This is a genomic window from Pseudoalteromonas sp. P1-11 (assembly GCF_001399995.1).
GTDB lineage: Bacteria > Pseudomonadota > Gammaproteobacteria > Enterobacterales > Alteromonadaceae > Pseudoalteromonas > Pseudoalteromonas atlantica.
On sequence record NZ_LJSP01000014.1, the window covers coordinates 1 to 57,671 of the forward strand.

At 42.2% G+C, this 57,671-nt stretch carries 51 protein-coding genes and 1 pseudogene (1 of these 52 running past the window's edge); 21 read left to right on the top strand and 31 right to left on the bottom strand.

Annotated elements, in window-relative coordinates:
- Positions 1 to 243: 243 nt before the first annotated feature.
- The 4 genes from AN390_RS17015 to AN390_RS17030 all read right to left on the bottom strand — a co-directional run bounded on the left by AN390_RS17015 (position 244) and on the right by AN390_RS17030 (position 5,499).
- Complete coding sequence (locus AN390_RS17015) at positions 244 to 1,161, bottom strand: carbohydrate kinase (RefSeq protein WP_024032786.1); 918 nt, start codon at positions 1,159 to 1,161, stop codon at positions 244 to 246.
- Positions 1,162 to 1,163: 2 nt separating this feature from the next.
- Positions 1,164 to 2,687 (bottom strand): mannitol dehydrogenase family protein, encoded by a 1,524-nt coding sequence (locus tag AN390_RS17020; protein WP_055255469.1) that lies wholly within the window; start codon positions 2,685 to 2,687, stop codon positions 1,164 to 1,166.
- A gap of 36 nt (positions 2,688 to 2,723) precedes the next feature.
- Positions 2,724 to 4,445, bottom strand: coding sequence for a cytosine permease (locus AN390_RS17025; protein WP_029772305.1), 1,722 nt, complete (start codon positions 4,443 to 4,445; stop codon positions 2,724 to 2,726).
- 382 nt (positions 4,446 to 4,827) lie between these two features.
- Positions 4,828 to 5,499, bottom strand: coding sequence for an HAD family phosphatase (locus AN390_RS17030; RefSeq protein WP_055255470.1), 672 nt, complete (start codon positions 5,497 to 5,499; stop codon positions 4,828 to 4,830).
- Positions 5,500 to 5,872: 373 nt separating this feature from the next.
- On the opposite strand from AN390_RS17030, the gene AN390_RS17035 reads away from it, so the two are divergent.
- From AN390_RS17035 to AN390_RS17045, 3 genes are all read left to right on the top strand, one after another.
- Positions 5,873 to 7,411, top strand: a complete 1,539-nt coding sequence (locus AN390_RS17035; protein ID WP_055255471.1) for a catalase — start codon at positions 5,873 to 5,875, stop codon at positions 7,409 to 7,411.
- A 100-nt stretch (positions 7,412 to 7,511) separates the two neighbouring features.
- Positions 7,512 to 7,973, top strand: a complete 462-nt coding sequence (locus AN390_RS17040; protein ID WP_408003183.1) for an ankyrin repeat domain-containing protein — start codon at positions 7,512 to 7,514, stop codon at positions 7,971 to 7,973.
- 393 nt (positions 7,974 to 8,366) lie between these two features.
- A complete protein-coding gene (locus AN390_RS17045) occupies positions 8,367 to 9,233 on the top strand; it encodes an alpha/beta fold hydrolase (protein WP_055255473.1) in 867 nt (288 codons plus the stop codon).
- Positions 9,234 to 9,266: 33 nt separating this feature from the next.
- On the opposite strand, the gene yddG is transcribed toward AN390_RS17045, so the two are convergent.
- The gene (gene yddG / locus AN390_RS17050; RefSeq protein ID WP_024032801.1) at positions 9,267 to 10,187 is read right to left on the bottom strand and encodes an aromatic amino acid DMT transporter YddG; all 921 of its coding nucleotides are present in this window, start codon (positions 10,185 to 10,187) and stop codon (positions 9,267 to 9,269) included.
- A 175-nt stretch (positions 10,188 to 10,362) separates the two neighbouring features.
- Here yddG and AN390_RS17055 point away from each other — a divergent pair, with 175 nt between their 5' ends.
- The 7 genes from AN390_RS17055 to AN390_RS17085 all read left to right on the top strand — a co-directional run bounded on the left by AN390_RS17055 (position 10,363) and on the right by AN390_RS17085 (position 17,982).
- Positions 10,363 to 11,016 carry a TetR/AcrR family transcriptional regulator gene (locus tag AN390_RS17055; RefSeq protein ID WP_055255474.1) on the top strand — a complete coding sequence of 218 codons (654 nt, stop codon included), beginning with the start codon at positions 10,363 to 10,365 and terminating at the stop codon, positions 11,014 to 11,016.
- A gap of 3 nt (positions 11,017 to 11,019) precedes the next feature.
- On the top strand, positions 11,020 to 11,502 hold the full coding sequence (locus AN390_RS17060) for a putative 4-hydroxy-4-methyl-2-oxoglutarate aldolase (protein WP_054981718.1): 483 nt from the start codon (positions 11,020 to 11,022) through the stop codon (positions 11,500 to 11,502).
- Between the two features lie 345 nt (positions 11,503 to 11,847).
- Positions 11,848 to 13,056 carry an amidase family protein gene (locus AN390_RS17065; protein WP_055255475.1) on the top strand — a complete coding sequence of 403 codons (1,209 nt, stop codon included), beginning with the start codon at positions 11,848 to 11,850 and terminating at the stop codon, positions 13,054 to 13,056.
- Entirely contained in the window at positions 13,053 to 14,627 is a 1,575-nt protein-coding gene (locus tag AN390_RS17070) for a gamma-glutamyltransferase family protein (RefSeq protein ID WP_055255476.1), read from the top strand. The genes AN390_RS17065 and AN390_RS17070 overlap by 4 nt, the downstream gene beginning before the upstream one ends.
- Positions 14,624 to 15,448 carry a sulfite exporter TauE/SafE family protein gene (locus AN390_RS17075; RefSeq protein WP_004587085.1) on the top strand — a complete coding sequence of 275 codons (825 nt, stop codon included), beginning with the start codon at positions 14,624 to 14,626 and terminating at the stop codon, positions 15,446 to 15,448. The genes AN390_RS17070 and AN390_RS17075 overlap by 4 nt, the downstream gene beginning before the upstream one ends.
- Positions 15,449 to 15,451: 3 nt before the next feature.
- A complete protein-coding gene (locus AN390_RS17080) occupies positions 15,452 to 16,681 on the top strand; it encodes an alanine--glyoxylate aminotransferase family protein (RefSeq protein WP_004587084.1) in 1,230 nt (409 codons plus the stop codon).
- A 14-nt stretch (positions 16,682 to 16,695) separates the two neighbouring features.
- Positions 16,696 to 17,982 (top strand): allantoate amidohydrolase, encoded by a 1,287-nt coding sequence (locus AN390_RS17085; protein WP_055255477.1) that lies wholly within the window; start codon positions 16,696 to 16,698, stop codon positions 17,980 to 17,982.
- A gap of 111 nt (positions 17,983 to 18,093) precedes the next feature.
- Here AN390_RS17085 and AN390_RS17090 read toward each other — a convergent pair whose 3' ends face one another.
- The 8 genes from AN390_RS17090 to AN390_RS17125 all read right to left on the bottom strand — a co-directional run bounded on the left by AN390_RS17090 (position 18,094) and on the right by AN390_RS17125 (position 24,953).
- Positions 18,094 to 18,654, bottom strand: a complete 561-nt coding sequence (locus AN390_RS17090; protein WP_157686049.1) for a YrbL family protein — start codon at positions 18,652 to 18,654, stop codon at positions 18,094 to 18,096.
- Between the two features lie 417 nt (positions 18,655 to 19,071).
- A complete protein-coding gene (locus AN390_RS17095) occupies positions 19,072 to 19,440 on the bottom strand; it encodes a hypothetical protein (RefSeq protein WP_236695113.1) in 369 nt (122 codons plus the stop codon).
- A 210-nt stretch (positions 19,441 to 19,650) separates the two neighbouring features.
- Positions 19,651 to 21,189 (bottom strand): glucan biosynthesis protein, encoded by a 1,539-nt coding sequence (locus AN390_RS17100; RefSeq protein ID WP_055255479.1) that lies wholly within the window; start codon positions 21,187 to 21,189, stop codon positions 19,651 to 19,653.
- A 476-nt stretch (positions 21,190 to 21,665) separates the two neighbouring features.
- Positions 21,666 to 22,418, bottom strand: a complete 753-nt coding sequence (locus tag AN390_RS17105) for an SDR family oxidoreductase (protein WP_055255480.1) — start codon at positions 22,416 to 22,418, stop codon at positions 21,666 to 21,668.
- Positions 22,419 to 22,530: 112 nt separating this feature from the next.
- A complete protein-coding gene (locus AN390_RS17110) occupies positions 22,531 to 22,929 on the bottom strand; it encodes a hypothetical protein (RefSeq protein ID WP_236695114.1) in 399 nt (132 codons plus the stop codon).
- Positions 22,930 to 22,978: 49 nt separating this feature from the next.
- Positions 22,979 to 23,497: a DUF2569 domain-containing protein gene (locus AN390_RS17115; protein WP_024032815.1), complete on the bottom strand. Its 519-nt coding sequence runs from the start codon at positions 23,495 to 23,497 to the stop codon at positions 22,979 to 22,981.
- Positions 23,498 to 23,844: 347 nt separating this feature from the next.
- Positions 23,845 to 24,096: a Rho-binding antiterminator gene (locus AN390_RS17120; RefSeq protein WP_055255481.1), complete on the bottom strand. Its 252-nt coding sequence runs from the start codon at positions 24,094 to 24,096 to the stop codon at positions 23,845 to 23,847.
- A gap of 17 nt (positions 24,097 to 24,113) precedes the next feature.
- Positions 24,114 to 24,953 (bottom strand): DUF417 family protein, encoded by an 840-nt coding sequence (locus tag AN390_RS17125; protein WP_055255482.1) that lies wholly within the window; start codon positions 24,951 to 24,953, stop codon positions 24,114 to 24,116.
- Between the two features lie 358 nt (positions 24,954 to 25,311).
- Here AN390_RS17125 and AN390_RS17130 point away from each other — a divergent pair, with 358 nt between their 5' ends.
- Positions 25,312 to 25,692 carry an N-acetyltransferase gene (locus tag AN390_RS17130; protein ID WP_055255483.1) on the top strand — a complete coding sequence of 127 codons (381 nt, stop codon included), beginning with the start codon at positions 25,312 to 25,314 and terminating at the stop codon, positions 25,690 to 25,692.
- Here the strand turns inward: AN390_RS17130 and AN390_RS17135 are convergent.
- The 4 genes from AN390_RS17135 to AN390_RS17150 form a co-directional block, all read right to left on the bottom strand.
- Complete coding sequence (locus tag AN390_RS17135) at positions 25,689 to 26,324, bottom strand: trimeric intracellular cation channel family protein (protein WP_055255484.1); 636 nt, start codon at positions 26,322 to 26,324, stop codon at positions 25,689 to 25,691. The genes AN390_RS17130 and AN390_RS17135 overlap by 4 nt on opposite strands.
- Before the next feature lie 172 nt (positions 26,325 to 26,496).
- Positions 26,497 to 26,916, bottom strand: a complete 420-nt coding sequence (locus tag AN390_RS17140; protein ID WP_055255485.1) for a hypothetical protein — start codon at positions 26,914 to 26,916, stop codon at positions 26,497 to 26,499.
- A 260-nt stretch (positions 26,917 to 27,176) separates the two neighbouring features.
- Complete coding sequence (locus AN390_RS19710) at positions 27,177 to 27,356, bottom strand: hypothetical protein (protein WP_095206788.1); 180 nt, start codon at positions 27,354 to 27,356, stop codon at positions 27,177 to 27,179.
- Positions 27,357 to 27,511: 155 nt separating this feature from the next.
- Positions 27,512 to 28,666: an iron-containing alcohol dehydrogenase gene (locus tag AN390_RS17150; protein WP_004587069.1), complete on the bottom strand. Its 1,155-nt coding sequence runs from the start codon at positions 28,664 to 28,666 to the stop codon at positions 27,512 to 27,514.
- Positions 28,667 to 28,887: 221 nt separating this feature from the next.
- Between AN390_RS17150 and AN390_RS17155 the strand changes: the two genes are divergently transcribed.
- Positions 28,888 to 29,787 carry a LysR family transcriptional regulator gene (locus tag AN390_RS17155; RefSeq protein WP_055255486.1) on the top strand — a complete coding sequence of 300 codons (900 nt, stop codon included), beginning with the start codon at positions 28,888 to 28,890 and terminating at the stop codon, positions 29,785 to 29,787.
- A 177-nt stretch (positions 29,788 to 29,964) separates the two neighbouring features.
- On the opposite strand, the gene AN390_RS17160 is transcribed toward AN390_RS17155, so the two are convergent.
- The 9 genes from AN390_RS17160 to AN390_RS17200 all read right to left on the bottom strand — a co-directional run bounded on the left by AN390_RS17160 (position 29,965) and on the right by AN390_RS17200 (position 40,544).
- The gene (locus AN390_RS17160) at positions 29,965 to 30,360 is read right to left on the bottom strand and encodes a DUF4019 domain-containing protein (protein WP_223230555.1); all 396 of its coding nucleotides are present in this window, start codon (positions 30,358 to 30,360) and stop codon (positions 29,965 to 29,967) included.
- Between the two features lie 105 nt (positions 30,361 to 30,465).
- Positions 30,466 to 31,479 carry an MBL fold metallo-hydrolase gene (locus AN390_RS17165; protein ID WP_055255487.1) on the bottom strand — a complete coding sequence of 338 codons (1,014 nt, stop codon included), beginning with the start codon at positions 31,477 to 31,479 and terminating at the stop codon, positions 30,466 to 30,468.
- Positions 31,480 to 31,488: 9 nt separating this feature from the next.
- Positions 31,489 to 33,387 carry a TonB-dependent receptor domain-containing protein gene (locus AN390_RS17170; protein ID WP_055255488.1) on the bottom strand — a complete coding sequence of 633 codons (1,899 nt, stop codon included), beginning with the start codon at positions 33,385 to 33,387 and terminating at the stop codon, positions 31,489 to 31,491.
- Positions 33,388 to 33,600: 213 nt separating this feature from the next.
- Entirely contained in the window at positions 33,601 to 34,335 is a 735-nt protein-coding gene (locus AN390_RS17175; RefSeq protein WP_004587064.1) for a DUF5020 family protein, read from the bottom strand.
- Between the two features lie 30 nt (positions 34,336 to 34,365).
- On the bottom strand, positions 34,366 to 35,742 hold the full coding sequence (locus AN390_RS17180; protein WP_055255489.1) for a uracil-xanthine permease family protein: 1,377 nt from the start codon (positions 35,740 to 35,742) through the stop codon (positions 34,366 to 34,368).
- A 78-nt stretch (positions 35,743 to 35,820) separates the two neighbouring features.
- Positions 35,821 to 36,888 (bottom strand): BMP family ABC transporter substrate-binding protein, encoded by a 1,068-nt coding sequence (locus tag AN390_RS17185; RefSeq protein WP_055255490.1) that lies wholly within the window; start codon positions 36,886 to 36,888, stop codon positions 35,821 to 35,823.
- Between the two features lie 67 nt (positions 36,889 to 36,955).
- Positions 36,956 to 37,882, bottom strand: coding sequence for an ABC transporter permease (locus tag AN390_RS17190; RefSeq protein WP_055255491.1), 927 nt, complete (start codon positions 37,880 to 37,882; stop codon positions 36,956 to 36,958).
- 2 nt (positions 37,883 to 37,884) lie between these two features.
- Positions 37,885 to 38,988 carry an ABC transporter permease gene (locus AN390_RS17195; RefSeq protein ID WP_055255492.1) on the bottom strand — a complete coding sequence of 368 codons (1,104 nt, stop codon included), beginning with the start codon at positions 38,986 to 38,988 and terminating at the stop codon, positions 37,885 to 37,887.
- On the bottom strand, positions 38,985 to 40,544 hold the full coding sequence (locus tag AN390_RS17200) for an ABC transporter ATP-binding protein (RefSeq protein ID WP_055255493.1): 1,560 nt from the start codon (positions 40,542 to 40,544) through the stop codon (positions 38,985 to 38,987). Before AN390_RS17200 ends, AN390_RS17195 begins: the two co-directional genes overlap by 4 nt.
- A 200-nt stretch (positions 40,545 to 40,744) precedes the next feature.
- On the opposite strand from AN390_RS17200, the gene xdhA reads away from it, so the two are divergent.
- The 8 genes from xdhA to puuE are packed head-to-tail and all read left to right on the top strand — an operon-like array spanning position 40,745 to position 49,802.
- Positions 40,745 to 42,244, top strand: a complete 1,500-nt coding sequence (gene xdhA, locus AN390_RS17205) for a xanthine dehydrogenase small subunit (protein WP_055255494.1) — start codon at positions 40,745 to 40,747, stop codon at positions 42,242 to 42,244.
- Positions 42,231 to 44,570, top strand: a complete 2,340-nt coding sequence (gene xdhB / locus AN390_RS17210; protein WP_055255495.1) for a xanthine dehydrogenase molybdopterin binding subunit — start codon at positions 42,231 to 42,233, stop codon at positions 44,568 to 44,570. The genes xdhA and xdhB overlap by 14 nt, the downstream gene beginning before the upstream one ends.
- Entirely contained in the window at positions 44,563 to 45,453 is an 891-nt protein-coding gene (gene xdhC / locus AN390_RS17215) for a xanthine dehydrogenase accessory protein XdhC (protein ID WP_055255496.1), read from the top strand. Before xdhB ends, xdhC begins: the two co-directional genes overlap by 8 nt.
- A complete protein-coding gene (gene uraD / locus AN390_RS17220; RefSeq protein ID WP_055255497.1) occupies positions 45,450 to 45,950 on the top strand; it encodes a 2-oxo-4-hydroxy-4-carboxy-5-ureidoimidazoline decarboxylase in 501 nt (166 codons plus the stop codon). The genes xdhC and uraD overlap by 4 nt, the downstream gene beginning before the upstream one ends.
- Positions 45,947 to 46,285: a hydroxyisourate hydrolase gene (gene uraH, locus AN390_RS17225; RefSeq protein WP_055255498.1), complete on the top strand. Its 339-nt coding sequence runs from the start codon at positions 45,947 to 45,949 to the stop codon at positions 46,283 to 46,285. The genes uraD and uraH overlap by 4 nt, the downstream gene beginning before the upstream one ends.
- A gap of 2 nt (positions 46,286 to 46,287) precedes the next feature.
- Entirely contained in the window at positions 46,288 to 47,652 is a 1,365-nt protein-coding gene (gene guaD, locus AN390_RS17230; RefSeq protein WP_055255499.1) for a guanine deaminase, read from the top strand.
- Between the two features lie 4 nt (positions 47,653 to 47,656).
- A complete protein-coding gene (locus tag AN390_RS17235) occupies positions 47,657 to 48,862 on the top strand; it encodes a urate hydroxylase PuuD (protein WP_055255500.1) in 1,206 nt (401 codons plus the stop codon).
- A gap of 1 nt (position 48,863) precedes the next feature.
- On the top strand, positions 48,864 to 49,802 hold the full coding sequence (gene puuE, locus AN390_RS17240; protein ID WP_055255501.1) for an allantoinase PuuE: 939 nt from the start codon (positions 48,864 to 48,866) through the stop codon (positions 49,800 to 49,802).
- A gap of 231 nt (positions 49,803 to 50,033) precedes the next feature.
- On the opposite strand, the gene AN390_RS17245 is transcribed toward puuE, so the two are convergent.
- From AN390_RS17245 to AN390_RS17260, 4 genes and pseudogenes are all read right to left on the bottom strand, one after another.
- Complete coding sequence (locus tag AN390_RS17245) at positions 50,034 to 50,723, bottom strand: response regulator transcription factor (protein ID WP_055255502.1); 690 nt, start codon at positions 50,721 to 50,723, stop codon at positions 50,034 to 50,036.
- A 171-nt stretch (positions 50,724 to 50,894) separates the two neighbouring features.
- The gene (locus AN390_RS17250) at positions 50,895 to 52,397 is read right to left on the bottom strand and encodes a trehalase family glycosidase (RefSeq protein WP_055255503.1); all 1,503 of its coding nucleotides are present in this window, start codon (positions 52,395 to 52,397) and stop codon (positions 50,895 to 50,897) included.
- Positions 52,398 to 52,413: 16 nt separating this feature from the next.
- Positions 52,414 to 53,652, bottom strand: a complete 1,239-nt coding sequence (locus tag AN390_RS17255; RefSeq protein ID WP_029773635.1) for a sugar MFS transporter — start codon at positions 53,650 to 53,652, stop codon at positions 52,414 to 52,416.
- Between the two features lie 164 nt (positions 53,653 to 53,816).
- Positions 53,817 to 54,827 (bottom strand): annotated as a pseudogene (locus tag AN390_RS17260) (LacI family DNA-binding transcriptional regulator); the annotation flags it as partial.
- A gap of 279 nt (positions 54,828 to 55,106) precedes the next feature.
- Between AN390_RS17260 and AN390_RS17265 the strand changes: the two are divergent.
- Positions 55,107 to 57,356: a TonB-dependent receptor gene (locus AN390_RS17265; RefSeq protein ID WP_055255504.1), complete on the top strand. Its 2,250-nt coding sequence runs from the start codon at positions 55,107 to 55,109 to the stop codon at positions 57,354 to 57,356.
- A 33-nt stretch (positions 57,357 to 57,389) separates the two neighbouring features.
- On the opposite strand, the gene AN390_RS17270 is transcribed toward AN390_RS17265, so the two are convergent.
- Positions 57,390 to 57,671 carry the 3' portion of a hypothetical protein gene (locus tag AN390_RS17270; RefSeq protein ID WP_054981684.1) on the bottom strand. It continues 240 nt past the right edge of the window, so 282 of the gene's 522 nt are visible here — the last part of the coding sequence; the start codon falls outside the window, past its right edge — the gene reads right to left on this strand; its stop codon occupies positions 57,390 to 57,392.

The following is a 57,671-nucleotide window of genomic DNA, read 5'->3' on the forward strand; positions in this document are numbered from 1 at the left end:
CAGGAGCAGTTATCGAGCCCACTAGGTTACAAACCTCGCGCCGCGATTAAACCGCCCCTAGTTTGAACAAATTTCAAACTGCAAAGGTCAACAGACCCTATTTGAGTTACTTTTTATGCACCTTGCTCAACACTTAATCTAAACGGCTTCATTAATAAAAATTAAAGCAAAAAAAAGCGGCTTTACTATAAAAGTAAAACCGCTTACACACACAATGATTGGGTGTAACTGTGATTTTTTACGTTACGCTGGGCTCATAAACTCGTTAATTTGTTCATGAGTCAGTGTAGGTGTAGCACCGGCACTTTCGGCCACCATAGCACCTACTGCACACGCAAAATCAACAGCATGTTGTGCACAATCGCTACTACAAAGCTGATAAATTAACGACCCTAAAAACGAATCCCCCGCGCCTACTGTATCCACAACGCTAATTAAATAACCTGAGTTATAGTAATTTTCGCCTTTTATGGTTAGTAGTGCACCGTGGCTGCCTTTAGTTACACATAAGTATTCGGTGTTAGTTTGCTGTGCAATAAACGCTAAGTTTTGCTCAAGTGAATGGAACTTACAGCCCATTGCTTTGGCAATTTCATAAAGCTCTTCATCGTTTAATTTGATGAAGTCGGCTTTATTCATTAAATCTACTAATGTGTCTAACGTGTAGTGTGGCGCACGTAAATTTACGTCAAACACTTTAAAGTTAGCTACATCAACTAATTGGTTTAATGTAGCAAGTGAGGCTTCGCTTCGGCCAATTAGGCTGCCAAATACAAATACATCACTGGCTTTTACTTTTTCAATAAGTGAGTCTGTAAGCTCAATGTTATCCCACGCAGTGTCGGCAACTATTTCGTAGCTGGCTGAGCCGCTTTTATCTAAGGTAACTTGTACTGTGCTGGTTTTTTTGTCGTTATTAACGCCAATGTATTCGCAGCTTACGCCTTTGCTTTTAATTTCGCCTAGTAGCTCAGTACCCAGTTCATCGTTACCTACAGCGCTTATCATGTCGGCTTTAATGCCCAGTGAGTTAATACGCACACACATGTTAAGCGGCGCGCCGCCTAAGCGTTTATCGTTTGCAAAACAATCCCATAGTACTTCGCCGAAGCAACTTACGCTTACGTCTTTACCTTGTTTAGAATCAATTAAAATGCTCATTATTAGTTACCTTTAGGCTCAAGCACGTTATTCATAATTGCTTTAATTTTGCTTGCCGGTGCGTATAACGCTTCTACATTGTTTTTGTAGTGAGACGTAAAGGCACTTTGCGTGTTTAAATCACCAAATAAGCTTGTTAGCGATAAAAATGCAAGGTCATCAGTCGCCGTTTTAGCCGCGGCTTCATGTAACTCGCTTTGCATTGCATCAATTATTTCAAGCTTATTGCCTTGCTCATCTTCGCCTTTATCGCTGTAAAAACACCATGCAGCAATAACCAGGGTCGCAAGTGATACATCACGGCCATGGGCTAGGTTTTCGTTAATAGTGGCAATTAAAAACTTAGGTAACTTAGCTGCGCTTTCTGAACAAATGCGCGATAAGCTGTCTTTAATGTTTGGATTAGCAAAGCGCTCAATTAACGTGTCTTTGTAGATTTCAAGATCAATGCCTTCTAATTTCTCTAGGTTAGGCGTTACTTCTCTATCCATAAACGCACGTAAGTACTTAGCAAATAAAGGATCTGATACTGTTTCGTCAATTGTGCCGTAGCCATGTACAGAGCCTAATAAACCCAGTACCGAGTGGCCTGCATTTAATAAGCGTATTTTCATGGTCTCAAAAGGTGTTACGTCACTTACAAATTGTGCGCCAACGCTATCCCAATCTGGGCGTCCGCAACAAAATGAGTCTTCAATTACCCATTGTGTAAACGACTCACAGGTAATTGGCCATTCATCGCTAACCCCGTACGCATCAACAACGTAGTCAATATCGCTCTTTTTAGATACTGGCGTAATACGGTCAACCATTGCATTTGGGAAAGTTACGTTAGTAGCAATCCACTCGCTTAGCTCTTTGTCTTGCTCGGCCGCAAAGGCAAGTAGCATTTTACGCGTTACATTACCGTTGTGCTGAATGTTGTCGCACGACTGTACTGTAAACGCATCAAGGCCTTGTTCTTTACGTAGCTTTAACGCAGCAGTAATGTAGCCAAACGCCGTAATTGGGTCGTTCGGGTTATTAATGTCGTTAATAATGTCTGGGTTTGTGTAGTCAAACTCACCCGTAACTGGGTTAAAGTTATAGCCGCCTTCGGTAATGGTTAACGACACAATATGCGTATCGCTGTGCGCAAGCTTATTAATAACCGCTTGTTTGTCCTCTGGAGCAAACAAAAAGTCAATCATAGAGCCAATAACTTTGTTATCTATTTGCCCGTTTGGGTGTCTTACCGTTAGCGTGTAAAGGTAGTCTTGCTGCTTTAAAATATCGCGCAGACCACGGTTACCTTCTAATAAGCCAACACCACAAATACCCCACTGTTCAGCACCTGGCGTTTTTAATAGCTCGTTAATGTACACCGCTTGGTGTGCACGGTGAAAGCCGCCCACACCAATATGAACTATACCCGCTTTTAGCTTACTACGGTCGTAGTTTGGTGTATCTACATGGCTTGGCATATCTGCCAAGCTTTGTTGGTTTAGCCCTTTAACAAGAGCGTCAGTGTGCTGGTGTTGCGTCATGGTGCGGCCTTACTAAAACAATATTAAAAATTTAAATTAAGATGCAGTATTGAGTGCTTTATGGCGCAATAGCGACCAGTAAGCGGTTGCAAAATAAATAATGGTGCAAATAAAACATGCAATTTCAAACTGAGATTTATTTCCTGCGTAAATGCTCATGCTGTCACTAAAAAACATTACTTGGCTGGCAAAGCCAAAAATAATAAGTAACGAAACAGTCGACACGCCATTTAACACTTTGGTTAGCATTGAGTTATCAACAACTGGAGCTTGAACGTTTTCTGCAAGCCCTGCTTGGTACTCTTTAATGTCTTGCTGCTCTTGCTCTTCTGCTGCAATTTCTTTGCTGTAGTCTTCACCTGCGCCGTATTTTTTAGCCAATAGCGTGTAAATAACAATGGTGAAAATCCAAGTAGGAATAAATAAGTAGTAAAACGACATTACATCAATCGCATTTAAACCAAAGCCAAACACAAGTGCTAATGCCCAAGAGGCAATGGCTGGTACGCTACGTGTAATGTTTTTGTATTTAGCCCAGTAGCGGGTTAAACCAATTTTAGGAAATAAAACATGCTCGGCAAATACAATGCCGCCTACAGGTACTACTAATAAGCCTGCGTAAGTTAAAAGCGGTAACATTTGCGAAAATACAAACGGGAAACACGCAATTATAACGGTTACAACACCGACAATTGCGGTAGTGCGCTCGCGCGATTGGTCAACAAAAATAGATTGTGCTGCAAGGCCTGCGCGGTAAAGGTTGGCGTTAGCTGTAGTCCAGCCCGCAATAATTACAATAACAAAGCCTGTCCAGCCTAATGCGTGGTAAGCAACGTCACCTGGGTCAAGTGAAGAAATAGTTGTTTTAAGTAATACCGCAACACCTGCGCCCATAATACCGGCCGAGATCCATGCTAAGTAATGGCCAAAAAACATACCTACGCCTGAAAACAAACCGTAGCTTTTGCGTTTAGCAAATCTAAAAATTGCCATATCAATTAAGCCAAAATGGGTAATAGAGTTTGCAGCCCATGCAAAACCAATAACCTCTAATAAGCCAATACCTTTTTCGCCATCAGCGGTGGTACCGGTCCAAATAGAAGAATCCCCTATCGCCATAAAGTCATCAAACCCTGTTAGCGTGGTCACTCCTAATACATGATTAGAAAGCTCAGGGAACAAGGCAAACGAGCCCGCTATAAAAATAACAAATAACCATGGCGCACAAATTTTAGAAAAATCAGCAACGGTTGAAAAACCATACATAGCCACAAATACAACAATAGAGCCAACCGATAATACAATGGCCACAAATGCTAAGCTGTTAGGGTACCAATCGAGTTGCGCGGGTATATCAAACAAAAACCGCACTGCGGTTGCCGATACCGTGATCATGGCGGCGGATATCACACTAAATATGACCACGTTTGCCCAGTTATAGAGCTTGGTCATTGAGTTACCCGCAATTTTATTTAGGTAGTTGTATAAACTTAAGCGCGTTTCTACCGCAATTGGAGAGGTAATTAACCACCACGAACACATAGCTAATAGGTTACCAATTAATAAACCTAATAAAATGTCGATGGTCGATGCGCCTAATGCAACAAAGGTTGCACCAATAACAAACTCGGTTGCAGCAACGTGTTCACCAGCGTATAAACCGGCAAAGTGCTTCCAACCATGAAGCTTATGATTAGCAACGGGCAATTGCTCTTCGTTAACATCGTTAAATGTTTGTGTGTGTGGACTTGATGCCATGGTATTTTCCTATTGTTTTAAGCACAGCCCTAACTAACCTGAACTCTGGATAATAAATCTATCTCAAGCAGCTATTTCCAGCGCTAACTACGTTAAATTTACTTGCAATAGGCTAGCTATTTACCCGTAATTTCGCCTTGTTTTCACTGTAAATCTCTGGCTAGAGAAAATAAACATAGATATCACTTTTGATTTAATATGTTAGTAAATCTCTTAACCAAAGTTCAGGTTAACTATTAATTTAAATAAGTGTTTTTTATTTAAATTAATAGTGAGTAAATCACCGTGCCTTTTTATAATGCTACTACTATAACTAATTAATAATTAATGCATTTTTACGTTAAGCTTTGTCAGTGTAATAAAGCTCAACGTTGATATTCTATTACTGTGTTTGTAATGCTGGGTACTGCTTATAAAAGTCATCCCAATGCGTTAAATGCGCTACCTCTGGGTAAGCTTGGTGAACAAAGTTCACTGCATCTTGCATATGCCCACCCCCGCTGTAATGCAAAACCTGCATATTGGCGGCAAGTGCGGCGCACACGCCGGCTTTTGAATCTTCAATCACTAAACAGTTTTGTGGCTTCACGCCCATTTGCTCAGCGGCATGTAAAAATAAATCGGGTGCGGGCTTACCATTTTTTACCTCACTTGAGGTAAATACCTTATTAAAGTGCTGCGATAAATTAACCACATTAAGCGCTTTAGCTGTGCGTTTAGGGCTACTGCTTGTTGCAATACAGCAAGGTACAGATAATTGCTCTAGCACGTGTTTAATGCCGTTAGTTGGCATTAATGCAGTTTCGAACTCGTTTAATAATGCTTCTCGGTAATCGGCTTCAAAGCTCTCAGCTAAGGTCACGTTAAAGGTATCGAATAAGTTTTGGGTGACTGTTTTAAAATTACAGCCCAAAAAATATTGCTGTACATAGGCTCGGTCAATATTAACGCCAATCTCTGCAAGCATGTTTATTAACACTTGCGCGCTTAATATTTCGCTATCTATAACAACGCCATCACAATCAAAAATAACTAATTCTATTTTAGTATTCATATTGCCCCTTTTTATGCACCTAGTTTGGTGCAAACTTAACTTGAGCATAAGCCCAGCAAGTGAGCATATTCTCTTTATTGTTATAATAAGTCAACATCTTGTTAGTGAAAAACGTACCACAGTGGTGAATATTTATTCATTAAATATGAAATTGTCTGTATTTTCATTGATTTCAAAATTGCAATTACGACTAAGGTCGAACATTGCAAAACCGCTATTTAGAAAATAGAAGGCAGCACGCAAACAGCAATCTAAATTTGTGATTACTTCAATCTAAACAATCAATTTTACCGAACTCACTTTTGTTAATACACTCGTTAACAGTTAAACAGCCAGCAACACTGCCGGCACTTTTATACAGATGAGGTCGACAATGAATACTCAAAAAAACACGATTAATAATAAATCTACGTTAACGCTAAGCGCATTAGCTTTAGCAATGGCATTACCTGCAAGTGCCGCAACTACCCTTACTAAAGACAACGGCGCAGCTGTTGGCGACAACCAAAACTCTATTACCGCAGGTGAGCGCGGAAGTGTATTACTTGAAGACGTACACCTAATTCAAAAGCTACAACGTTTTGCACGTGAGCGTATTCCTGAGCGTGTAGTGCATGCGCGTGGTACAGGTGCTCACGGTGTGTTTGTAGCAACTAAAGAATTAGATGACTTAACAATTGCTGCACCGTTTGCAGAAGCGGGCAAAGAAACTGACGTATTTGTACGTTTTTCATCAGTAATTCACTCAAAAGGTAGCCCAGAAACACTACGTGACCCACGTGGTTTTGCTACTAAGTTTTACACCGACCAAGGTAACTGGGATTTAGTAGGTAACAACTTACCGGTATTCTTTATTCGCGATGCGATTAAATTTCCAGACATGGTTCACTCGTTAAAGCCATCACCGGTAGATAACATTCAAGATCCTAACCGCTTTTTTGACTTTTTCTCATACGAGCCAGGCTCTACTCACATGTTAACGTGGGTATACAGCGACTACGGTACACCAGCAAGCCTACGTAAAATGGACGGCTGGGGCGTACATGCTTACAAAATGATTAATAAGTCAGGCGATGTTAAATACGTTAAGTTTCACTGGGTAAGCCAACAAGGTATAGACAACCTTGATGCTAAAGAAGTAAACGAAGTGCAAGGTAAAGACTTCCAACACTTAACACGCGACCTATACAGCGAGATTGGTAAAGGCAACTTCCCTAAGTGGGATCTATACATTAAAACCCTTGATCCGTCGCAGTTAGATGACTTTGACTACAACCCATTAGATGCAACAAAAATGTGGTTAGACGTTAAAGAAACTAAAGTAGGCACCATGACCCTAAACCGTATGCCAACTAACTTCTTCCAATCTACAGAACAAGTTGCAATGGCACCGGCAAATGTAATTCCGGGTATTGAGCCATCTGAAGACAGACTATTACAAGGGCGTGTTTTCTCTTACGCCGATACGCAAATGTACCGCTTAGGTGCTAACCACCAACAATTGCCAATTAACCGTGCAAAAGTTGAAGTGGTTAACTACAACCAAGACGGCGCAATGAACTACGGTAATACAACAAGTAACGTGAACTACCAACCAAGTCACGAAAACGTTGCAGAAAACCCAATTGCACGCAGAAGTAACACAGAGCTAAAAGGCTACGTACAGCAAGCAGCAATTAAAAAGCAGCAAAACTTTGCTCAAGCGGGTGTACTTTACCGCAGCTTTAGCAAGCAAGAGCGCACTAACTTAGTTAACAACTTAGCCGGCGATTTAGGCAAAGTGAAAGACAGCAAAGTTATGCACAAAATGCTTAGCCACTTCTACAAAGCAGATAGCGAATACGGTACACGCTTAACTAACGCTGTAAACGGCGACATGAAACAAGTTAAGCAACTAGCCGCTAAGCTTTAATATTTTACCCAACCTGTAAGTTATTGAGGAAAGCCTAGCTTTCCTCTTTTTTAAAAAGGTAAACAGTATGCGTAAGTTACTTATTATATTTACTTTAGTGATGAGCTTTTCAGGCTTTGCCAATGAGCCACAAAGCCCTGTAACAGAACAAAGCACCGCCCAGTCGCAATACGACAGCTTACTTGCTTATTACTTTGCAGCCGCACGCACCGACGACACCGCCGTAATAACGCAATTTGTTGATGCTGGCATTCCTATTAATAGTTACAACCACAAAGGTTACACCGCGCTAATGATTGCCACCTACCACGGCAATAAAAATACGGTAAACACCTTATTGCAATTAGGCGCTAATGCCTGCCTTGAAGACAACCGCGGTAACACAGCCCTAATGGCCGCCATATTTAGAGGCGAATTTAGTATAGCTAAAACACTTGTAGGCCTTGATTGCGATAACGCACATCAAAATAAAGCCGGCCAAACAGCCGAGCAATTTGCACAAAAATTTGGCCAACAAAAAGTGCTCGACTTATTAGCACAGGTAAACAGTAAATCTAATTAACCAACTTTTAATATACCCCCTAGCCCGTTATTGTTAGTGGCAATAAGGCTAAATTAGCAGCCAATAAAACGGCTTTAGCAAAATAAGTAGTACCCTTTAGTTATTTAAACCTTCCTCTCGCCTCATTTTATCTGGGGCGTGGTTTAATACCAACGCCAATAAATAGCTGATCTATTTTACTCGCTAAAACAACTCATTTCTTTGTTGTAATTTTCGTCGAGGGAACAACCATTTACATCAATTTACGGCTAGGACTGAATTGTTTATTCGGCGTAAAATTTAGAACACATACTTAATGGGGTTGGTATAAACAACGCACACGCCTCTTGCTGAGGCTGGTCTAACCAGATATTATTTTTACCTGTGTACTTTATATGGGAAATAATAATTCTAATGACCGCACCACACTTTGAGCACGTCACTATAACCTGTAACGACAGGCAAACTCTAAGCGCACACCTATTTACACCCACCAGCGCTATTAAAGGTGCGGTGATGATTGCCCCTGCAACCGGTATAAAGCAGCAGTTTTATGCAAACTTTGCTACTTACTTACAGCAACATGGCTTTGGCGTTATTACGTTTGATAACAGTGGCATTGGCCAATCGCTTAACCGCAGCATTAAAAAAAGCAAAGCCAGTTTACAAAGTTGGGGTGAGCAAGACATGCCTGCGGTGCTTGAGCATTTGCAAAGGGTATTTCCTAATACGCAGTATCATTTAGTGGGTCATAGCGCCGGCGGGCAATTAGTGGGGCTAATGCATAACGCCAACGAGCTAAGCTCCGCGTTTAATTTTGCTTGCTCGTCAGGTAAATTAACTAATATGAGCTTAGCGTACCAGGTTAAAGCGCACTTTTTTATGAATGGGGTTATTCCTCTTAGTAATGCCTTGTTTGGTCATACTAAATCGCAGTGGTTTGGCATGGGCGAGCCACTACCTAAAGGCGTAGCTAAACAATGGCGCAAATGGTGTAACGCCCAAGGGTATGTACAATCAGCATTTGGTGATACCGTATTCCAACACTGTTACAACACACTTTCTATGCCCTCAATATGGGTTAATGCTACCGATGACGATATTGCTAACAATGCAAATGTTGCCGATATGCTCTCGGTTTTTCCTAAATTAAAAGCACAAACCCTAACCTTAAACCCACACGACTATGGTTTGAAGGAAATTGGCCATATGAAATTTTTTAGCAAAAAATCTGACGGATTATGGCCACTTGCGCTTAACTGGCTAAACAAACACAGTTAAAAAAGGATGCGTTTACTCCGTAAATTTGCACCGTTAATTTACGGCGTTAATTTGCTTTTTAACTGGTTTTTCACGCGTTACGAAATAGCACACGAGTGAGCCGCCAGTTACCATTATTACTCCTTGCCAAAACGAGGCACTAAGGGTAATTGATAAATAAAGCGCCGAAATAATCGCTGAAAAAACCGGCGTAAAATACGAAAGCGTACCAAGCAACATTAAGTTACCGCCAATAATAGCTTGGTTCCAAAGAGCATACCCACTGCCAACAACCACACCAGCTAGCACAAGCGTTACGGTCGCGTGCAGTGTAAAGGTCATTTTTGGCTCGTCACTTAATCCATACAACACCCATAAGCTTAGTGCCGTGGCGATAAAAAACAGCACAATGGCATTTTGCCCATTGCTATTTTTTTGAGTAATTACACAGTAAACAGACCAAATAAAAGGTGCTACAAACGCCAACAAGTAGGCCGTTGGGTTACTGGCAAAATTGCCCATAATACTATTAAGTGATAACCCACTATCGCCACCAACGCACCAAGCCACACCAAAAAAAGCAAGCAGCATACCGGGGTAAATCCAAACACTTACTTTACTACGGTTAACTATAATACTGAGCAAAATGGTAAGTGTGGGCCATAAATAATTTATAACCGCCATTTCTACCGCTTGGTGGCGATTATTAGCAAGCCCTACAAACAGCGCTAAACACACCTCGTAAAGTGCAAATAAAGCAGTACCCCAAATAATATAGCGCTTATTAAACCCAGCAAACTTAGGCCGCCCCATTACCAAAATTAAAAACAGCGCGCTTACACTGTACATGAGTGCCGCCCCTCCTATGGGGCCAAATAACTCCGAAACATCCCTGAGCAGAGCCACTAAACAACTCCATAATAAAATAGCGGCAATGCCATAAAGCGTGTATTTATGATTAGAAAAAAAGTCCATCAACTACCTAAAAGTACTACTTACGTTTGACGTTACGCTAACAGTAATTAGTGGGTTAAACAATTGTTGCTCATCATTTATTGTTATAAAGATGTTTTTGGCCTGTACTTAAGTGTTTGACCTTTTGGTCAGTAAAGTTACAATCATTCAACACGTTAAAAACAGCATCGCCATAATGAGCACACAAACAAAGCCAAATAAAAAAGAACTCACCCGAGTAAAAAACCAAACATTAATACTCGATGCCGCCGAGCAATTGTTTTCTCAGCTTGGTTACGATGGCACCAGTATGAGTATGGTTGCCAAAGAAGCAGGCGTTCCTAAGGCCAATATTTTATATTATTTTAAAAGCAAAGACGGCCTATACGAAAACGTAATAGACCGCATTATCGCGCACTGGAACTTAGGCTTAGATAACGTAACCCCTGAGGACGACCCTGCACATGTGCTGTATCACTATATTAAAAGCAAAGTCATACTTGCCGTAAACCAGCCGCTGCAATCACGTTTATTTGCCAGTGAAATACTGCGCGGCGCTCCTTATTTGCAAAACTACTTTAGAACCAACACACGCCCGTGGGTAAAACAAAAGGTAGGCGTGTTTCAGGCCTGGATAGATGCAAACAAAATGGATAATGTTGACCCTTACCATTTATTATTTACCATTTGGTCAACTACGCAGTACTACGCCGATTTTCAGGCCGAAGTGCTACTGGTAATGAACAAGTTAGAATACGACGAAACCGATGTGGCACAAATAACGCAATCAACTGCCCACATAATTTTAAAAGGTATTGGTTTAAAAATACCTGAGCACAGTGAGGCTTAACCCATGGATAACTTTACCACCCCAGACTTATTTGACGATCACCGCAATAGCGTACAAGTAGCCGACAGCGGCCTGCGCCACTTTGGTAAAAAAACCACATTTAGTGGCCAAGCAGTTACCGTTACCTGCCCAGACGATAACTCGTTTGCCGCAGACATACTGCATGAAAACGGCAAGGGTAAAGTACTGGTTATTGACGGCTTTGCTAGCAAACGCTTTGCTTTTATAGGCGATATTATGGCGGAGCGCGCGTTAAAAAACGGCTGGGAAGGCGTGATTATTAACGGCTGTTGCCGTGACATTGAAATACTTGCCACTATGGATTTGCCGGTTATGGCACTTGGCTCTACCCCGCGCAGTACATTAAAGCGTGGCTTTGGAGATAAAAATCAAACAGTGACCATGCTTAGTACCACAATTAACCCTAACGATTGGCTATACGCCGATGTAAATGGCTTAATTATTAGCCCTAACGCATTACTATAAACGCCACACTTGCAACCAAGTTGGTGCAATCACGCACCAACTTGGTTGTTTTCACCTCTAAATTACACCTTCTTTAATACTTATATTTTTATAAATATCTGCTAAACCCCATACAAACCAAACAAAACCTGACCGAACGGACAACTTTATTGCATTTGGCATTGCTTTTGCTTAGCTTTTAGGCAATATAATAGCTAACCGATTAAAAAGCGGATCAGGCTCTGTAAAATAAAAATAAGATGTTACGCAGTGGGCTGAAAAATAATAATAAGTAATTCGTCTTTTTAATCACCCTAAATCTGATTATAACCAGTTGGTCAGATTTACTTTATAACGAGTGGTGATATGAGTACCAAAACACATAATAATTTTACCGGTATTTTTTGTGACCATGGCCCTAACGCATGGCAAACACAAACCCACGGCACACTTGTAAATAAGCGCCTTGCGGTAAAAGATGTATTTGCAGTTAAAGGCGAGCGCAACAGCGCAGGTAACCCAAGCTGGTTTAAAGCAGCAAAACCTGCACAGCAAACAGCAAGTGCCGTAAACAAACTAATGAATGAGGGTTGTCGCTTTACAGGCTTTACCCATACCGATGAGCTGGCCTACAGCTTAGAGGGCAATAACATTCACTATGGTGCAGCACAAAACCCAAAACTTAAAGGCCATGCAAGTGGCGGCTCAAGTATGGGTTCGGCTGCAGCTGTAGCGGCTAACTTAGCCGATATTGGCTTAGGCACTGATACTGGTGGCTCTATTAGAATACCGGCAAGTTATTGTGGCTTATTTGGCATAAGGCCAAGCCATAACGTAATTGAAAAAGATGGCCTAATACCGCTAGCGCCCCCATTTGATACCATTGGCTGGCTTACGCAAAATGCAGAGCTGCTAAGCGATGTAGGCAATGTACTGTTACCAAATCAAGCTATTAATAACGTTGATACTTTAGTTATTTGCGAGCCATTATTTGAGCTGGTTGACCCTGCTTTACAAGCCCCGCTTAAACAACTGCTTGAAAAAACCAAACCTTATTTTAAACACCATAAAGAATTTGAACTGCCTAACAGCAGCTTATTAAGCGAACTGGCTGACAGCTTTAGAATACTGCAAGGGCGAGCAATCGCAAAAACGCATAAAGATTGGCTTCAATTGCCAGGGCAACTTCCCCAGTTTGCTCCGGCAATTGCGGCACGTTTTAACATGGCGCTTGCCCTAACCGCCCAAGAAGAGCAAGAAGCACTAAATATACAAACCCAGTGGCAAACACTAATCGCTAAAAACCTAAACACAAACAGCTGTTTATTTTTGCCAACCACACCCACAACTGCACCTAAATTGGGCGCCGACACAAGCGCCTTACGCATGCAAATAATCACCTTATCGGCCATTGCGGGCTTGAGCCGCTCGGCGCAAGTACACTTACCATTGGCTAATTTAGAAAATGGCCACCCGTATGGGTTTTCATTAATGATGAGCCACGGCAACGATAAAAGCCTACTTGCCTGCGTACAACAATTAGCTGCCCACTTTAAACAGGACACACTTGCATGAGCACACACAACATTGCCTTTACTGCCCCGCATTTTGCAGCAACCGAGGCAGGCACCTTAATACTAAAACAAGGCGGTACAGCCACCGAAGCCATGGTAGCGGCAGCGGCTGCGATTAGCGTGGTATATCCGCATATGAATTCAATTGGCGGCGACAGTTTTTGGCTTATTGATAATCCAAACCAAAGTATACCCACTGCCATTGATGCCTGCGGGCGCGCACCAAACGATATAAGCGCCTATAGCAATGAGCCACACATACCAGAGCGCGGCGGTTTAAGCGCGCTTACTCAGGCTGCAACACTTCGCGGCTGGCAAAAAGCCCTTGCGGTAGATGAGCACGCTGCTCTTTCGCTGAGTACTATTTTAGCCCCAGCCATAAAGCTCGCGCGCGAAGGCTTTACAGTATCTAAAAGCTTGCAAGCAGGCTGCGAAAAGCTTGCTACCGCTTCAAATACTAACGCTGCCTTTAAAGAACTTTACATACCTAATGGTAAACCGTTGCAAGCGGGCCAACATTTTAAAAACCCAAAACTTGCCAGTACCTTTGAACACTTAGCCGAGCATGGCTTAAAGGCCTTTTACCAAGGCCCTTTAGCAGAGTCGTTTGCAAACGATTTAGCTGCCGCAGGCAGTGCAATTACACGCGCTGATATTGCCAATACGCAGGCCGATTTAGTAACGCCGCTCAGTGCTAATTTATCGGGCATACAGTGTTATAACTTACCCGCCCCCACGCAAGGCGTGCATTCTCTGCAAATAATTGGCGCTGTTAATAAACTAAAACATTTAGCTAAAACAGAGGCCGATTGGATGCACTTAATTGTTGAGGCAACCAAACAAAGCTTTACTCACCGCCCTACACTGTGGGCCGACCCAGATGCGCTTGGCGATGATTATAAAAGCGCATTAACTGATGAGCGCTTAAATGCGCTTGCCAGCAATATAGATATGAGCCAAGCCAAGCAATGGCCATTTAATGCAGAGCCAGGCGATACCGTTTGGATGGCAGCACGTGATAAAAACGGCCAACTAGTGAGCTTTATTCAAAGTGTTTACTGGGAATTTGGTAGCGGTATTTTGATGAGCGAAGGTGGCTTTGTTTGGAATAACCGCGGTTTAAGTTTTAGCATAAATAGCAACGATGCCAATGCCTTAAAAGCGCATAAAAAACCGGCTCATACACTCAATCCCGCTTTAGCAAAATTTGACGATGGTCGGCGCCTTGCCTACGGCACCATGGGCGGCGAAGGCCAGCCACAAACACAAGCTGCAGTATTTAGTGGGTACGCATGGCGTAATAAATCAATTACCCAAGCAGTCAGCGATCCGCGTTGGTTATTAGGGCGCACCTGGGGCGATACAAGCACAAATTTAAAGGTAGAGCAAAGCTTAGTAATTCAAGTTAAACATGAATTAAATCAACGTGACCACGACTGGGTAAGCGTTGATAATAACAATGAAATGATGGGTCATGCAGGTGCCATTTTAGATACGCCTACCAGCCTTGAAGCAGCCACCGATCCTCGTTCAGATGGTCGCGCAACAGTAACTACAGCAGGAACACAATGACAGAAATAATAAATCAATGGCCGATTATAGCGGCCTTAATAGCAACCGGTATTTTTGCAGGTATTTTAGCAGGCCTATTTGGTGTAGGCGGCGGCATAGTAATTGTGCCTGTGCTGTACTTTTTACTGCAAGGCTTTGGCGTAAGCCCTGAGTCGGCCATGATGATAGCCACAGCGACATCGCTTGCCACCATAGTGCCTACTTCTATTTCGTCGATTCGCTCGCACCATGCCAAGGGCAATATCGACCTTGCTTTAATTAAATACTGGGCCCCGTTTATTTTGGTAATGGCCGTTATATGTAGCTACTTAGCTCATTCTATACGCGGTAATGCGCTGGTACTTATGTTTGCCTGTATTGCCATTTTAGTAAGTTTAAACATGTTATTTAGAGCCGGCGCGCCTGCCCTTGTTAGTAAATTACCAGGTAAATTTGGCCAAGGCATTATGGCAAGTATTGTCGGTGGTTTATCGGTAATGATTGGCATAGGTGGCGGCACTATTGGCGTACCCATGCTAAACGCGTTTAACGTACGTGCTCATGTTGCCGTTGGCACCGCTGCTGTATTTGGCTTATTAATTGCGTTACCGGGTGTTATTACTTTATTAAGTATTGGTACTACACCCACCGATGCGCCGCTTGGCACGTGGGGCCTTGTAAACCTACCTGCTTTTATACTTATTATTCCGCTTACTATTTTGTTTGCCCCTATTGGCGTAAAAATTGGTAGCAAGCTAGATCAAAAACAATTAAAACGCGCCTTTGCCGTTGTATTAATGATAACGGGCATTCGTATGCTTATTCAGACTCTGGGAGCCTAAAACATGTTTAGCGACACGCAAATTCAAACTTTAAATCCGCCACAGCGATTACTCATGGGCCCAGGCCCAATAAATGCAGATCCACGCGTGCTACGCGCTATGTCGGCGCAGCTAATTGGCCAATACGACCCAGTAATGACCGGTTTTATGAACGAAACCATGGCCCGCTATCGCGAAATTTTTAAAACCAAAAACGAATGGACCATGTTAGTTGATGGCACATCACGCGCAGGCATAGAAGCCGTTTTATGCTCTATTTTACGCCCAGGCGATAAAGTACTGGTGCCCATTATGGGCCGCTTTGGCCACTTGCTTGCTGAAATAGCCGAGCGCGTAGGCGCAAAAGTACACACCATAGAAGTCCCGTGGGGCGAGGTATTTACCCCCGAACAAATAGAAAAAGCCATTGTTGATGTAAAACCCCATGTACTTGCTATGGTACAGGGCGATACCTCTACAACCATGAACCAACCACTTGAACACATTGGCGATATTTGCCAAAAGCACGACGTATTATTTTACTGCGATGCCACCGCTTCGATTGTAGGTAACGATTTACCCGCCGATGAGTGGAAACTCGACGCGCTTTCGGTTGGTTTGCAAAAATGTTTAGGTGGCCCGTCTGGCTCTGCCCCTTTAACACTGAGCGATAAATGCGCCGATTGGATCCAAAAACGCAAAAAAGTAGAAGCGGGTATTCGTACCGCGCAGCATACCGACGGCACCGAGCCATTTGTACGCTCAAACTACTTTGATTTAGGCATGATCATGAATTACTGGGGCGAAGAGCGCCTTAACCACCACACCGAAGCCACCAGCATGCTGTATTGCGCATCAGAATGTGCTCGCATTGTTATTGAAGAAGGCGTTGATAACTGCGTTGCCCGCCACAAGTTACACGGCGATGCCATGCTAACGGGTATTCAAGCGCTGGGCTTAAACGTATTTGGCGACTTAAACCATAAAATGAACAACGTAGTGGGTGTTTATATACCCGAGGGCATTAATGCTGACCACGTACGCGGACAAATGCTAACCGACTTTGGTATTGAAATTGGCACCTCGTTTGGTCCGCTGCATGGCAAAATTTGGCGTATTGGCACCATGGGTTACAACGCCCGTAAAGATGCCGTATTACAAACATTGGCAAGCCTAGATGCCTGCTTACACGCCAACGGCTATAAAGGCCCTAAAGGCGAAGCCGCTATTGCCGCCCTTGCCCATTATAAATAAAAAAAGGATTTAGCATGACGATTGCAAGCCCCCTCCATGAGCCATTATTAAACAGTGAGCTGGCTAATAAATTTGCCGCGCGCGCGTTATTGCGCTGTAAAACGCTCAGTGGCCTATCGCAAATGCAAGGTGGCATTCACCGTGTGTATTTATCTAAAGAGCACAAAGAGTGTAACCGTGTCACTGCTGAATGGATGGCTGAGGCGGGCATGCAATCGTGGCAGGACGAAGTCGGCAATTTATGGGGGCGCTTAGCATCATCTAACCCAAACGCTAAACGTTTAATTATTGGCTCACACCTAGACACCGTACCAAACGCCGGTGCATTTGATGGTATTTTAGGGGTGCTACTCGGTATTGAAATAGCCGCCCTTGCACACACGCTTAAGCTTGATTTACCATTTCATTTAGATGTAGTGGGCTTTTGTGATGAAGAAGGCACCCGCTTTGCCACCACGTTAATTGGCTCAAAAGCACTGGCGAACGAGTTTGACCCCCAGTGGTTAAATATACAAGATACAAACGGCATTAGCATGCGCCAAGCCATGCTTGATTTTGGCCTAAACCCTGATGATTACGCTAAAGCCGCCCTTAACAAAAACGAATTACTCGGTTATTGGGAAACCCACATTGAGCAAGGCCCAGTGCTTGAATCGGTAAACCAGGCGCTAGGCGTAGTAACCGCTATTGCTGGCGCCAAACGCGCTATGATCACCCTAACAGGCCAAAGCGGCCATGCCGGCACTACGCCAATGAACTTACGCCAAGATTCGTTAGTTGGCTGCGCCGAGCTTACCCTTGCCATAGAGCAGCTAGCAAAAAACGCGAGTAATGGTGAAGTCGCCACCGTAGGGCAAATTCATGCTCGCCCAGGCGCTACAAATGTTATTGCCGGTAAAACGACTATAAGCCTAGATGCACGCGCACAAAATGATGCCGATCTAGCAGTATTACTTAATGCAATACATACCCGCGCCGATCAAATTGCAACATCGCGTAATTTAACGCTTGATTGGCAATGGACACATGCGGCCGACGCCGTAGCGTGCGACACTCAAATTCAACAATTGTTTAGCAGTGCCTGTAAATTGAATAACCAAGCCTCGCCTTCACTTGCCTCTGGCGCTGGGCACGATGCCATGGCTATTGCCCCTATTTGCCCTGTGGGCATGCTATTTATACGCAGCCCTGGCGGGATAAGCCATCACCCCGCAGAAGCTGTTATTGATGAGGATGTAACAAAAGCCCTTAGCGTAATGTACAGCGCGCTCATGCTGTATGTAAAAGAGTTAGAAAAGTAACTAACGGTTGTGCATCCGCAGGGTAGGCTATGTGTTGTTAGCTTAGCCCTGCGTATTAAACGGGGCTGTGGTTATTAATTAAAGCCAGTATTTAAAGTCGGAGTTTAAAACTTAATTAAGGCTTAAGCCAAGCTCATTTAAACTCGCTTCAAAGCGCTGCCATTTTCTATTTATTTTACGCTTAGCCGATGAGCTCACGTAATTACTAATAGGAAAAAACTCAGTATTACCAATATCATCAACAACAACACACCGCTCAATGGTGCCGTTATTATTAACACACGCTATATTGCGTGGTTTTATTTCTTTGGTGATCACTAAATTGTGCAATAAATAATCTTTTAAATTTAATAGTGGCTCGGCTAAGGCTTCACTATTTGGCTGATTTAAATAATATTCTAGCGTTTTAGCCGGCTGATTATTTGCATCAATCACTAAATCAAACACATACCCTGTGCCAATATTGGTGTGTACCGCACCATGGTATCGCGCTAACAACTGCCACTGAATGTTTCGGTTACTAAGTCGCTTATAATAAGCCAGCTCTTGATCTTGCTCCTGCGAAAACCCTTCATGGCTTACTTTTATACATAAATTATGTGCCTCAGGGTGCATGTAACACGTTCTATGCGCCCCTTTACCTACAATTAAATCGTCGTTCAATGAGATCAAACCAATTTTCGTCCTAACGTAAATTTACAAATACCAATTCGCTTAATTAAGTAACCTGTTTTGAGGATTGGTATAAAACGAGGTAAATAACACGCCTTAAAATCGCACGCTTAGTATTTACATCTATTAATGCAGCTTTTATTACTATGTCAGTAATAAAGTAGGTACATTCGTTAAATAAGCCGGCCATTTTAACTATAAATTAGGGTTTATCAAGGTAAATTAGCTACAGTTTGGATGTATTAAAGGCTAAGGTAGATTTGCTTTTGTATTATTATTAAAACGAATACCAGGCTATTGAGATAAGAAAGAAGAACAAAAAACTTAGATTTGTTCGCGGTAGTTAACCTAGTCTTACAAATAAATATTTAGATAGTAGAAGCCCCGTCTTTACTATCTAAATACGCCGGTATATAGCTAAACCGACTTTGTATATTTGTATTCGCATGATACAACAGCTGCACATAAGCCACTAAAAGCTAAAATACAAACTGCAGAAACTGCACCCCAAATTGACATTATCATCACAGGTAAACCGGCATTTGGTGCAGACATAACTATTCCATTCCCTAAATCTTTAGGTGCGCCAAGGTTAGAAAAAACACCAAATAAACCAATGCAAATAGCTATAAAAAACAGTATGTAACTCAAAAACCCAAGCACTCTAGAAGCGATAAGCAGGCCCTTAAGGTTTTCTGTTTTAATTGTTGAGTACGGGTAAAGTTTCATATTCATCCTTAATTTAATTACTTTTATTATTGTTCTGAGCGAATGTTTATTATTCACACAAGCAAACTTAAAAACAAGTAGGAGCAGCTTAAAATAGCTAAATTCACCAAGTAGTTAGCCAAGCATGTTAAATTTATAACTAAGCATTAGATGTATATTGAAATAAGAAAATTGCTTTAGCTAACCCTCGCTAAAAACATTTATTTTGTAGTTATTCGGGTGGCTACATAAAACTAATTATAGGGCCACCCGCTTTAATTTTTATAGTTACTCAATCGTTACCTTTGCATCACTTACCCATGTTTCGGTTATCGCCTCTTCGCTTTTATCAACCAAATACGCGCGTATGCTTACGGGGTCGTTATTGCTCTGTTTGTAGTCAAACGCTAATCGCCATTGGTTGGTCCCCACTATTGGGTAAGCACCAATTGGCTCCAGTATTTCGCCGTTACTGGCTTCAACAATAGGCTTTATGCCACTTTCTCTATCTAGGCCTTTAAATACTGGGCCTTCAAAATCAATCACCATTTTGTTTACGCCCTCAGGAATTGGCTGGCCAGGAATTCCGCCCTGCCCTTGGCGAGTATTAACAACACTTGCTAGGTTTTTTGATTTTGGATCGAGTGGACGCCACTCAATATCATAAGAAAAGGTAAACTCATCGCCTTTACGTACCTCTTTTTCAGGCACCCAATAGGCAACAATGTTATCAAACGTTTCATCTTTAGTTGGGATTTCGATTAGCTGCACAGCGCCTCTCCCCCAATCGCCCGTAGGCTTGATCCACGCTGATGAACGCTTATTGTAAAACACGCCGTCGTCTTGGTAGTTATTAAAGTCACGGTCTCTTTGGATTAAGCCAAAGCCTTTAGGGTTTTCATCAATAAAGCTATTGGTCGACACCGACTGCGGATTATTTAACGGTCGCCAAATATACTGGCCCGACCCAGTATGAATCGCTAAGCCATCGCTGTCGTGAATTTCTGGGCGCCAGTCTTTCGCTACCGTTTTATCTTTTTCTGAGTACCAATACATGCTGGTTAGCGGCGCTATACCTAAGCGCTCTACATCGGCGCGCATATACAAATTAGCACTTACAGAGGTAACATGCCCTTTGGCCTCTTTGTTGTCTTTACTCAAACCAAACCGATAAGCACCTGTAACAGAGGGCCCCTCAAGTAATGCCCACACAGACATGCTCTCACCTTTATTTTCTGCAGGGCCTAGCCAAAATGCCGAAAAGCGTGGAAATTCTTCTGGCTCACTCATACCGGTATTAATTGCAATACCGCGAGCCGACAACCCATATTGCCCCTGAGGGCCATCAGTTCTAAAATAAGACGCCCCCAAAAACGATATCCAATCTGGTTTTATATCAGGGCGCATAATTCTAAAGCCTGCAAACCCAAACCCTTCTGGCAGGTCGTGGGCAGGGCTATCGTCAGGCATATCAAAAAGTGCATTATTAAAAGGCAGTTCTTTAACGTTGTTTTTATCATCTCTGATGAAAATACTTACCGGTTCAGGAAAATATCGCCCAGGGTAAAATAATTGCACCGGTGCCTTTTTGCCATTTGGGTAGAGGGTTTCATCTTCTTTAAAGCGTATTTTCCAATGTTCGTCATAGGTGATTTTATCAATAAGCTCAGGGGCTGGCACTTCCACAGGCGTATAAGGCTTTTTGGCAGAGGCTTTTGCCATTGCTTTTAAATCTTCAAAAGTAAACTTAGCACTTGCTTGTGCTTGCGCCGCGTGTAACGACACAGAGGAGGCAATAATAGCGGCAATAAATAACTTTAACTTCATAAAAAGTATCTCTAATAAAGGGAGTCTAAAAATAAGCGCCCAGTACGAACGCCTAACTTAAAATGCTTGTAAAGATATTACACACCGCAATATGAACTCGCGTTTACTAAAATAACGTTATTTGGCGAAGCTTCTATGCTTAGCTGTGTTTGGGGGAGATTGTGTTTGAATAGCTGTCTTTAGGGAAGATTGTGTTTGAATAGCTGCGTTTGAATAGTTGTGTTTGAATAGTTGTGTTTGAATAGCTGTATTTAATAAATGCGGCTGATATAGCTTTTACTTAGTTAAAGCCAGTTAGTGCTTTAAAATCGAAATACTGATCTGTGCGTCGCTGCTACGCTTAGTATAACTACCTGATTAATGCAGGCTTGTGAACAAGAACTGAGAAGTCGAGTAGCATATTCAATCCTTTTTTAACAACACCCACTTAAAAGTGTTAAGCGTGAGGAATTGCCATTACATTGGTTTGCTATGTATTAAAGGCCACCACATAAGTCTAAAAAATTCCCTGTCGAAAACGATGACTTTGCTGATGAAAGCCAATAAATAGCTTCGGCCACCTCCTCAGGTTCACCTCCACGCTTAAGAGGAATAAGCTCCTTTAACCTTTCTACTCTTTCAGGTTCACCACCATCAGCGTGCATTTGCGTATTAATTAGCCCAGGACGCACACAATTAACTCTAATTCCTTCACAGGCAACCTCTAGAGATAAACCTTTAGTGAGTGTATCTATAGCCCCTTTTGAGGCAGCATAATCAATATATTCATTCGGTGAACCTGAACGAGATGCCCCCGATGAAACGTTTACAATAACGCCACCTTTTCCGCCATGGCGTGTAGACATACGCTTTATGGCCTCTCGACAGCACAAGAAGTAACTAGTCACGTTGTTTGCTAAAATAGTATTAATTCTTTCAGCTGTTAAATCCTCCAAACGCGACTGCTTACGTAAAATACCAGCGTTATTAACAAGTACTGATAAAGGACCTAGCTCGGCATCAATTTTTTTAAACAGCCTTAGCACATCATTCTCAACCGAAACATCTGCTTGGACTGTAATACAACGATTACCTGCAGCCCTAATATCGCTTGCGACAGCTTCGGCCGAAGCTAGATTAGACTTGTAATTGATACAAACCGCATACCCTTTTGATGCAAATAATTTAGATGTAGCAGCACCAATACCTCGACCTCCGCCCGTTATTAAAACCACTTTTGTGTTATTCATAAGTCATCCTTAAATAATGATGATGGAGGAATATAAAATGCTTTGCTAAACAATAAGTTGTTGGCATAAATTAGCTATACAGGAGACAAACCAGCTGTTTAGGTTCTGCTTTTCATTTTTTTATTACGCTAAATTTTTTACTACGTACTTGAATACCAAGTAGCGTCCCTAATAAAACAGCAATGACATGCAGCAAAGCTGGAATCAAATATATTAAAGGCTCCATTGATATTTCTATCAAAATAGATAGTAAGGCACCGACACTTAAGTTAATAAACCAATAAACAGCCGCAACTAAAAAGGCGTGTTTATAGGGGCTCACCGTTTGCTTGTACCCTAAGTAACAATAAACAATTAAAGAGGTTCCAAACCCGATGGCGTAATGGGTAGAAGTGTATAATATACTTTTAACCATTTCATCAAAGCCAACAATCTGTGTTGCTATTGTTGATAAAGCAATTAGTAATAAATACAAGCCTACTGAAAAGAGTAAAATCCTAGAGTATTTCACAATAATTCTCTAGTAATATAATTAGACTGTAGATTTGAATGCTAACGCCTCAAGCTTCGCTGGCGTCCTGATGACTTGATTTGTTAGGCATTTTTTCAACGAAGGTTGCCTTAACCCTTTTAGATAAAAGCAAATACGGTACCCAGATTATTCCGCCTATCAGAACTCTGAAAAATTCTTTAGCTGTTTCTGGGTCCCAAATGGGCTCATCAGGCATGGCAAACTGTACTAGCCATGAGTCTAAGGGTATAAAAATCAATGAAATCACCACTATTAAGATGTAAGTGAAGGGAAACCTATAGTTCTTGGAGAAAAATAGAAATGCTAAATATATTAGGGCAGCAAACATTGCTACGTTATATACAATTTCACCAATTATAAGTGGAGCCCAAAATGGACTGTATGCTTCCGAGCCAACGGTCGTTAAAGCTTCCCACGTACCATCACTGAATATTGGTTGGAATAAAGGAAAGGTTGTAGCAAAGAGCCTGATTGGGCCCATTACGACTCCAATACCAACTAATATAAGCCAACCGGACAGCCCTTTAAGTTCTTCATTATTACTCACGGTATCTCCTTGATGCCTAACAGTTTATTGAACACCACTTTGGGGGGTTATAACGCCTAAAACGGCGCATATTACATTGCTCAATAATTCCACTAAATAACTGTAATGTAAACAAGCAATTAGACAGGAGTGAAAAAGCCTTTGTTATGTTGCCCCAAAACGACTTTTAATAATGTTATTGGACAACGTCACAATAGCTGTTTATATGCACAGTTTACTCTAAAGGTAAATTTTGCCTTTGTACATTTAGCCGTATGAGTTAAAGCATTGGCTAGATAAGCGAGCCTTAACATAATGATGAAACAGGCCCGCTGGAGTGTTTATGATAAAACGAATTGGTTAGTGATTTACTTTACATCAAAGTTCACATGATCAAAGTAAGGATTACTCTTACGTGCTTTAAGTAGATTAATTGTAGTGAGCACAATAAGCTTTAGCTCGCCATTTACGTTAATGGCAATGCACTCTTGTTTGAGTGCATTGCGTTTTGTATCAGTTGCTACACCACATACACCATCGCCATTTTTTAAAATAAGCTCAACGCTTAAATGGTGCATACAGGCAATTTCGATGTAATCGTAATGGTTGCAACTGATCATAACGTCCTCTTTATATATTATTTAGCAGGTTTAAGTAGCATTAAAGTGGCAATAACAATTAAGTTACCTACATACCATAAATCTTTAATTACAAATTGCCCTAAACGCTCTAATAACGTGCTTGAGCTAAACGCGCCGTTTGCGGTAATTAAAAATGTTTGGGTCATTAAAAATACACTTAAACACGCTAAGCCACTAACAATAATAAGCTTTTTATTGTTAAGTAAAATGCCTGCACCAAGTAGTACTGCAAATAATACATCAAACCCACCAATGATATTTGATGCGCCTTGTACGCTAAATACCGTGTATAACCACGACATAAACGGTGAGGTTTCTACTAGGCCTACAATAGCTTTGGCTTCAAACTCATAAAATTTCATGCCGCCAATCCACAATAAAACCATAGCAACCGGTATAAAGTTTAAAAGTACGTGTTGTTTGTCAGTAAGCTTATTTTTATAAAACAAAAATAAATACAAAGGGATAACAGCAAAGTATTTAATTATGCCTTGCCCACTGCCAATAATTGGAAAGCCGCCTAACTGTGCCATCCAGCGGTTACTGGCAAATAAGGTAAGTAAAGGCACTATGCTAACAACTAATGCGAGTATAACTGCAGGTACAGGCTTTATTAATTTTAAATGCGCAGCTAAGGTGGTGACTGCCAACGCAATCATCGCGCTGCCTGTGAGCAAACCTAATGTATTGTTACTGAGTAAGGTATCAAGTTCATAAAAACTAAAGGTAGCTGAGAGTGTGTTTGGGTTTGCACCTAAAGCAAACGATACACCAAGTAATGCAAAGCTGAGTGTAAGTAAAAAGGTGAGTGCGTTATTTGTGTGTGTTATGTTCATTGTGTGCCCATTAAATCTGTAATGGCTAATAAAGACCTAATTTTTACAGAAAGTGATTCAACTAAAGTTAAATTTTTTAAATACAAGGAAGGACATTTTGGTTTTTACGTTTACAAAAGCCACGCCCGAAAAGAGGTTTAACCTGAGCTTTGGTTAAGAGATTTAGATATAGTTGGTTAGTAATGTTACTGGGTCTGTTTTCTCTAGCTAGAAATTTTAAGTGAAAACAAGGCGAATTTGCGCGTCAATAGCTAGCCTATTGCAAGTAGATTCAACGCAGTTAGCGCTAAAAATAGCTGCTTGAGATAGATTTATTAGCCAAGGCTCAGGTTATTAATTATGTCTTAGAAAACTTACTATGGTAGAGCACCTTGAGGTGGCCGGCTTATTTTTAACTGAGCAACAGCATAATGAAAGGGTTGACGAGCAATACGATTGCTCTCATCTCATACAGTTTAATGGTGATACTATAGGTACGCTAAAGTACAAAATAGCGGGTAGCCACATTGAAATAATGCAATTACAAATACACCCCAACCATCAAAATAAAGGCTACGGCAGAGGCGTTATTGAGCAAGTAATTAAAACTGCAAAGTTAAAGCCTATCAAACTAACAGTACTTAAAAACAACCCTGCTAAAGCACTTTATACTCGACTAGGCTTTAAGATCACTGGGGAAGATAACTATGAGTACCATATGCAAACTCAGCCAATTAATAACTCCCGCCTTAAAACCTAATCACTTTGATTTTTAAAATCTTTTTTTCTGAAAATGGTTAGGTGCCAGCCCCATTTAAGCGAGCCTAGCCTTAAAAATACCGTAGAAAACAATGAGCCTAAAATACACCAAATATAATCAATACTTAAAGTAAACAACGCTGCATATACAAGGCCACCAATTAAACACGCTGAGGCATAAGGTTCGTTTCGCATAACCGAGGGCAACTCACGACAAATTACATCGCGTATAAGCCCACCAAAAATACCGGTTGTTACACCCATAGTAATGGCGATTAACATACCTGTGCCGCTAATCAGCGCTTTTTCGATCCCCATAATATTAAACAGACCCATGCCTATGGCATCGACGAATAAAAAATAAGAGTTATTTACATGAGGCAAGTAACGTACAAATAATATTGTGGCCACAATGGCGGCGTAAGTTGAGTATAAATATTCGGGCGTAGCAATCCAAAATACAGGCTTATTTAGCAAAATGTCTCTGAGAGTACCGCCGCCAAGCGCTGTGACAGTAGCCACCACTACCACCCCAAAACCACTTATGTTTTTTTCGTAGCCTAGCAGTGCTCCTGCAACCGAAAAAAAAGCCACTCCGAGCAGCCCCAGCACCATAAAGTATTCAGCAGTCATGTGCATTCCCTTTTAAATTTTATACTTTGGTGTATCAATTTATATGCCAGATGTAATTAGCAAAAGCCAAAAACGAGGATTGAAAGTACATTTAAAAACAATGGGTTAATAAACTTTTGATGAAATTAATGATGGGTTATTGTGATATGCGATATTTAAAAAGGTAATTATTTTAAAAGTGAGTAGTTTTTACACATTTTTTATAAGTAGGACTGTAAATTAAATTATTGCGATTAACCCATTCATAATAAGCTAAATAGCCAACAAAAAGAGACTCTAAAATTAATAGGCTTATACCCTTCCAACTTGCAGAATCTAGGTATATAAAAATGAAACAGATGCAAATCAATGTCCAAAATGTGTTAGCTAAAGCTAATAATTTAATGATCAAAAAGCTTCTTTTTCTTTTAGAAGCCAACAATAATGCCAGCGCACCATAAAGCATATTAGCTGCTGTAATAAATTGAAGGACATATAGAGGTAAAGAATAAACTTCGTGAAACCATCCTTGAAAACTAAACAACGTTAAACCTGCAAGTAGCCCTGCGACACCGTCAAGAAAGAGTATGTCGAATTTTTTATATGTAACCACTTTTAGTATCTTTCAGCTTTTAGTTGAGCTGCCTTTTTTAGTGCCCACCAGCCAATTATTAGGCTCATTAGTATACGTACGGGAAAGTAAATAACGGCTGGAATGCCGAATAACCAATTAGCAAAGCTTTGCGGCATGACATAAAAAGCAACCTGCTTCACCCAATATCTAATACCAACCCGCAATAATACTTAATCATTTTTAGGGGCTAAACGTGTCGCTATCTGCGTATCAACACGTTTATCTATCCTCAAAATAGATCACTTAATTAAGTGGATTGGTATAAACCCTACATACTGCGCTAAAAAGTCATTAAGCGATAAGCTCAAAAATGCTAAATTATTACTGATTAAAACCCATAGTGCATGCAAGCCAAGCAGGCCATCGCCCACACTGCCAATATAAGATGAGTAACCAATAAATAATAACAAGCCGCGCATGGTAAGTCCCTGTTAGCTGTGTTGTAGAGTTAAATAATAAACTAGCTTAGTTAATTGCACCATTTAGCCTTTAGCTTTTAGCTTTTAGCTTTTAGCTTTTAGCTTTTTGAGCATAAAAAATGGCGCTAAAAAGCGCCATTCAAAAAACAATTAAATTAAAGCGCTAGGCTTAAAATTTTCTTCGCTTTAGCTATGTCAATATCGCCATGTTCGCCAAGGGCTGTCATGCCGTTACGCTCAAGGTTGTTGGCAACGGCTTCAACCGCGTCTTCACCTAGGTCGTAATCGCCAAGTTTTGTTTTAATGCCCATTTGCTCAAAAAAGTCTTGAGTATGTTTAATGGTTGCATCAATCAGCTCGTTTTTGTCTTGCATATCAAGGCCAAATACACGCTCACCTAACTGAATAATTTTAGCCCGTTTTTGCTCTTGCTGAACAAACATAAGCGGCGGTAATACAATTGCAAGTGTTACAGCGTGATCTAAGCTATAAAGCGCTGTTAGCTCGTGGCCAATCATGTGCGTAGACCAATCTTGCGGTACGCCTTGGCCAATTAAGCCATTTAGTGCCATCGTTGCCGACCACATTACGTTTGCACGAACATCGTAATCTTCTGGGTTTTCAAGGGCTTTAGGGCCTTGCTCAATTAGCGTAGATAAAATGCCTTCTGCAAAACGGTCTTGCAGTGGCGCATTAACTGGGTACGTTAAGTATTGCTCAATAACATGTACAAACGCATCAACTACACCGTTAGAAATTTGGCGAGTTGGCAGTGAGAATGTATACGTAGGATCAAGCACGGCAAATTGCGGTTGTACAATTGGCGTACCAAAGGCACGTTTTTGCTGGGTTTCTTTACGGGTAACAACTGAGTTACCGTTGCTTTCTGAGCCAGTAGCCGGAAGCGTTAATACCGCGCCAATAGGTAATGCACTTTTTACTTCTGCGCCATTAACTAAAATATCCCAGCCGTCGCCTTCGTATTTTGCTGCTGCCGCTACGTATTTAGCGCCGTCGATAACACTACCGCCGCCTACAGCTAATATAAAGCTAACGTTTTGCTCTTTCACAATTTCTACAGCTTTTGAAAGTGTTTCGTAAGTTGGGTTTGGCTCAACTCCCGAAAACTCCACAAAGTCCACACCTTCAAGTGCATTTACTACATCGTCATATACGCCGTTCTTTTTGATCGAACCGCCACCGTATAAAAACATGACCTTGCCTTGGCTTGGTACGCGGCTTGCGATCTCATTAATTTGATCTTTGCCGAATAAAATCTCGGTGCGGTTTTTAAATGCAAAATTTAACATATTTGTACTCTACTTGGTTACGGGGCTCAGCCCCTGGTGCTCATTGCTTTATAAAATGGGAATTAATAGTTAACTTTCAAGTAATTAATTACCTATTTTATAAATTAAATATGAAAACGGTTAATGTCTAACTGAACGAGCGCAAGTGTACGCGCACTTTACAATAACTAGAATTCAGTTAATCTTGCTTTACCCATCGGATTTCTGATACCTAATGTTTTATGTCTTATTTTGTACAATTACGCACCTTTGTTGAGGTATATCGTTGTAAAAACATCTCTCGGGCTGCTAAAAATTTGGGGCTGTCGCAACCAGCTGCAACCGCGCATATACAAACAATGGAGTCGGTGGTAGGTAAATCGTTATTTGAGCGGCGTCACCGAGGCGTAGAACCAAGTAATGCCGCCCACGATTTAGCAGGCCAAGTGGCAAATCACCTTGATGCTATAGAGCAAAAAGTCGCCTCGGTACGCACCCGTTCAAACGATGTGAGCGGAACGATTACACTAGCCGGGCCCGCCGAATATATTAGTTATGTTGCCTCTGCACAGCTGGCAAATTTGTTACAAGCAGGCAATGTTGATGTGGTCGTGCTGCCCGGTAATCGTGAGCAAATTTATTCAGCGCTCGACACCGGCGTTGCCGATATGGCTATTACAGCCTCCCTGCCCGATAACAAAATTTACGACTTTGAAGTGCTCGACAGCGAAGAGCTAGTACTGGTGGCGCACCGTTTATTAGCGCAAAGCTTAGAGGGGCAGACCATTACGCCAGCACTTTTAAATACGCTGCCGGTGGTTAGTTACGACAGTCAATTACCGCTTATACGCCAGTATTTTGATATTGTATTTAAGCAAAGCTGTACGTCAAAAATAATTGCTCGCTGCCCCGACATACGCGCGCTCGCTGGCATAGTAAGAACCGGTGTAGGCTATACCGTGCTGCCTGATTATATATGTCATGACGATATTCAATCGGGTAGATTAATTAAACTTGGTCCGCAAGGGCCGGAAAACAATTTGTACTTAGCGTGGCGTAAAGGGGCGCTTGCTCACCCGCGGCTTAATTATGCCCGCGATGTGTTAATGGCTTTTTCTAATATTAATAAATACGCAAAATAGTTTTTTAACTTATACCAATCCGCATAATTAAGTGATCTATTTTGAGGATGGGTAAACGTGATGATAGCAAGGCAAAAAATTCGCTATTTAGTTGTTCTCGGCAATTGCTCCTGCATTGCGACACGTTTAGCCCCTGAAAATCATTATGTATTATTACGGATTGGTATTGAACGCTGGTTATTTAATAAAATAGCCAACCGCGCGCCATTGCCCACTGCTTTTACTTAATGTAAGGGTTTCAACCGCAAGCCTTGCTGAAAATTGCGTTTTAAATTGCACAATAAGGTATTCACCTTGCGGGGCACCAGGTAAAGATGAGTAAGCATTAGCACTTATTTGTTCTCGCGTAGCCACTTTACCTAGTGGCGCACGCACTGTGTTTAGGGCGCTTTTCCAGTTTGCTTTACTTAATTGCGATTTAAATAACGCATCGGCTTGTTGCCAACTTTTTGTGTATTCACCCGCATCAATTAACTGTAACCAGTTTATTGCTACGGGCATATTTTTAGTAGTTTCGGCCCACACTGAGCAGCTTATAAACAAGCATAAAATTAAAATGAGGGGTTTCATCATTCTTCCTTTTAATCTGGCGTTAAAAGTAAATATAGATACTCCAAATTACAACACATTGGTTAAATGGTTAACCCCTAATATTAAAAACTTTTGCAAATAAGTGCCTTACTCTCCTTTAATTTTTAAAACCTGCGCGTAAGTGCAATCGCTCAACATAGAAAAACCATGCGAGGCTTGCTCTTGACCTATTACAAATGGATGCGCCGCCTCGGGGGCTCTATTTTTAAGTTGCTTTATGCGCTCAAACGAACCATCGCGTTTAGGGTGATTTGATATAAACACATCTACACCGGCTTGCATTGCCAGATTGCCAAAACGTTTAGCGGCGACACTGTAAGCGCTAATTCGCTCAATATCAGGCCCATAGTTTAGCCCAGTCCCTCCCCACAGGCTTAGCATATGTTTTTTGCCGTTATCGTATACTGGGAACAACAACGAAATAGTGCCAGGGGTGTGTCCAGGCGTTAAATGAACGCCAATGCTAGTATCGCCAAGCGTAATTGTATCTGCCTTTTTTGTGCTTATATCTCTTGTTGGCCGTTTGCCCCAACGTGGGCTTTCAAAATCAAGCTTTGGTTGTTCTAAGCGTCGCCACTCAACCTGACTCATTACAACACGCGGTTTGTATTTATTAACTAAGTACTCTTGCCCACCGTAATGATCACCATGCCCATGGCTAATAATTAAATACTTAATATCTTCGGGGTTTAAGCCTAGTGTGAGCAAACCTTTTTCAATGTAATTTTTAGCTTGTTCGTTGTTATTTAGCACATCAATAACAATAAGCCCTTGTGATGTTTTAACTACCCAACTTGCCACTCCACCAGTACCTACATAATAAAGGTTGTCAAACACTTGTGTAGGTTCAATCGTTGATGAGCGCCGTTTACTACCCAACTTTTTACTGCGCTTTTTACCTTCATTATTAGTGCGAACACGCTTTGTTAAATCACGTAACGGGTTTTGTATATCGCATAGGCTTGTTAACCCCGGAAACTCATCAGCGTACTGCATTCCTTTTTCGACGTAATCTTGCGCTGTTAATTGTGTATTTTGCGCAATAGCTGGGTGCGTAGCTAAAAAGCTGAGTACCACAGCAGAGAATATAAATTTTGGCATAAACACCCCTTATAGTTTTGTATCTATAGCTAGCCAGTAGCGTCGGCCATCTTCTACATAGCCGTATTCATCGTAGCTGGTTGCTTTATCAAATATATTGTAAATACCAAACATAACTTTAACGTTACCGTTTACTTGCCACGCACTGCCTATATCTGCTGTTGCAATAGAAGGGGCTGAGGTTAAACGGCTAGTTATAGAGGCTGCTTCGGTTTCTTTACCGCGGTAATTAGCACGTGCCCACGTATTAATGTTATCGCTTACATCCCAGTTAATATTTAGCGTTGCTAAATGTTTAGGTATTTGCGTAAGTGGCTGGCCTTTATTGTCGCCACTGCGTTGCTCAGAAAACGTATAGCTGTAGCTAGTTGCAAGGGTAATATCTGCACTTAACATTGTTTCTATATTTAGCTCAGCCCCATAAGTCACCGCTTTATCAATATTGATGTTATAGCGGTCGGTTTCATCACCACACACTGTGATAGGACATAAAACGGTGTTAATTTTGTCTTCAAAGCTATTATGAAAAACCGTGATATTAGTTTGAAAATCACTGTTAGCATAATACACAGCCGCTTCTTTACTGACGGATGTTTCGGGCTCTAGGTCAGCATTTCCATATAAGTCGCCACCGCGGCTGCTTTGGATCCAATTAGGGCTAAGCTCGCGTAAATCTGGCGCTCTGTAACCGGTAGCTACGCCCGATTTAAAGGTCCATGCCTCATTAATATTCCAAACTCCGTATAGGCGTGGACTCAAGTGCGAATCAAACTGCTCGTTATCATCAACTCGTAAACCCGTGGTAATGGTAAAATCGGGGTGTAAGCTCCACTCATCTTCAGCAAATAGCGACCATTGTTTGTTATCTATTTTAGTAATAGTGGCTGCGTTTGTTGTTTTGTCATCAAGCTTTTCTTGTTCAAATGCGCCGCCTAATGTTACATGGTGGTTTTCAAGTGCAATTGACCACTGCGTATTTGCTAAGGTATTTTCGATGGTTATTTCACGGCCTTCGTTTTCAACCGACTCTTGTTGAATATACGAATGCGCAGCGCCCCAACTATAGCTACCTTTATGTGCTAACGACCACGTGCTGCGATTATTGTTCGTTTCGCTAGAGCTATTTCGACTAGGTAACGATAGCCCCGATGTAGAAATACGTTTTTGATCGTGTTCGCTGTATTCAAGCGATATCACATCGTGCTGCGTGGCTGTTAAATGCAGTGTACCACTGTAGCTTGTCAGCTCTTTTTCACCGTAACCGCGCTCAATTGCATCTTCTTCACGCTCTTGGTAAAGAGCCGAAAGGTTAACGCTTAATAAATCTTTTATTAATGGCCCCGCTGCATATATTTGCCCTTGGTATTCATCACCCGAATTACTGTTTTCTTGCTGTGTGGTTTCTAGGCGAACATTAGCATGCCAATTGTCGTAATTTTTACGGGTTATAACATTAATAACGCCGCCAATTGCATCCGACCCATACAACGTAGACATAGGTCCACGCACAACTTCAATACGTTCAATAGCATCTAGTGGTGGCAGCCAATCTTGCTCAAAGCCACCGCTGCCGCTTGGTTGTGATTCACGCCCTGACTGCTTTTTACCGTCTACCAAAATAGCAGTGTACTGCGCTGGCATGCCACGCACGCTTATATCTTGTCGCGAGCCACCACCGGTAACCGTAACCCCTGCAACATCGTTAAGTGCATCGGTTAAGTCTTTATAAGCGCGGTTTTCTAGCTGCTTTTTGCTAATTAAAGTAATAGAAGCTGGCGCTTGCGCTAAGGTTTGCTCAAAGCCAGAGGCGGTCACTACTATTGTTTCTATATCATTGTTAGCGTTAGCCAAAGTGTAAAATGGCGCGACAGCAATTAGAGGCAGAGCTAAAGTGTTTTTCAGAGTCATTACGGGGTATTTAATTAGTTATTTTACGTAATGATAACAATTATCAATACACTCAGCAATTAACATTTCATTAATCCACAATAAAACTTAACCGATTAAGCCATAGGTTACTGCAGTGTCATTATTAACAATAAACCAATTTTATTGCGTTTAATGTACAAAATAGGCTGCATTAACTAGCAGCCTTTTTTGTATTCTGTAACGCTTAAAGTTTTAAAAATGCCATTTAACCATTAGGTTTGGATTGTGCTCTGTTTGACCATCTACACCAAACTTATTTTTCCAATATACGTATTCTATACCTACATCAAGGCGACCTGTGTCTAGGCCAAGCATAGGAGCAATGTTGTATTTAAGTTGTGAGGTAAAGTTAAAACCGCCTTCGCTTTTACCAAACATAGTGTCGGTACTGTCAACAATATCTAAAAAGCCATCGTATCTAAAGTTACCCTTGTTATAGCCCCACGTTACGGTTATTTGGTTGTTATCTTCACGCTCTATGCCAATATCGTCCTGAAAACGACGGTAATAAGCCACATTAAAATATTGGAACCCTGGTACATCTAACGATACGCCGCCACCTAATAAGTAGTTATTTTGATCGGTATCGCCCGAGCCATATTCTGTTTGTAGGCCTAAAAATACCTCTTTAACAAAGCTATTTTGTGGCTTGTACAGCGTTGGGTTTATGTTTAGCTCTCCGTATACTTCATCGGGGTTACTTAATCTATCCATAAAAAAGAAGGTACCGCCCCATGTATGCCCCGATGCATGCTCAATGGTTACTACGCTTCTGTCATCTTCCTCCCCCGAGAACGGCTCGAGGTAATCGGCGCCGGTCATGGCGGTTATACTAAAATCTGACCACAGCTCTTTTGCCGACACACTACTTGAACACACCGCGATAGCACTGACTAAGGCTAATTTTTTAATTGTTGTAATTTTCATTGTTAATCCCTTTGTTATAATTTTATTAGTCTAGTTAAGATGATCTGTACTTGCTGAATAATTTTCTGGTAAAACAAGTGTCATAACGATGGCGGTTAAACCCGATACCGTTACAGCGCTGCCAAAAATAGCGGTTACCAACTTAGGCGCATTTATAAACATTTCGGGCACAAAGCTAACCCCTAGCCCCATACCTAAGCTCACCGCAATAATAAGTAAGCTACGACGATTTATTTTTTCGCTTGCAAGAATTTTTACTCCTGCGGCTGCTACTGTGCCAAACATGACAAGCGTTGCACCACCTAGCACTGGTTTAGGAATATTTTGTAGCACGGCACCAATCACCGGAAATAACCCTAAAATAATCAAAATTACACCAATCCACAGGCCAATGTATCTACTTGCTACACCGGTTAACTGAATAACGCCGTTATTTTGGCTAAAAGTGGTATTAGGAAACGTATTAAATGCGGCAGCAATCATTGAGTTAACCCCATCGCCTAAAATACCGCCGCGTATACGCGCTAAATAGCTTGCGCCTTTTACCGGTAATTTAGACACCGCACAATTTGCGGTTATATCGCCTGTGGATTCAATGGCGGTAATTAGGTATAAAAAGCTAAAGGCAATCATGGCGCCAAAATCAACATTAAAGCCATATTTGAATGGTAATGGCATGGCGATTAAATCAAATTCGCCCATTTTAAATTTGGCTATACCTAAAATAAGAGCAAGTAACCAGCCTACTAACATGGCAACGACTACAGCGGTAAGCCTTACCCACTGATTTTTGCTAGCATTTAGTAATACCACCAGCGCCACCACCGAAAAACCCACAATTAAGTTGCTTGGCGAGGCAAACTTTTCAGGCATATTAGTTAATAACCATTGCCCGCCGCCTATGTCGGTCATACCTACTTTAATGAGGTAAACCCCAATGGTGGTGATCACCACACCGGTCACTACAGGCTTAATTACTTTGCCAAGCTTTTCTATAAAAAAGCTAATAAATATCTCTACAAAGGCTGCTAAAAAACACACCGCAAAAATGGTGGCAAGTACTTCATCGTTTCCGCCTCCAGTGGCTTTTACGGTAAAACCGGTTGCCAAAATAGTGCCTAAAAACGCAAAGCTGGTGCCTTGTACGCAAATAAGCCCTGAGCCAATTGGCCCCACACGGCGAGCCTGAATAAATGTACCAACCCCCGATACAAACAACGCCATACTAATTAAATACGGTATTTCGCTACCAAGCCCCAACACGCCACCAATAATAAGCGTGGGCGTAATAATACCTACAAAACTTGCCAGTACATGTTGCAGGGCAGCAAAAAAAGATTCGGTCAGCCCTGGTTTATCATCTACTGCGTAAATTATGTCTTCTGAGATTGCTTCTTGGTTTGACATAGTCAACATCCTTTTAGCGCTTTAATATGGGCAAGGTATAAATGCCTTGCCTAGGTTTTAATTTAAATACAGTGGCGCTTATTTAAGCTGCCCTTCAACACCCTCTACATAAAAGTCCATACCCAGTAAGGTTTTATCATCAATTGTTTGCCCCGCTTTAGTTACCAGCTCACCTTGCTGATTGTTAATTGGGCCACTAAATGGATGAAACTCACCGTTGGCAATTTTGGTTTTAATCGCCTCTATCTCTGCAACAACATTGGCAGGAATGTTTTTACTCAGCGGCGCTAAGCGGGTCATACCGGCATCTATGCCTTTCCATACATTTTGCGATTGCCATTTATCGTCAAGCACTTGCTGCACGCGCTCGGCGTAAAACTCATCCCAATGATGCACAGGCGCCGTAAGGTGCGCTTTTTTACCATAGCCGCTCATATCTGAGTGGTAACCAATGGCGTATATTCCGGCGGCTTCTGCGGCTTGAAGTGGCGCAGGTGAGTCGGTGTGTTGGGTAATAATATCAACACCTTGGTCGATTAAACTGTCGGCAGCTTCGCGCTCTTTACCAGGGTCAAACCAGCTATTAACCCACACTACTTTTACTTTTGCGTTAGGTTTTACTGAGCGCAGGCCTAAAGTAAACGCGTTAATACCGCGTATTACCTCAGGAATAGGAAACGCGGCAATATAGCCAATACTGTCAGATTTACTCATGTGCCCAGCAATAACACCGGTTAAGTAGCGCCCTTCGTAAATACGGTCAAAATAAGTGCCCACATTTTTAGCGCGTTTATAACCTGTTGCATGCTCAAACTTTACGTTAGGAAAACGTTTAGCCACTTTAATGGTCGGGTTCATGTAGCCAAACGAGGTGGTAAATATTAAATCGTGCCCGCTTTTGGCTAATTGTGTAATAACTCGCTCTGCATCGGCGCCCTCTGGCACGCTTTCTACAAAGGTTGTTTTTATTTTTTCGCCAAATTTATCCTCTAGGTAACGGCGGCTTACATCGTGGGTGTAAGTCCAACCAGCTTCGCCAATCGGGCTTACATATACAAACCCTACTTTTACGCTGTCTTTTGCCATTGCACTCGCGCTTAACCCTAAGCTAAGTGCTACGCCAAGCGCTGTTATTAGTTTTTTCATTGTTATTCTCCGTGTTGTATTTTTAATATCCTGTTGAAGGCTTATTGTTACTCTTTGTATAAAATTTTTAATGGCCCTTATGCCAAGGCTTACCTAGCCACATAGGTTCGTACATTTTTAGTTTTTGTTTATTTTTACTTAGCATAATCAGTACTATAAGCGTTGCACCATAAGGCAGCATGGCCAGTAAATTAGAATCCACCGCTAAGCCAAGCGCCTGTGCCACTAAGTGCATAATGCTGGCAAAACCAAATAAATAAGCGCCTAGCATTACCCGCTCAATTCGCCAACTTGCAAATACCACTAAAGCCAGTGCTATCCAGCCACGACCCGAGGTCATGTTTTGTGTCCAAAGGGGCGTGTAAGCAAGCGATAGGTACGCCCCTGCAATACCCGCCATTGCGCCGCCAAACATCACCGCTAAATAGCGAGTACGCATTACAGGCAAGCCTAAGTTATTACCAACGCCTGGGTTTTCACCAATAGCGCGTACCGCAAGCCCTGCCTTGTGGTATTTAAAAAATAAATAAGCGCCAAGTACTAATGCCCAACTTAAATACACAATGGCATCTTGCGAAAACAATGCTTTACCCAGTAGCGGAATATGCTCAAACCCTGCAATTGCTAAAGTGGGTAAGGCATTAATGGTTTTACCCTCGTAATCAACGCCTAAAAATGCCGACAAGCCCGTGCCAAAAATAGTTAGCGCTAACCCCGCAGCCACTTGGCTAGCATTTAAATTAAGTGCTACAAACGCAAATACTAACGACGCCATAACCCCCACAAGCGCAGCCACGCTAAAGCCTATAAAGAGGTTGTCGCATTGGTACATGGTTATAAACCCTGCCACCGCGCCTAATAACATCATGCCCTCTTGCCCAAGGTTAAGTGTGCCGCTTTTCTCGCATACCATTTCACCTAGAGCCACCAGCAATAAAGGCGTGCCGGTGCGAATAGTGGCGTATAAAATATTTGTGATTACCTCTAATTCCATGTTTAAGATTCCTGTGCGATGGGTGTTAGCTGCGTTTTTTGTTGTGTAAATGGCAGTAACAATTTAATGCGATAACCAATAAGCACATCGCACGAGAGTAAATAAAACAGCATTAAGCCCTGAAAAATACCGGTAATGGCATTGGGTAGGCCAATTTCTATTTGCGCCATTTCGCCGCCCATATAAATAAGCCCCATTAACAGCCCTGCTAAGGTAATACCAAGCGGATGTAAGCGCCCTAAAAAGGCCACAATAATTGCGGCGTAACCATAACCGGGGGATATTTGCGGCACTAATTGCCCTATAGGCCCAGCCACTTCGCCAGCCCCTGCAAGCCCAGCTAACCCGCCACTTATTACCAATACACCAGCAATTAAAAGCGCACGTTTATAGCCCGCCATTTTGGCCGCCGATGCATCAAGCCCAAGTACTTGAATTTGAAAACCCACAAAGGTTTTACTAATAAACACCCATGTGGCACACAGCGCTAGTAGCGCAAATGCAAGCCCTAAATGAAGGCGAGTACCCTCAAATAAAACTGGTAGTAAGGTGCTATCGCCAAATAAGGCGCTTTCAGGAAAGTTATAACCGTATGGGTCTTTTAATGGCCCGTGTACTGACCACAGCAACACATTAACGGCAATGTAATTGAGCATAATGGTGACTAAAATTTCGTTGGTGTTTAAACGTAATTTCATAAAGGCAGCTAAGCCTGCCCACAGCATGCCACCGGCAATACCTGCAAGTAATGTAAGCCCTAATGCAAAGGAACTTGTAGAGTCAACAAAGTTAACAGCTACGGCACTGGCGCATACGCAGCCAATCAGTAGCTGCCCTTCAGCACCTATATTCCACACCGACGCCCTGTAACACAGCGCTAAACCATAGGCACATAATAAAATTGGAATGGTCATTACTAATAGCTCGGTAACGCCGTACCAGTCAGAAATAGGCGCTACGAGCAAGGTATATAAGGCATTAAGCGGATCGTGCCCGAGTAAAGCAAACACCACATAACCTGTTATTAAAGTGAGTAAAATGGCTAAAACAGGAGAGAAATAACTCCATGTATTTGAGCGCTCTACGCGGGGTTCAAGCTTTATCATGCCAGCGCTCCTTGCTGTGTTATTTTTGCTGTGTTGCTTTTAAGGTCGTGATTAAAATCGCCCGCCATCCACTGCCCTAATTGCACAAGTGGTACACAGTCGGTATTTAAAATAGGCGAGAGTTTGCCATTGCAAATTGCCCCAATCCGGTCACAAATTTTATAGAGCTCGTCTAAATCTTCTGAAATAACCAGTACTGCACAACCTTCGTCGCGCAGCGTTAAAATAGCCTCGTGAATGGCAACTTGCGCGCCAATATCTACACCCCACGTTGGGTGCGACATAACCAGTAATTGTGGGTTTTGCTCAACCTCTCGGCCAATAATAAACTTTTGCAAATTACCGCCCGAAAGGCTTGCTGCGTGAGTACGGTTGCTGGGGGTTTTTACGTTGTATTTTTTAATGATTTTGTCGGCGAGTTGGCTAATTTTTTGTTTTACTAAAAAGCCTTTTTTAACTAAACCACTATCAAAACTGGTAAGGAGTGCATTGTGCGCTAAATCCATATCGGGTACTGCGCCGCGCCCTAGCCTGTCCTCTGGTACGCATGCAAGCCCGAGCCTGCGCCTTTTTAGAGGGCATAACGCATCAACAGCGGTATTTTTAAATTTTATTGCGTTGCTATCTTTTTGCGGCTCCTCTCCCGAAAGCGCTTTTAATAGCTCCTCTTGCCCATTACCGGCAACCCCTGCAATACCGACTATTTCGCCTTGTTGTACGGCAAAGTTAATATTTTTAAGCGCAATATCAAATAACGCCTGCGCACTGGTAGATAAGTTATCGACTGTTAAAAAATCACCTGTGCCAGTCGCTCTGCGCGTTTGGTTACTTATTGGTGTGCTATCGCCTACCATTAAGCGAGCTATTGATTCGCTGGTTTCGTTTTTAGGAATGCAATGCCCGCTTACCTTGCCAGCGCGCAAAATAGTGGCGCTGTCGCACAGCTCAATAACTTCATGCAACTTATGGCTAATAAACAGCACCGAGCAGCCTTCTTTTTTAAGCGAATGAAGGGTTTTAAACAATGCGTCTACTTCTTGCGGAGTGAGTACCGAGGTGGGTTCATCTAAAATAAGCAGTTGAATATCTAATAATAAACACCTGACTATTTCTACTCGTTGGCGCTCGCCCGTTGAAAGCGTAGACACCAATCTATGCGGGTCCAGCGGCATGCCGTACCTAGCCGATGTTTTACTAATTCTGCTGGCAAGTGTGCTGCTATGCCCTGCTAAATCGCCCAGCGCTAACGCGATATTTTGCGCAACTGTTAGGGTTTCAAATAACGAAAAATGCTGAAACACCATACCTATGCCTAATTCGCGGGCATCGGCGGGTTCTTTTATGTCCATTTTGCGGCCATTAAAAAACATGTCCCCTTGGTCAGGTTTAACTACACCATAAAGCATTTTCATTAACGTGCTTTTACCCGCGCCGTTTTCACCAAGCAGGGCATGTACCTCACCATGTTTTATTTTTATTGTTACGCCGTCGTTGGCTATACATCCGGGGTACTGCTTTGTCATTCCCTGCATAGTAAGGCGGTATTTATTGTCCATTATTTAAACCTTTCTTTGTGCTTGTTGGTTAAATAAGCTAGCCTAGAAACTTAGCTGACCAAGCGGTCAACAATGGCATGGTATCTGCAATTAACTTACCAAGATGAAAAAGTTTTTTTCTTACCTGCTTAAAAACAACAAGAAAAAATATACGCCAAGCCTTTACATATCAGGGCTTTATAAAAGTTAAGGGGGTCTGTGTGATTACGTTTTTATTAAATGACACGCCAATAGAAGTAGAAGAATGCGCGCCGAATCTCACCATTTTGGACTGGCTTCGCACCAAAAAAGGGAAAATGGGCACCAAAGAAGGGTGTGCAACAGGCGATTGTGGCGCATGCACAATTTTAGTTGGCGAAGAAAAACTAAATTCAAACGGTGAGCCAGTTTGGCACTATAAAACCATGAATAGCTGCCTGCTTTTATTAGGTAATGCACACGCAAAACACATAGTAACCGTAGAGGCTGTAACAACAGGGCTTTACCCTACACTTAACGATTTACATCCGGTGCAACGCGCATTGGTTGAGTGCCATGGTTCGCAATGTGGTTTTTGTACCCCTGGCATAATAATGAGCATGTTGGCGCTTTATATTAATAACCCGAGTTACCCAGGTAAAAAAGCCGCTATTCATGCGCTAGGGGGTAATTTATGTCGTTGTACGGGTTACAGCCCTATTTTACTTGCAGTTGAAAAAGCTTATAGCTATGAGCGTAAAAATGAGCCTTACTCTGCCATGGCGGCACAATTTAAGGCATCACTAAATATAGGTGATGACATTCCTTGTTTAAAAAATGGCCCTCGTACGTTTTATTTACCGCAAAGTGCAGCGCAACTTGTTGAGCTTAAAGCGCGTTACCCGCAGGCACACTTGGTTGCTGGTGGCACCGACTTTGCCATTGAGCTTAGCCAAAACATGCTATTGCCCGATATTATTATATCGCTTAGCCAAACCAGTGAACTGTGCACTTTAACCGATAACAACGGCGAGCTACATATTGGTGCAGCACTCCCTTACAGCCAATTTGTTGAAGCGTTTTACACTTACTACCCTGAGTCTAAAGAGCTGTTTGAGCGCCTCGGCTCTAACCAAGTACGTAACAGTGGCACCTTAGGTGGCAGCATAGGAAATGCCTCTCCTATTGGCGATCCAGCCCCATTATTAATCGCACTTAATGCCACTCTAGATTTATTAAGCGCAGCAGGCACACGCACTATTATGGTGGCCGACTACTTTGTTGATTACAAAAAAACAGTCATTAAAAGCGATGAAGTCATTAGCAAAATTACCGTACCTAAACGCCCAGACTCGTTAAAGCTTGCGTGTCATAAAATTTCAAAACGCTTTGAAGATGATATATCTACTGTGTGTTTAGTGCTGGCTATAGAGCAAACGCAAGGCGTAATTAGCAATGCCCGCTGCGCCATGGGCGGTATGGCTGCCATACCCAAACGCGCCGCGCACATAGAGCAAAAGCTAAATGCTCAGCCCTTACAAGTAAGCACATTTATAGATGCCGCTAGTGCTATAAATGATGACTTTGCTCCCATGAGCGATGTACGCAGCAGCGCGCATTACCGCACTACGGTAAGCAAAAACTTGCTACAGCGTATTGGTATTGAGTTTTGCGGTGCACAGCCAAGCAGTAAAAATAATAACAACATTGCCATTACGAGGATTTCACATGCGTCACTTTGAAATGGATAAACTAAAAGCCCAAGGCGGAAGTGTTGGCCAATCTAAGTATCACGAAAGCGCAATAAAACAAGTATGTGGCAATGCAAACTACGCCGACGATAACCCAGAGCCCCATGGCTGCTTACACGCCTACCCTGTACTTGCGCCCATTACCAGCGGCTTTATTAAATCAATAGATACAAGTAAAGCGCTTGAAGTTGCAGGTGTTAAACGTATTTTATCGGCTGATGATGTACCCGGTAAGCTTGATATTGGCCCAGTATTCCCTGGGGATGTGCTATTAACCAATCACGAAATTCAATACCACGGACAACCTGTGCTAGTAGTGGTTGCCAAAAGCTACGCCATTGCGCGCCGCGCTGCTCGCTTAGTGGTTATAGAATGCGAGCAAACCACCCCCATACTTGATATTAAAGAAGCGATTAAAAAAGAGCACTGGGTAAGGCCGCCGCATTCACTTAACCGCGGTAATAGCGAGCAAGCCATTAATAATGCAGCCCACCAACTTAAAGGTGAAATACACATAGGCGGGCAAGAACACTTTTACCTTGAGGGGCAAATAGCTCTCGCTCAGCCCGATAACGACGGCGGTATTCATGTTCAGTGTTCTACGCAGCACCCAACAGAGGTGCAGCACTTAGTTGCTAAAATTTTAAAAAAGCCATTTAGCTTTGTAAACGTAGAAACCCGCCGCATGGGCGGAGCCTTTGGCGGTAAAGAAACCCAAGGGGCACCGTGGGCTTGCCTTGCTGCCCTTGCAGTTTACCACCTTGGCTGCGCCGTTAAAATGCGCCTAGCCCGCAGCGACGACTTTAAACTTACCGGTAAGCGCCACCCATTTTATAACCAATACCATGTAGGGTTTGACGAAAATGGCCTAATTAAAGGCGCTGATGTAACTGTAAATGGATTTTGTGGTTATTCGCCTGATTTATCTGATGCCATTGTCGACCGCGCAATGTTTCATGCTGATAACGCTTATTACTACCCAGCGGCCACCATTAAAGGGAACCGCTGTAAAGTAAACACCGTAAGTCACACTGCGTTTAGAGGATTTGGTGGCCCGCAAGGCATGATCATGGGCGAGCTAATAATGGACGACATAGCCGCTAAATTAGGTAAAGATCCGCTTGAGATCCGAAAACTTAATTTATACAAAAAAGGCCGCGACACCACCCCGTATCATCAAACAGTAGAGCAGCATATTTTAAAAGATATGATAAGCCAACTTGAGGAGTCAGGTGATTACTGGGCGCGAAAAAAGGCAATTAAAGCCTTTAACGCATCATCCCCTATTATCAAAAAAGGCCTTGCGATGACGCCGGTAAAATACGGTATATCGTTTACCGTACAACACTTAAACCAGGCGGGTGCATTAGTGCATGTATATAGTGATGGATCAATTCATTTAAACCATGGCGGCACCGAAATGGGCCAAGGGCTTAATACAAAAATAGCGCAAATAGTAGCCCATGGCTTTGGCGTTGATTTTGACTCAGTAAGCATAAGCGCTACTCGTACCGACAAAGTACCCAACACCTCGCCAACTGCTGCATCAAGCGGGACTGACCTAAACGGCATGGCGGCGCTAAACGCGGTAAATACCATAAAAGAGCGTTTAATAAACTTTATAAGTGAGCACTTTGAAGTAGACAGCCAAAGTATTGTATTTAAAGATAATCTCATTACCTTTAGTAAAGGCGAAATTAGCTTTAGCGAACTTGCAAACCTTGCTTACATGAATCGTATATCGCTTTCATCAACCGGTTATTACGCCACGCCTAAAATTCATTACGATAGAGCGAAAGGCGAAGGCCGGCCATTTTTTTACTACGCACACGGCGTAGCACTCAGTGAAGTAGAAATCGATACGCTGACAGGCGAAAACACCGTAACCCGCGTTGATATACTGCACGATGTGGGCAGCTCAATTAACCCTGCACTTGATATAGGCCAAATTGAAGGCGCTTTTGTGCAAGGTATGGGCTGGCTTACCACCGAAGACTTACAATGGAATGATAAAGGCCAGCTTGCAAGCTTTGGCCCTGCTAACTATAAAATTCCTGCAATTGGCGATACCCCTGCCGAATTTAATGTAAATTTATATAACTCGGCCAATCCAGAAACCACGGTATTTAGATCAAAAGCGGTTGGCGAGCCGCCGTTTATGTTGGCCTTTAGCGTGTGGAGTGCTATTCGTAATGCTATAAGCAGTGTGGCCGATTACAAATACACCGCCCCACTTGATACACCTGCCACACCTGAGCGTGTATTAAATGCAATTGAGCAAACCGCTAGCTGGTTTAAGGAGCAGCAACATGGCTAATTTAAATGAATCGTTTCAGGGTTTTCATACGCAAAATTGGGCACAAGCTATCAACGAGCACGAACAAAGCGGCACTAATTATGTTATTGCCACTGTGCTTGGCACCAATGGCTCAACCCCACGTGGCACGGGCTCTAAAATGGTAATAAGCGGCGAGCATATTTACGACACCCTTGGCGGTGGACACCTTGAATACGTAGTTATAGAAAAAGCCCGCGAGCTACTTGCCAAAGGCGAGGCAGCGCAAGTGATAGAGCAATTTAACCTAGGCGCAAATTTAGGCCAATGCTGTGGGGGAGCTGCCACCGTTATGCTTGAGTGCATGCAATGCGAGCGCTTTACCCTCGACATATACGGCGCAGGCCATGTAGCACAGGCGCTTATTGGTATATTGGCGCAATTACCGATGCGTATACGTTGGATAGATAGCCGCGCCGATGTATTCCCGCAGGTTATTCCTAATAACGTAATAAAAGTGGTTGATGAAGAACCAACAGAGCAAGTTAAACGCGCGCCAAAGGCTAATAATTACTTAATATTAACCCATAACCACCAGCTCGACTTTGCACTTACACAAGCCATTATTAAACGCGCTGATGCCAATTGGCTTGGTGTTATTGGCTCAGATACCAAAGCAAAACGCTTTAAACAGCGCTTAGCCCATCGCGATTTTACCACCGAGCAAATAAAGCAAATGATCTGCCCTGTAGGGCTTGAAAATGTAACGGGCAAGCTCCCTATGGAAGTGGCAATATCAATTAGCGGGCAGTTAATTGGCCTTTATCAGGCTATGCAAACCCATGCGCCCAAACGCCAAGGCTTGCAATGGCGTGCACTTAAAAATGCCTTAATTAGCACCACGCATGAGGAAGAAAACGCATGAGTAGCTTAAAAATTAATAACCTAAATGCAGCGCAAGCGCATCAAGCATTAGAGCATTGCTGCGCCGCCCCTAACTGGGTAAGCGGTATGCTAAATACCATGCCATTTGAAAATAAAGAGCACTTATTTAACAGCGCGCAAAGCGTATGGGATAGCCTGGGTGAGAGCGATTATTTAGCCGCTTTTGAAGGCCACCCGCAAATAGGCGATTTATCAACTTTAAGTAAAAAGTACGCCGCTACAGCGCAAAAAGCCGGGCACGAACAATCAGGAATGAGTAAAGCAAACGAGCAAACCCTTAAAAAAATGATTGCGCTAAATAAAGAATACCTCAGTAAATTTGGCTTTATATTTATTGTGTGTGCCAGTGGTAAAAGTGCTGAGCAAATGCTTGAACTTATTGAGCAGCGTATACACAACACCCGCAGCACAGAGCTTAATATAGCCGCGGGCGAACAAGCCAAAATAACAAAAATAAGATTGGAGTCATTGCTATGAATAAAAGCCCTATCACTACCCATATTTTAGATACCAGCACAGGCAAACCGGCTGAAAATGTAGCTGTACAATTGTTTTTACTCACTAATAACGAGTGGCAATTAATTGCTCAAGGTAAAACAAATAGCGACGGGCGAATTACCGACTGGCTCAACACAGACGTAGAATTTGCCACCTATAAACTGGTTTTTGACTTAGACAGCTATTATGAAAACCAAAAAACACCTGCGTTTTACCCAGAGGCGCAAATTACCTTTAGATTACAAGATCAAAAACACCATCATATTCCGTTATTGCTTAGCCCATTTGGCTACTCAACGTACAGAGGCAGCTAATTATGAGCACCCACAACAATAATAAAATGACCGTAATTTGTGCCAACATACTCGATTTTGTTGACGACCCCGCCATAACAGGCGAAAGCGCCCATCGCTATTTTGAAAAAGGCGCGTTAGTTATTCAAAACGGCAAAGTGGTTAACCTTGGTTACGAGCAAGACATACTGCCAAGCATTGATAAGTCAGCCACTATTATTCGCCACGATGGTAAATTAGTAATGCCCGGCATGATAGACACGCACATACATTTGCCGCAAACCGAAATGGTCGGCGCGTATGGCGAGCAGCTTTTAAGTTGGCTCACCGAATACGCCTTCCCCACTGAAAAAAAGTTTACCTGTGAGCATTATTCAAAAGATATATCTAATCGCTTTTTAGACGAGCTACTGCGTAATGGCACCACTACCGCATTGGTATTTGGGACTGTGCACCCGCAATCGGTGGATGCGTTTTTTAACGAATCTCAAAAACGTAATTTACGTATGATTGCCGGTAAGGTAATGATGGACAGAAACTGCCCAGATGACTTATCAGATTGCGCGCAAACCAGTTACGAACAATCAAAAGCACTGATAGAAAAATGGCATAATGTTGATAGGTTAAGCTATGCAGTAACGCCACGTTTTGCGCCCACATCTACCCCAGAGCAACTACAAAAATGTACTCAATTATTAGAAGAATACCCCGACACCTACCTGCATACCCACTTATCTGAAAACAAAGACGAGTGCGAATGGGTAAAAGGGTTATTCCCAGAGGCTGATGATTACTTAAGCGTGTACGAGCAAGCTAAAATGGTGCGTAAACGCTCGGTATTTGCCCATAGTATTCATTTATCTGAGCGCGAGCTGTGCTGCCTTGCCGATAACAACGCAGCTATATCGCACTGCCCAACCTCTAACTTGTTTTTAGGCTCGGGCCTTTTAAATTTAAAGAGATGTGAAGAGCATGGAATAAATGTGGGTATGGGTACCGATGTAGGCGCAGGAACAAGTTTTTCTATGCTACAAACGGGTAACGAAGCGTACAAAATTCAGCAGTTACAAGGTCAAAAGTTCTCAGCATTTAAAGGGTTTTATTTAGCCACCCTAGGCGGCGCACGTGCCCTTGATTTAGAGGGCACCATAGGTAACTTTAATGAAGGCTGCGAGGCCGACTTTATTGTAATGGATTACGCGGCCACCTCATTTTTAAAATTCAGAATTGGCCATGCCAAAACCCTTCACGAACAGCTTTTTGCCATGATGATGCTAGGCGACGACCGCTGTATTGAACAAACCTACATTATGGGTAAAAGCGTGTATAAACGCGACCAACAAGCCCAGTTTGCAGCCACACCCACACCCGATTTAGAAGAGGCATAACCCGATGGAAAACTATTTATTTGAGCTTGCTCATTTGGTGTTTAGATACTTTCACGTGGTAGCAGGTATAGCGTGGATTGGCGCCTCATTTTATTTTGTGTGGCTTGATAATAACTTACAAACACCGCCACAATGGAAACAAGATAAAGGCATAAAAGGCGATTTATGGGCTATTCATGGCGGCGGCTTTTACGAAGTGGCTAAGTATCAAAATGGCCCAGAACAAATGCCCTCTACCCTACATTGGTTTAAATGGGAGGCCTACACAACCTGGATCAGCGGCGCGCTGTTATTTACGCTGTTATATTATGTGGGCGCAGATGTGTATTTACTCGATGCCAGTAAAAGTGAGCTCAGTAAGTTTGCAGCTATTGGTGCATCACTTGGTTTTATAGGCTTAGGCTATGGTGTTTATCGGTTATTGTGTAAAAGCCCGCTTGTTGAAAACGGCAAGGCATTTATTGCCCTAGGTGTAGGCTTTTTAGCGTTATGGACGTATGGGGTTGATCAGCTATTTAGTGACCGAGCGGTGTACATTCATGTTGGTGCATTAATTGGTACCTGTATGGCCGGTAATGTATATCACATTATTATGCCTGCACAGCGCTACATGGTAAGCGAAGTAGAAGCTGGGCGCATTCCTGATTCAGCGCCGGGCTTAAAAGCAAAGCAGTGCTCAGTACATAATAACTACGCCACCCTACCAGTTATTTTTATTATGCTAAGTAACCATTTTTCGTATACCTATAGCCATGAGTTTGGTTGGTTAGTGCTTATCGGCTTTTTTATTATTGGTATGTGGATACGCCACTTTTTTAATTTAAAGCACCAAGGTGTTAATAAGCCTTCAGTACTAATAAGCGGTATTGCCGCGTTTTTTGCGTTAATGCTAGCCATTGCACCGTGGCCAAGTAGTTCTGTAAACGCGAATAATGAGCTACAAGCAAGTATAAGCGATGCACAAGCGTGGGATATTGTTAATAAACACTGCACACAGTGCCACAGTGAAACCCCTACCTCAAAGCTTTTTCAAACCGCGCCGCTCGGCTTTAAGCTCGACTCACTTGCTGATGTAAAAAAAGCCAGTGCACTTATTCATACTCGCGCAGTTATTACCAAAGATATGCCATTGGCTAACATGACCAAAATGACTGATGCAGAGCGTGAAATGCTTGGCACTTGGCTTAGCGCAGTAAAAAAGGAGCAATAACATGAGCGAGCAATTTAAACACTACCCGCGCGATTTAATTGGTTATGGTGCACACACTCCGCATGCCAATTGGCCTAATAAAGCCCGTATAGCCGTGCAAGTAGTGTTAAATTACGAAGAAGGCGGTGAAAACTGTGTACTGCATGGTGATGCAGCGGCCGAAACATTTTTATCTGAAATAGTCAGCGCCCCGCATGTAGAAGACCGCCACATAAGCATGGAGTCTATTTACGAATATGGCTCGCGCGCAGGCGTGTGGCGCTTACTTAAACTCTTTAAAAAATACGATATACCGGTCACCATTTTTGCTGTGGCAATGGCCCTTGAGCGCCACCCCGATATAGCTAAAGCCTTTGTTGAGGCTGGGCACGAAATTGCAAGCCACGGCCTGCGCTGGATTAATTATCAACATATAGATAAACAAACCGAGCGCGAGCACATGCAAAAAGCCATTGAAATCATTCAAACGCTTACCGGTAAAAAGCCCACAGGCTGGTACACCGGGCGCACAAGCCCTAACACAGCAGCCCTTGTGTTAGAAAATGGCTCGTTTTTATATGATGCCGACGATTACAGCGACGACTTACCCTTTTACAGTATTAAAGAAGGTAAGCCACAGCTAATAGTGCCCTATACGCTTGATGTAAACGACATGCGCTTTGCTGCAGTGCAAGGCTTTAATGCCGGCGATCAGTTTTATAATTATTTAAAAGATGCATTCGATACGCTATACGAGGAAGGCGACCCCCAAGGTGAAAACGCCCCTAAAATGATGTCTATAGGGCTGCATTGTCGCTTAATTGGCCGCCCTGGGCGCATTAAAGCCCTTGCACGGTTTTTAGAATATGCTAAATCGCATGAGCAAGTGTGGTTTGCCACGCGCGAGCAAATCGCCGAGCACTGGCTTAAAACTCATCCGTATAATACCAATCCGCAATAGTACTTAATCATTTTCAGGGGCTAAACGTGTCGCTATCTGCGTTAAAAAATTCTCATTCCTTGCTATCAACACGTTTATCCATCCTCAAAATAGATTACTTAATTATGCGCATTGGTATAAAAAAGCCTAGATGTGAGCCGTTAAAACTAAACTCTAAGAGCTTATTAGGTTTATCGTAAAACAAAAAAAGCCCAGCAGTGCTGGGCTTAAGGTCACTTTAGGAGTAGTGGTTTACTTAGCCATAGGTAATAAAACCGATATGTAACGCTGAGCCCAATTTGCTAATTCAACACGGTTACGAGAATTGGTTTTTTTAAAGGCACTGTACAAATGCGTTTTAACGGTGTGGTCACTTATATTAAGTTTATCGGCAATGGCGTTATTGCTCGCCCCTTGAGCAATTAAGTGAATAACCGATTTTTCACGTTTAGTAAGGTGCGCGTAATCCCCTTTTTTGAGGGTAATGTCTTCTTGTAGGCTATTAAACGAAGAGGCAACCGAGAGAATATCTGAAAACGCTTTTGATATAACCTTTCGCGTAAACCATAACTCGCCTGAGGTTATTCTAACTAGCCCTTTAAAAATAGTTTCTGGTGCATCTGATTTATAAAACACACCATTAAAATGATTTAACAGTAGGTTTTTTTCGCACACGGCATTGGGCTCTACATTAAATAAGACAACTTTATGCTTTTTAGCGAGGCAAATTAAGTCGGCAGGCAGCAAATCTAACCAGTTATTTTTAGCGCCATCAATTAAAAATAAATCAAACTTGTCCCTTTTCTCGTTTTTAGGGATCACGTCGTCCATTTTAATATCGCCAAAAATGGCTTGCATGGTTTTTAATATATTTGTGTAGCTTTCACAGTGAAAAGAAGATTGAAACGTGGTTTTTACAAAAACGGCGTGTGGTTGTAGCATAGATTTCTTCCTTGAAATGTTTACACCACACTACCGAATTTATTAATCACTTACAATGCACCTGGGCATTATTTATACACGGCATAAAACAATCACCAATTATATTTAGTTAATAGTTACAATAACTTAATGATAATGAATGAATTATTTTCATATAAAATACTGCTCTGATCAGTCCTCACATAACGTATAAAAGCGTGAGGTAACTCCGTTAGTCCAGCCAAAACCTTGTTGTACTACGTATTCTCCGCCCCCTGCTTTTAATTGAGGCACGCACACATTGTATTTTTCTAGTAGGCACTGATTAACAGAAAAGTCGCTTTCTACCATTGTTAGCCAGTTTTGCATTATACGTTTACTAAGATCACTAAAACCGTAATTATTAAGCCCTTTTACAGCAAACCACTGCAGCGGAGCCCACCCATTAGGGCTATCCCATTGCTGTGATGTAGAGGTAACGGTAGTAACTATGCCGCCGGCCTTTAAAAAGTCGCGGCTTAGTCGCTCGGCAATATGTTGAGCTTGTTGCTCAGACGCTAAGTTAAAAAATAATGCAGTACTTGCGGCAGCGCTTAACACCTTAGATTGACTCGCTTTATGATGATTATAATCAACAAAAAAGTGTTGTTGCTCACTCCACATGTATTTATTAATCAGTGTGCGGCGAGCTGCTGCGTAGTCGCTAAATAAATCGGCTTGTTGGTTATTACCTAGCAACTTATTAAACTTACTAAGCTGTTTTTCTAGGTTATAAAGCAAACAATTAAGATCAATGGGTATTATATCGGTCGTTTGTATAGAGCTAAGTGAACTAGGCTCAGCTAGCCAGCGAGAACTAAAGTCCCAGCCAGATTCACACGCTGCGCGTATATGTCGATAAAAGTCAGGCTTTTTATGCTCAGCTAAGCCCTCTGCGAGTGCCAGATCTTCTCTAAGGGATTCTGCCCTAGGGGCTGCTTCATCGTCCCAATAACGATTTAACTTGCCACCGCATGGCATTTTTACAACTCGCCTTAGTGCCGTTTTCTCGTTAGTAAGCTCTTCTGCGCCTTGCATCCAAAACGCATACTCTTTTTCAAGCGCATCAACACATTTTTCAAGCCACGCTACATTATTGGTTTTGCTGTGTTCGTGCTGCCATAGTAATTCAACCATAAGCGCTAAAATAGGTGGCTGTGAACGCGATAAGTAGTAACTGCGGTTGCCATTTGGAATACACCCATAATCGTTTATAAGGTCGATAAAGTTTTGCAGCATATCTTCAACAATTTCAGGTTTATTAGCATCAATTAAGCCAAGCGCTGTAAAGTAGCTATCCCAGTAGTATATTTCCTGAAAACGCCCACCAGGCACAATGTAGCTATGCTTTAATGCTAATAAAGAATCGGCTTTAGGTTTATCAGCCGCCCGTCTCAAACCATGCCACAAAGAGTTAATATAGTGCTTAACGCTTGCGGTATCTGGCTCACTTTGCATACGTAGTAAGGGGGTCGTAATAAAGTGAGCATTTACAAACTCTTTTAATTGGGCTTGATTAAGCGGTGCTACTTGCTCATAGTGTTTACACGCACTTTGCCAGCTGGTTCGTGCAGTTGCATCTGCAAATGTTTTACAGTCATCAAAAATATGTTGGATCTGTACATCTTTAAATAACTGGCTCTCAAAAAAATTCATAACAATCCTAAATCAATTATATGCTGGCAGCGTGCTGAGAAATGGCGCGGGTGCGCTGTTTAAAAATAATCACGCTTATAAAAATTAAGCTAATGGGAATTAACGACAGGTAAAATGCGTGCTGACCGCTAAAATGCTCAAATACGTAGCCTGTGATCATTGAACCAGTTGTGCCTCCAAGTGCTGAAAACACAACGATTAACCCTGTCATGGCTGCATGCTGGTGCTTTTCTAACGCGCTGAGCATTACCGAATTTAACACTGGATAAATTGGCGCCATAAAAAAACCAATGAGGGGCAAAACAAATGCAGCCAGTGGTGCATCAAATAGACTAGTGATTGCTGTATTAGGTAGGTTTTCAGTTAGGGGTAACGTTACAATAATAAGTAATGCCATGGCGACTAAGCATCCGCACAGTACAAAAAACCAATTAATGTGCTTAAGCACCTGCCCCGCAACTAAACGACCAAACGCTAACGCCGCTGCAAAAATACTCGCTAACTGAATACTTATAGCCACAGGCAATTGCAAAACTTGGTTATTAAAGGTTGGCAGCCAAGTACCTACGCCTTGTTCAATAAGGACATATAAAAATGCACTTATAATAAAAATAAGCACCAAGGGCTGATACGTTAATTTAAGCATGGCTATAAAGTCACTCAAACTAGAGTCAGTTTTATTTTTATCAATTGCAGGCGCAATCGGTGCAATAACAACACTTAGTAATACAATTAAAGTAAGCGCAGCCAACGCGTAATAAACATTGAGCCACGCATTGTTTTGGCTTGGGTCTATAAAGGCGGTAAAAATCCAATAACCACTTAATACACCCACCATAAAAATGCCTTCGATGGTGTTTAAAAGTGACGAGTGACTATTAGCATCTTCGGTTACTTGGCCAATAATCGAATAAACAGAAACTTTTACTACCGCAAAGCCACAGCCTATCACTGCAAATAGCACTTTAAACATATAAAATTCGCTGATCAGTGCGGTGCTTAAGCACGCTAATGCAACGACCGCTAAAGCCCCTAACATTGCGAGCTTATACCCTAACCTAGGAATGAACGAGGCAACAACAAAAGACATTATCGCAATTGATAAGTCTTTAAACCCTTCCAAAACAGACGCCTCAGTTTTGCTAACGCCCAGTGTATTTATTGCCTGCAAAATGACTGTTCCTACGCTATTTAATAATATTGCGAAAATAAAATAGCTTGCAGCAATTGCTAGTGTGATTTTTGTTTTACTCATAGCTTGCCTTACTTATAACGCAGTGCGCCATAATGATTAAAGCTAACACCTTTGGGTAATTAGCGTGTGTGTTTGTGTCAGTGAATGTTGAGTTTAGTGTAGAATAAAAATCAATGCAATCGTTTGCATTTTAAGTTTTAAAATTTGTATCTACCATTCATAAATCAGCGTTTACTCGATTGGCGAGTTATTAATTCTATATCAATAACTTGAGATTCAACTTTTTGACCCATAAATTGTTGCATAAGCTTTTTAACTAAAAGTTCAGCCGCTAATTGAGTATTTTGTTTAATTGTTGAAAGCGACGGATGGCTAATATCTGCCATTGCTATATCGTCAAAGCCCACCAATGCAACATCGTTAGGGATACTGACATAGCGCTCTTTTAACGCCTTCATTGCACCTAAGGCAACCATGTCGCTACAAGCCATTATTGCATCAAAGTAGAGCCCTTTTTCGCGTAATAGACTATTAATTTCTTGATACGCCGAACTACTAGTAATATCAATAGAAACAACGTGCTGCTCTAGTTTATGCGTAGATAGCGCAGCCACATAACCGCGGTGTCTTTCGCTAATTTCACCGTGCTCTGGGTCGCCTAAAAATAAAATATTTTTTGCACCGTGTTCGATTAAGTGCGCAGTGGCTTGCATTCCACCTAGGTAGTTATCACTGCCTACAATAGGGTAGTTACTGGGTGTTTTAGGGTCTCCCCACACCACCAAAGGGATCCCCGCTTTAGCAGCCGCCTCTATATTGCGCTGATCTTTACCCTGCCCAACCACAATAATACCATCGGCCCTTCGACCATTAATAAAATAATTGGCCCAATCGTGCTGTGCCATTATTGAATTAGACAATAAAAGCTCTAGCCCTTGTTGATTAAGTGCAAGATTAATTTCGCTAACCACTTTAAGTAAAAATGGATCGCTAATCGATTGTTCGGTTTGTTCATCTAAGTTAATGATAACAGCAACAACATTTGTTTTTTGCGTTCGCAAGCGGCTTGCAGCGGTGTTTAAACTAAAATTATGCTCTTTAGCGAGTTGTTTTAATTTATCGCGTGTTTCTTGTTTTATTAACGGGTTGTCATTTAAAGCACGCGAAACCGTAGAGGTAGACACCCCTGCCAGCTTTGCTAAATCAGCTAATTTTATTTTTTTGTTATCCATGAAAACCCTGAGCCGCGTTGTATTAACTAATGTTTAATGTAACTAGCTGACAATATAGCATTATTAATTTTTTCTGGCTTGCCTCACAGGCTAAAAAAGCCATACCTAGGCTTTTACGCTCAATATTTCTACAAATATAATTCATAAATAATTTACAAATAAATATTGCAAACGTTTGCATTAATCTTTAAGGTTTCATCATATACAGCCTGTTTACATAAAAACTTTGTATACAGCGCAGTAAAAAACACACTGTTTAACACACTAAAAACGGGATCACACATGACATTCAATAAAGCAAAAAGTACATTAGCGTGCGCTATAACTTTAGCCTTGAGCTCACACGCAACCTTTGCACAAGAGCAAGCACAAGAAACCAAGGTAGAGCGAATTGTTGTTTCGGGCACACCTACCGGGGTCGGCATCAGAAAAATAGATGCAGGCTACGCTGTTACAAATATTGATAGCCAGCAAATTATTAAACTTTCACCTAAAAGCACTGCCGATCTGTTTAAAGCCGTACCTGGGGTTTGGGTAGAAAGCTCAGGGGGTGAATCTGGTGCCAATGTATTTGTACGTGGTTTTCCTGGCGGCGGTGACGCCCCATTTTTAACCCTAAGTATTGAAGGGTCACCCGTTTACCCAGCCCCTACATTATCGTTTTTAGAAAACTCTTCACTTTTTAGAATTGATGAAACGATTGAGACCATGGAGGCTTTACGCGGTGGGCCGAACCCTGTTTTATCAAACGGCCAACCGGGTTTAACAACTAACTTTAGGCTAAAGCGCGGTGGTGAAGACACCGAAGGCTTATTTAAATACACAACATCTGATTACGACCTACAACGAGTAGATGCTGTTATTAGTGGTGAAATTACTGACGATTTATACTTTATGGTTGGCGGCTATGTAAAAAGCTCTCCGGGTATTCGTGATGCAGGTTTTACCTCTGAGAAAGGCAGCCAATTTACCATTAATATCACTAAAGATTTAGATAACGGCGAGCTTAACTTTTATACCCGTCAAACAGATGACCATGGTGCATGGTACTTACCTACCCCACTTAATATTGAAGGGATTGACGCAGAATATACCCAACTTGGCACGTTAAACCGCCAAGCAACCATTTTTACCGGCCCCGATGCACAAGCACACGATATTGACTTAGGGGATGGCCGAGGCTGGGACGGCCATGTAACAGGCGGTAGCATTAAACTAGAGCTTGATAATGGTTGGCAATTTTCTGACCGCTTTAATATAACTAAAGGGGATGCCAATACATACGGGTTGGTGCCAAGTGGCTCAGCAACCACGGTTGGTGCAGTTGCCGATAATGGGCAAACCGCATTTGGTGCAGTAACCAATACTGAGTACGCAAGCGACACCCCAATACAACAACTTGGCCGCTGGGTTGTTTTAAAAGAAATTAGCTCATTTACAAACGATTTAGCGTTTTCAAAGCAATTTGATAATTTATCAGCCACGTTTGGTTACTACACAGCTAGTACATCGGCAAACGATTGGTGGAGTTTAGGTAATACGGCTTACCACGTACTAGAAGCCGGCGGCGAGTCGCTAACTGGCATTGAGTGTAATCAAAGCACTGATGGCTGCGATTTTAACTACGATATTAGCTCAACAGGTGATGCGCGCACCAATGCGTTTTATGTAACAGCTCAATACAAATTTGCCGACGACTTTACATTAGATGCAGGCGTGCGCCACGAAAGTCATGAAGTAGAATACAGTGTTGATGAAGACCTTGATGGAATTATTACCAAAACAGTTAACTATGATGAAAGTAAAACATCGTGGACAACGGGGATTAACTATTCAATAAACGATGACATGGGTGTATTTGCACGCGTAAACCGTGGTTATAAAATGCCTTACTTTGACGACTTTAGAGATAACTTTAGCGCTTATGAAGGCGGCGAAAAGCTAATTAAAGAAGTAACCCAAGGCGAATTTGGCTACAAGCTAATTTCTGACTCTACAGACTTTTACGCTACCTTGTTTGTTAACGAAGTAAAGGGCGATACATTTGTACGCCGCCCAGGTGTACCTGCAGAAATTTTAACAAACGAAGCGTACGGTGTTGAGCTTGATTATAACTTTAATCATCAGTCGGGTTTTTCGGTTAATTTAAATACCACACTACAAGAAACCGAAATAACGCAAAGCCCAACCAATGAAGGAAATGAATCTCAGCGTCAGCCAAAGTGGCAAGTGCGTATCACACCTAGCTACGACTTTGAGCTACAAGGTATGTATGCCACGTTATATGGCACACTGTCGGCTGTTGATGACCGCTTTGGTAACAACGAAAACACGGTTACTCTTGATGGCTACGAAAAAGTCGACTTAGGTTTAATTTTAGAACCTATGGAAGGCATAAAACTACAACTGGCCATTGATAACTTAACGGATGAGCAAGGTATAACAGAGGGCGACCCACGTAATGCCGATGCCCCAAATGGCCGCTATATTATGCCACGCACTACGCGCTTTAGTGTAAGTTATGCGTTTTAAATACTCTTAATAATAAAGGGAGCTTGGCTCCCTTTATTTTATTTTTTCGTTTAGTTTATTAAGCGCCTCTACCGAAAAGCCCCTATCGTAAAAATGTAAAATTTTACCTTTGCTATCTATTAAAACAACGCGAGTATTGTTTGGGTTTTTATTACCTGTAAATTTTTGCACAGTGTCACCATCTTCATAAATAGTGATTACCCCGCCCCACAGCTCTTTTGGTATACCCTTGCGCATACCGCTGTCTATAAATGTACTAAACATACGCGGGGCCATACCTGCTATGGTAGGCAGTTCGTAAGTGGGTAATGTAAC

Excerpts from the sequence above, each read along its gene's own strand:
- AN390_RS17180 (WP_055255489.1), bottom strand. The coding sequence starts at position 35,742 with ATGTCAAACCAAGAAGCAATCTCAGAAGACATAATTTACGCAGTAGAT.
- AN390_RS17150 (WP_004587069.1), bottom strand. The coding sequence starts at position 28,666 with ATGTTAAATTTTGCATTTAAAAACCGCACCGAGATTTTATTCGGCAAA.
- AN390_RS17045 (WP_055255473.1), top strand. The coding sequence starts at position 8,367 with ATGACCGCACCACACTTTGAGCACGTCACTATAACCTGTAACGACAGG.
- xdhB (WP_055255495.1), top strand. The coding sequence starts at position 42,231 with ATGCGTCACTTTGAAATGGATAAACTAAAAGCCCAAGGCGGAAGTGTT.
- AN390_RS17155 (WP_055255486.1), top strand. The coding sequence starts at position 28,888 with ATGTCTTATTTTGTACAATTACGCACCTTTGTTGAGGTATATCGTTGT.
- AN390_RS19710 (WP_095206788.1), bottom strand. The coding sequence starts at position 27,356 with ATGCGCGGCTTGTTATTATTTATTGGTTACTCATCTTATATTGGCAGT.
- AN390_RS17040 (WP_408003183.1), top strand. The coding sequence starts at position 7,512 with ATGAGCTTTTCAGGCTTTGCCAATGAGCCACAAAGCCCTGTAACAGAA.
- AN390_RS17185 (WP_055255490.1), bottom strand. The coding sequence starts at position 36,888 with ATGAAAAAACTAATAACAGCGCTTGGCGTAGCACTTAGCTTAGGGTTA.
- AN390_RS17025 (WP_029772305.1), bottom strand. The coding sequence starts at position 4,445 with ATGGCATCAAGTCCACACACACAAACATTTAACGATGTTAACGAAGAG.
- AN390_RS17195 (WP_055255492.1), bottom strand. The coding sequence starts at position 38,988 with ATGATAAAGCTTGAACCCCGCGTAGAGCGCTCAAATACATGGAGTTAT.
- AN390_RS17085 (WP_055255477.1), top strand. The coding sequence starts at position 16,696 with ATGACGATTGCAAGCCCCCTCCATGAGCCATTATTAAACAGTGAGCTG.
- AN390_RS17250 (WP_055255503.1), bottom strand. The coding sequence starts at position 52,397 with ATGAATTTTTTTGAGAGCCAGTTATTTAAAGATGTACAGATCCAACAT.
- AN390_RS17170 (WP_055255488.1), bottom strand. The coding sequence starts at position 33,387 with ATGACTCTGAAAAACACTTTAGCTCTGCCTCTAATTGCTGTCGCGCCA.
- AN390_RS17200 (WP_055255493.1), bottom strand. The coding sequence starts at position 40,544 with ATGGACAATAAATACCGCCTTACTATGCAGGGAATGACAAAGCAGTAC.
- AN390_RS17235 (WP_055255500.1), top strand. The coding sequence starts at position 47,657 with ATGGAAAACTATTTATTTGAGCTTGCTCATTTGGTGTTTAGATACTTT.
- AN390_RS17105 (WP_055255480.1), bottom strand. The coding sequence starts at position 22,418 with ATGAATAACACAAAAGTGGTTTTAATAACGGGCGGAGGTCGAGGTATT.
- uraD (WP_055255497.1), top strand. The coding sequence starts at position 45,450 with ATGAGTAGCTTAAAAATTAATAACCTAAATGCAGCGCAAGCGCATCAA.
- AN390_RS17100 (WP_055255479.1), bottom strand. The coding sequence starts at position 21,189 with ATGAAGTTAAAGTTATTTATTGCCGCTATTATTGCCTCCTCTGTGTCG.
- AN390_RS17030 (WP_055255470.1), bottom strand. The coding sequence starts at position 5,499 with ATGAATACTAAAATAGAATTAGTTATTTTTGATTGTGATGGCGTTGTT.
- AN390_RS17130 (WP_055255483.1), top strand. The coding sequence starts at position 25,312 with ATGGTAGAGCACCTTGAGGTGGCCGGCTTATTTTTAACTGAGCAACAG.
- AN390_RS17080 (WP_004587084.1), top strand. The coding sequence starts at position 15,452 with ATGTTTAGCGACACGCAAATTCAAACTTTAAATCCGCCACAGCGATTA.
- uraH (WP_055255498.1), top strand. The coding sequence starts at position 45,947 with ATGAATAAAAGCCCTATCACTACCCATATTTTAGATACCAGCACAGGC.
- AN390_RS17075 (WP_004587085.1), top strand. The coding sequence starts at position 14,624 with ATGACAGAAATAATAAATCAATGGCCGATTATAGCGGCCTTAATAGCA.
- AN390_RS17015 (WP_024032786.1), bottom strand. The coding sequence starts at position 1,161 with ATGAGCATTTTAATTGATTCTAAACAAGGTAAAGACGTAAGCGTAAGT.
- yddG (WP_024032801.1), bottom strand. The coding sequence starts at position 10,187 with ATGGACTTTTTTTCTAATCATAAATACACGCTTTATGGCATTGCCGCT.
- AN390_RS17060 (WP_054981718.1), top strand. The coding sequence starts at position 11,020 with ATGGATAACTTTACCACCCCAGACTTATTTGACGATCACCGCAATAGC.
- AN390_RS17265 (WP_055255504.1), top strand. The coding sequence starts at position 55,107 with ATGACATTCAATAAAGCAAAAAGTACATTAGCGTGCGCTATAACTTTA.
- xdhC (WP_055255496.1), top strand. The coding sequence starts at position 44,563 with ATGGCTAATTTAAATGAATCGTTTCAGGGTTTTCATACGCAAAATTGG.
- AN390_RS17135 (WP_055255484.1), bottom strand. The coding sequence starts at position 26,324 with ATGACTGCTGAATACTTTATGGTGCTGGGGCTGCTCGGAGTGGCTTTT.
- AN390_RS17245 (WP_055255502.1), bottom strand. The coding sequence starts at position 50,723 with ATGCTACAACCACACGCCGTTTTTGTAAAAACCACGTTTCAATCTTCT.
- AN390_RS17055 (WP_055255474.1), top strand. The coding sequence starts at position 10,363 with ATGAGCACACAAACAAAGCCAAATAAAAAAGAACTCACCCGAGTAAAA.
- AN390_RS17070 (WP_055255476.1), top strand. The coding sequence starts at position 13,053 with ATGAGCACACACAACATTGCCTTTACTGCCCCGCATTTTGCAGCAACC.
- AN390_RS17190 (WP_055255491.1), bottom strand. The coding sequence starts at position 37,882 with ATGGAATTAGAGGTAATCACAAATATTTTATACGCCACTATTCGCACC.
- AN390_RS17035 (WP_055255471.1), top strand. The coding sequence starts at position 5,873 with ATGAATACTCAAAAAAACACGATTAATAATAAATCTACGTTAACGCTA.
- AN390_RS17120 (WP_055255481.1), bottom strand. The coding sequence starts at position 24,096 with ATGATCAGTTGCAACCATTACGATTACATCGAAATTGCCTGTATGCAC.
- guaD (WP_055255499.1), top strand. The coding sequence starts at position 46,288 with ATGAGCACCCACAACAATAATAAAATGACCGTAATTTGTGCCAACATA.
- AN390_RS17175 (WP_004587064.1), bottom strand. The coding sequence starts at position 34,335 with ATGAAAATTACAACAATTAAAAAATTAGCCTTAGTCAGTGCTATCGCG.
- AN390_RS17020 (WP_055255469.1), bottom strand. The coding sequence starts at position 2,687 with ATGACGCAACACCAGCACACTGACGCTCTTGTTAAAGGGCTAAACCAA.
- AN390_RS17160 (WP_223230555.1), bottom strand. The coding sequence starts at position 30,360 with ATGATGAAACCCCTCATTTTAATTTTATGCTTGTTTATAAGCTGCTCA.
- AN390_RS17165 (WP_055255487.1), bottom strand. The coding sequence starts at position 31,479 with ATGCCAAAATTTATATTCTCTGCTGTGGTACTCAGCTTTTTAGCTACG.
- AN390_RS17255 (WP_029773635.1), bottom strand. The coding sequence starts at position 53,652 with ATGAGTAAAACAAAAATCACACTAGCAATTGCTGCAAGCTATTTTATT.
- AN390_RS17125 (WP_055255482.1), bottom strand. The coding sequence starts at position 24,953 with ATGAACATAACACACACAAATAACGCACTCACCTTTTTACTTACACTC.
- AN390_RS17065 (WP_055255475.1), top strand. The coding sequence starts at position 11,848 with ATGAGTACCAAAACACATAATAATTTTACCGGTATTTTTTGTGACCAT.
- puuE (WP_055255501.1), top strand. The coding sequence starts at position 48,864 with ATGAGCGAGCAATTTAAACACTACCCGCGCGATTTAATTGGTTATGGT.